This window comes from Cryomorphaceae bacterium, assembly GCA_007695365.1.
Taxonomy (GTDB): domain Bacteria; phylum Bacteroidota; class Bacteroidia; order Flavobacteriales_D; family SKUL01; genus SKUL01.
Genome location: REDV01000079.1, coordinates 1 through 44,534, shown reverse-complemented (window position 1 = coordinate 44,534; position 44,534 = coordinate 1). Strand labels below are relative to the sequence as shown.

Sequence of the window (44,534 nt, the reverse complement as noted above, 5' to 3'; positions counted from 1 at the left end):
GATATACTCTATTGAACTCAAAACATCTACTACAACTTCAGCGAATGCGTCGGCATCCTCTATAGGGCACGCAAAAGCCAGTGTTATCAGTTTCTTGCTGTTCGTGGTGACGTATGAAAAATGATAGAGCTCATTTTCGCCCGAAGAACTCACATATTCCATCCAGTAGTAATTCTGGTCATTTACCACAAAATCCTTTCCGTGTGCCCAAAGCTCAAAATCATCCATCGACAACGAAAGCGTGTACATGTATATCGGCACCAGGACATCCAGCTCGTTTTCTTTTTCAATAGTCTGTTTGCCAAAATTGTAAGCAAAGGTGTGTCCTCTGTTGTTCTGATACATCGCTCTGTACTCACTCTGCTCCATGAGCTTAAACCCCTCCGGAACGACAAATGCAAAATCCAGACTGTTCTGAGAATGCACGGCAGGCACCATAAAAGTGCTCACAAAGAGTATCAGGTGCAACAGCTTAATCATCTCTGAAACGTGCCTTTACTCAATTTCATCAAGAATCACTCCGATTTCCATGGCGTAATGCAAGGGGTCGCGGGGCATGTTGTGCTCAATGTGATAGGTGTAGGTGCCGGTTTCAGAAAAAGTTTTATTTGGCTCCACGAGGTGTTCACTGTCCCAGATATCAAAGCCGGGCTCACCCATATAATCCCCGTTTTCATCGCGTATGGAAAGTTCGTATTCGTAAACGGATTCTTTGCCGGACGGCGAAATTTCGGTCACTTTAACCAAGGCTACGCGGTATTGGTAGCCATTTGCGTAGCGAAATGCCAGGCGCAGATGGTATTCGCCGGGGATTTCAATCGGCACCTTAAAGGTTTTAACATCTTCCTTCAACCACTCTATTTGGGGAGAGAGTTTCTGGTGTTCAACAAATACGCGGCCTTCGGGGTGACAAGCTGCCCCCAATAGAGCGATCGTAACATACAGCCATAGGTTCTTCATGGGTCAAAGCTTTGCTGCACAATATGCAAAGAAACTTTTGAATGGGGTTGAAGTAACCAACATCAAGAATCGCGACAGCAATCCTGCCAAAAAACGTCATTTCTTATTGTAAGCCGGAGGCCTCGATAGACTTAGCAGCCTAGCGAGTCGATACGCTAATCCGGGTCTTCACCGGGTTTAGAGCATATTCGGCTGTTTTAGCGCCGTAACGAACTTGCAGGAGAAATAGCCTCCGAAACAGTCTAAGCTACCTGACCTCAGTACACCACCTCGCTATGCCCAGTAACACTTTGATTCCGAAAACCAAAAAACTAACTTAGCCCCCTAACCTTTACACTTTCATTTATGAGACAAGTATTTTTACTTTTTGCGCTTGCCCTTATGCTGGGTCCGTTTATGGGCTGCAAAAAAACGGAGCTGGAAGGCGCCTATGCCAACTACCAGGGAAGCTGGTACGGCCCGGGTATTCAGATGACGCTGTACTCCAACGGCAGGGCCGACTACACCGAATACAGTGGTAGCGCCACGAAAACCATTACCGGTGGACGGTTGGTTATTGACAGCAGCACGCTCCGCATTTCGGCTCTTTTTGTAAACCAGCGCTTCAATATTGACCAGGCTCCCAAGCAAACAGAATACGGTTGGACGATGGTGCTGGACGGGAAGACTTTTCAGAAGTAGTGCAAAAAAAAAAGACCCCGGTAAATTCGGGGTCTTTTTGGAGGTTCCGAGCGGATTCGAACCGCTGTACGAGGTTTTGCAGACCTCTGCCTAGCCACTCGGCCACGGAACCTTCTTAAAAAGGGCACGCAAAGTTAGCTTTTTTACGTAGCCATCAAAAATTACGTTTCAAAAATGCTCAGCCCGTGATCTCAATGCTCACTTCACGGGCCATTCCGTTGATGGGTGGGTTGATTTTAGCCACTTGTACCGTAACCTGTTTCAACATGTTAAACTCGGCTTTAGTGGCCTCAATGATGCGCCTGCCAACGTGTTCCAAAAGTTTGGACCTCACCGCCATTTGTTCGCGCACAATTTCATGCACGCGCACATAGTCAATGGTTTCGTCGAGCTTGTCGCTGGCAGCGGCCGATGAAAAGTCGCAGTGCAAGGAAACATCTACCCTGTATTCACTACCTATCAGCGACTCTTCCTCCAGGCAGCCATGATAGGCATACACCGTAATACCGCTTACCCTGATAATCCCCATTAGCCCAGTTTTTGTAATCCAGACTCCATGCGAGCCAAGACCTCCTCGCGCCCCAATAGCTCGCAAACATCAAACAACGAAGGTCCCATTCCCTGCCCTGTAATCAATACCCGCAGGTTGGGCATTACGGCACCAAAACCAAGCCCTTTTTGCTCCAGCAAGGCTTTGAACACCTCTTCAGCACCTGCAGCGTTGAAACTTTCCACGGCAGCAAAGCGCTCCTTGAGCTCGCGCAGCACGGCCGGGGTATCTTCTTTCCACTTCTTTTTCAGCGTACCCTCGTCGTATTTCGAGGGCCGCTGAAACAAGTAGAGTCCCTCCAGCATATCCACTACAAACACCGCGCGCTCCTTCAGGAGGGCCACCACGCGAACTACGTAGCTCAGGTCAGCCTCTATGCCATGATCTTTAATATGCGGCATCAATGACCGGGCAAGGCTTTCGTCAGACTGCAGCCTCAGGTAGTGCTGATTGAACCAACGCGCTTTGTCGGGGTCGAATTTGGATCCGGACTTCCCAACACGCTCCAGGCTGAAGGCCTCCACAAGTTCATCCAGTGTAAAAAACTCCTGGTTGTTGCCCGGATTCCACCCCAGCAGGGCGAGCATGTTGATAAATGCCTCGGGAAAGTATCCGTTCTCACGGTAACCCGAAGATTTATCACCGCTCACAGGGTCCGTCCACTCAAGCGGAAATACGGGGAAACCCAGCCTGTCGCCGTCGCGCTTGCTGAGTTTGCCGTTGCCATCGGGCTTCAACAGCAGGGGTAGATGCGCAAACTCCGGTGCCTCCCAGCCAAGGTGCTGATAGAGCAATACATGCAACGGTGCTGAGGGCAGCCATTCTTCACCCCTAATTACGTGAGAAATGTTCATCAAGTGGTCATCTACAATGTTGGCGAGGTGGTAGGTTGGCATGCCGTCGCTTTTGTAGAGCACTTTATCGTCCAGCTGGTTGCTGTTCACCACAACCCATCCCCGTATGATATCTTGCACGCGAATTTCCTCGTTGCGGGGCATTTTGATGCGAATCACATACGAGTCACCGGCATCGAGCCTTGCTTTCACCTCATCTTCAGAGAGGGTGAGCGAATTTTTCATGCTGCTGCGGGTAATGTTGCTGTACTGCCAGGAGGCCACACCTGCCCGTTTGGCGCGCTCGCGCACAGCATCCAGTTCTTCGGGGGTATCAAAAGCATAGTAGGCGTGGCCGCTTTCTATCAACTGATCGGCGTATTGGCGGTACAGGTTCTTTCGCTCGGACTGTCGGTAGGGACCGTCGTTTCCTCCAAAAGATTGCCCCTCATCAGGCACAATGCCACACCATTTCAGGCTTTCGATGATGTACTCTTCAGCCCCCGGTACAAACCGTGTTTGATCGGTATCTTCAATTCGCAGCAAGAAGGTCCCTCCGTGCTTTTTGGCAAAAAGGTAATTGTACAGTGCTGTGCGCACTCCGCCCATGTGAAGAGGCCCCGTAGGGCTGGGAGCAAATCGCACTCGAACCGGCTTTTCAGTCATGCTTTCAAAATTTTGCGCAAAGATAGCAGAATGGACGCGCAACAAAACGCATCGAACGCTTGTGTGTTCTGCAAATTCTGTAATATTACAAGCTGAACCAATAACCAATCTGTATGCGATTTTTATTACCCCTCATTGCCCTGTTGGGTTTCTCTTTGAATGCTGCTGCCCAGTGTGGTACATGCACGCCTGACACCTCATGTGTGCTCACTCCGGCTTTTCCGACGCTTTGTCCGGAAACACTGCCTGACGCCACAGCGGGCGAGTTTTACGAAACCGATATTCACTTTTACCTGCCCTCAGAGTTTTTTGAGCCCGACGCCGGTCTGGACGTACAGTTTTTGCAGGTGCAGGTTACGGGAACCACTGGCCTTCCTTTTGGCCTGAGCGTGGAGCTGAATCAGCCCAACGGTCTGTACATACCTTCAGAAAATGAGCACGGCTGCGCACGAATTTGCGGTACCCCGTTGAGCGCGGGTAATTTCACCATTAACATCAACATTGTAGCCACGGTGTTTGTGCCCTCTTTTGGTATTGAGCTGAACCAGCCACAAGCCTTTACGCTCGATTTAACTGTGCTTCCGGGCTCAGGCGGAAACTTTTCGTTTATCTTCGATACCAACGTGGGGTGCGACTCTGCAGTGGTGCAGTTTGAAGGCCTGCTCAACGCCTCCCCCAACCCCACTTCATGGAGTTGGGATTTTGGAAACGGTGAAACCAGTGATCAGCAGGTGCCTCCGGCTCAGCTCTTCCCCGACACCGGCACTTACGAAGTAACACTTGAAACCACGTTCTATCAGTTTGTGATTACCGAGGTGCATGTGCTTTCGGTAAACGACAACTGGTGCGGAGATATTGAAGAGCCTACCTGCTCTGGACTTTTTGGCATTTTGCCCGACATTTACGTCCAAATTCGCGATGCAAACTCCAACCTCATTTACCAGTCTCCGTCCACCAGCAATACGCTAACCGGAAGCTGGACGGGCCTCACTGTCATCGCCAACAACGGGCCTTATACCATTCAGGTGTGGGATGAAGACTTAATCTCGGCGGACGACGACCTTGGGATTTTTGCCTTCGATATTTCGGGGCCTGGAGTAATTAATTTCAGCGAGCCTACAGGCACTGCCGGCTTCCTGGTGGTTGACATTTCGCCCACAGAGGTGTTTACCAATACGGAAACCATCACGGTATTCCCTGCTCCGCATCCTGTGGTCACCCAATCAGGTAACAACCTTGTGGTAAATGAAGACAGCACATTTATCGCCTATACGTGGTACTTCAACGGCAGCGTGATACCCGGCGGAACGGAAAGCTCCCTGTTCAACCCCGCGCCGGGGGTGTATCACGTAGAGGTACAGAACGGCTTTGGCTGCAGCAACATGAGTGCTCCGTTTATCCTCTGCCCCAATCCTGCTCTCAATTACAACGCCAGCACCGGCTTGTTGAGCACGCCTGGAAACTACAGCAGTTACCAGTGGTATTATGAGGGCAACCCGATTTCCGGAGCTACACAATCGTTCTTCACCGTTTCAGAATTTGGATGGTACAGCTTGTTCATCACCACAGACTACGGCTGTGAGGTAATGTCGGATTCGCTGTTGGTATGCCCCGCCGTAAGTATTACTGTTGGTGCCGATGGTGCTACGCTATCCGTTCCTGATATGTTTGAAACCTATCAATGGGTTTTCAATGGGATTCCCGTGCAAGGAGCGAACGGCCCCGTGCTCGTTACTGAAACGGCCGGCAATTACTGGGTAATTGTAACCACTGACTACGGTTGTACGATCACCTCCTCTATTGCGCAAAGCACCGTATCGGTTCAGGAGCACAAACTCAGCCCTGCTCAGTTTACTCTCTTTCCGAACCCCGCGCGCGAAGGGTTCAACCTTCGCACGCACACAGAACTGGATCGCGATGTAGAAATTACCCTGATAGACCTTCAGGGGCGACTGGTGCGAAACTACGGTCAACTCAACCGTCACAACCTCAATTATCAGTACTTCAGCCTGGAGGGAATTGCTACGGGCACCTATCTGGTGGTTCTCACCCACGAAGAAGGCCGGGCCTCCCTGCGCATCGTGGTGTTCTGATTCCACAGGTAAACGGACATAACAATACAAAGCAGCCGCCTTAGAGCGGCTGTTTTTTGTTTGGTATGCCTGGTATACACACAGGGGTGTCGTCCTAAAGTAGGTTGACACAACCCGGAATGCGGACACGATGGGTGTTTCGCGAGGGGAATCTCTTGAGAGTTGAGGTGTGAAAGCCCCCTATCTCACCTCAAACTTGCCGAGAAGAATACTTTACCTGGCGTCAGATTTGTTCAGTGGACGGCAATGTTAGGTTGATTACCTCCCTTTACCCCCTACTCGATTGCCCGAAACAAATGTTAAAGACCCATTGGCCCTTCTGTTGCATGCGAATAACCCGTAACTTTGGTAGTTGGCCGTAAAACATCCCGGCCCGAATGACGTTCAAGAACCGTGAAGCAAGCAGAAAACAACAGTTACCGCGAGTTACTCGACAAGCTCGACGCGTTTACCCGAAAGTATTACAAGAACCAGATTATCCGCGGTGTGCTATACAGCGTGGGGCTCATTCTGGCGTCCTACCTCGTGCTGGCCCTGCTGGAGTATTTCGGGAACTTCACACCGGTTATCCGGAGCATCATGTTTTACAGCCTCCTGCTCGGCTCACTCGGGCTGATGGTGCACTACATTGCCATTCCGTTGATGCGCCTGATGCGTTTGGGAAAGCTCATCTCGCACGAGCAGGCAGCGCGTATTATTGGTAAGCATTTTACCCATGTGCAAGACAAGCTGCTCAACACCCTTCAGCTTGAGTCGCAGCACCGCAGCAACCCCAGTCCGCTGCTGCTGGCCAGTATCGAGCAAAAAACCAGAGAGCTGCGTCCGGTTCCCTTTACCGATGCCATCAATTTAAGTGAAAACAAGCGCTACCTCAAATACGCGCTTCCGCCGTTTATGGTGATGGTGGTACTTTTGATTGCCGCGCCAAACGTGCTGACAGACTCCACCACGCGTATTGTGCGCCACACCGAGGCCTTTGAGCCAGTTGCTCCTTTTCAGTTTGTGATTCAGAATGAATCGTTGGAGGCCGCCACGCAGGAAGACTTTTTGCTCACATTGCAAATGCAGGGCGATGCCATTCCTGAAAACGTGTACATCGTGGCCAGTGACCAGCGCAGCCGCATGAAGAAAGAAGGTACAAGCCGTCACCTGCACAAATTCCGGTCGGTGCAGGCCGATGTTCCTTTTTGGTTTGAAGCGGGCGGATTTCGCTCGGAAGTGTACGTGCTTAAAGCATTGGCCGCTCCTGTGCTGCTTCACTTTTCGGTGCAGCTTGAGTACCCAAAATACACAGGTCGTCCAGCCGAATCTTTTCGCAACACGGGCAACATTACCGTGCCAGAAGGAACGTTGATATCCTGGCAGTTTCACACCAAAGATGTAGATGACCTCCGGATGTGGATGAACGGGCAATGGCAGTCGTTGAGCCGCTCAGGTTCAGGTCGATTTGACTTTGCCGCACAGGCAAACGAGGATCAACGCTACGCTGTGCAAGCCACCAATAAACTTGTGCAGCGTCGCGACAGCCTGCCCTTTCGCATACAGGTGGTTCCCGACCGTTACCCAACCATTGAGGTTGAAGAGCGCTCGGACACCGCAAGCCAGAAATTGAAGTATTTCAACGGGTTGATCAAGGACGACTACGGCTTTACGCGACTCACCTTCAACTACCGCTTTGCCGAAACCAAGGACGAAACACGGCCCCGCGATTTGCAGCGCGTTAATCTGGGTGTAGCCGCAGACCAAACCCAACAGCAGTTCTTCCACTTCTGGAATTTGCGTGAATTAGGGCTCAAAGCCGGCGAGTCGGTTGAGTATTTTTTTGAAGTGTGGGACAACGATGGCGTAAACGGCGCGAAATCCAGTCGCTCACAAACCCTGCAGTACCGTGCCCCTACCCATGATGAGCTAGTAGCTGAGCGCGACGACAGCAATCGCCAGATTAAAGAAGATCTCGAAAAGAGCATGAAAGAAGCGCGAATGCTGCAAAAGGAAGCGGAAGAGTTGAGTCGGGAACTACTCGAGAAAAAGGAACTCACCTGGCAAGACCAAAAGAAGCTGGAAGATTTGGTGAAGAAGCAACAAAATATGCAGAAGCGCATTGACCAGATGAAAGAGCAGCAAAAGCGGAGCAATATGCGCCAGGAGGAGTACCAACAAGTTGACGAACAAATTCTGGAAAAGCAGCGCCGGCTGGAAGAGCTGTTTGACCAGATTATGACCGACGAAATGCGCGAAATGTACGAGCGCCTTGAGGAGTTGATGGAAAAACTCGACAAGGATAAGATTCAGGAGGAGCTCGACCAGATGAAATGGGACAACAAAGACGTGGAAAAAGAGTTGGATCGCGCGCTGGAGCAATTCAAGCAGCTGGAGCTTGAAATGAAGATGGAAGAAACACTCGATAAGCTGGAAGAACTGGCCAAAGAGCAGGAAGAGCTGGCGCAGGAAACCGAGTCTGGAGAAATGGACAGTGATGACTTAAAGGAGAAGCAGGATGCGCTGAATGAAAAGTTTGAAGAGCTGCGGAAAGACCTGGAAGACATTAAAGAGAAAAACGCCGACCTGGAAAACCCCATGGACATGGAAGATACCGGCCCCATGGAGGAATCCATTCAGCAAGATATGCAGGACAGCTCCGACCAGCTTCAGCAGGATCAGAAAGACAAAGCCTCTGAATCGCAACAAAACGCTTCACAGCAAATGAAGCAAATGGCCAACGCAATGGCGGCAATGATGGCAGCCCAGCAAGAAGAGTCTGCCCAGGAGAATATGGATGACCTTCGACGCTTGCTCAACAACCTGATTCAGCTTAGCTTCGATCAGGAGGACATCATGGAAGAGCTGGCCAGTATAGACAAAAAAGACCCTCGTTACACCGAGTTGTCCCAATTGCAACGAAAGGTGAAAGACGACGCGAAAATGGTTGAAGATAGTTTGTTTGCACTCTCCAAACGCGTAGAGCAATTGCAAAGTATCGTGAACCGCGAAATTTCAGCCATCAATCAAAACATGGGTAAAACCATTGAACATCTCGCCGAGCGCCAGACCCCTCAGGCGCGTACGCACCAACAATACGTAATGACCGCTATCAACAACCTTGCACTACTATTGGACGAAGCGCTGCAGCAAATGCAACAGCAAATGGCCCAGGGTCAGCCCGGCACGGGAAACTGCCAAAAACCCGGCGGACAGGGCAGCAAACCCTCTCCTTCTTCCTTGCAGCAAATGCAGGATCAGCTTGGTAAGAAAATAGCCGAGATGGAAAAAATGATGGGGCAGAACAAAGGCAAAACGGGTAGCGGGGGCAAAGACGGCATGAGCAAGGAGCTCGCCAAAATGGCCGCAGAGCAGGCCGCCATTCGGAAAGCCATTGAGCAGATGGCTCAGGAACTCAACAAAGACGGCTCCGGTTCAGGCAATGAGTTGAACAAACTCGCCAAAGAGATGGAGGAAATCGAGAAAGACATTGTGAACAAGAACATCCGACCTGAGACCCTACGTCGCCAACAGGATATTATGATCCGGCTTCTGGAATCAGAGCGCGCCGAGCGAGAGCGTGAACTGGATGAAAAACGCGAAAGCAAGGAAGCAAAAGATTATTCACTTAGTAACCCTGGCGAGTTTTTCGAGTATAATCAGCGAAAGCAACGCGAGATTGAACTGCTTAAAACCATGCCTCCGTCGCTCAAGCCATACTACAAAAACAAAGTCAACGAATATTTCATTAAATTTGGCCTCTGACCATGATTTCATCTGACCCACTGACTATGTCACCCGACATCAAGAAAGTAGCGATTGACTCTCGCGTGGAAAACATCGCTGTGATTGAAAAGATGATTGACGACATCTGTGCCGAACACGGTATAACCGAGGAGCACTACGGCAACATCCTGATAGCAATCACCGAAGGCGTAAACAACGCCATTACCCATGGAAACCGCGAAAACCCGGAGGCTAAAGTGACCGTGGAGTTCATTACCAACAACGGCAAGCTTACCTGCAAAATTACAGATGAAGGTCCGGGTTTTGATTACGAAAACGTGCCCGACCCAACCTCGCCCGAAAACCTCGAAAAACCAAACGGTCGGGGGGTTTTCCTGATGCGCCACTTAGCAGACTCCGTTTCGTTTGAAGATAATGGCGCGGTGGTTGAGCTCAATTTCAACAACCTGAAATAGCGCTTTGCAGTGACGCGCAAATTGCCGTTTTACTTCTTTAACGAAGACCTCCCTTACCGGCTCACCCAAAAATCTGAAATCCGCAACTGGCTTGTGACTGCCGTTGAAGATCACCAACGCGAAGTGCGCGAGGTGAATTACATCTTTTGCAGCGATCATTATCTGCACCAGATTAATAAGCGCTTTTTGCGCCACGACGACTTTACCGATATCATCACCTTTGATTACGCCGAAGACCATCGCTTGCGGGCAGATGTGTATATCAGCATCGAACGAGCCCGCGAAAACGCAGCCACCTATAACGTGAGCGTGCCCGACGAGGTACACAGGCTGCTTATTCACGGATTGCTGCACCTGTTGGGCTACGCCGACAAGAGCCCCACCGAGCAGGAGAACATGAGGCAAAAGGAGGATTATTACCTATCTTTGCGGGGCTTTTAACAGCCTATATGCTTGCAAAATACGACATTATTGTAGTGGGTGCCGGGCACGCCGGCAACGAAGCTGCCGCAGCCGCTGCCAACTTGGGGTCATCCGTGCTGCTTATCACCATGAACATGAATGCCATAGGGCAAATGTCGTGCAACCCTGCTATGGGAGGTATTGCCAAGGGTCAGATTGTCAGAGAGATAGATGCCTTAGGGGGATACTCCGGCATTGTTACCGACCTCAGTATGATACAGTTCAGAATGCTGAACAGAAGCAAAGGACCCGCCATGTGGAGCCCCCGTACCCAAAACGACCGTATGCGTTTTGCTGAAGAGTGGCGCATGATGCTCGAGCAAACTCCCGGGGTAGATTTCTGGCAGGATATGGTGTCGGGAATTTTGGTGCGGGGCGACAAGGTATGCGGGGTGAGAACAAGTATGGGCCTTGAAATAGAGAGCAGGGCTGTGATATTGACCAATGGTACCTTTCTCAACGGTTTGATTCACCTGGGTGAGAAACAGTTTGGCGGAGGACGCGCAGGCGAACGAGCGGCAACGGGAATCACTGAACAACTTCGCGACCTCGGTTTTCGAAGTGGTCGTATGAAAACCGGTACTCCTCCCCGTATTGACGGTCGCTCGCTGGACTACTCCAAAATGGAAGAGCAGAAAGGCGACGAAATTCCCGGTAAATTTTCTTTCCACCCTTCCACTTCGCCGCTCCAAAACCAACGAAGCTGTCACATCACCTACACCAATAACACGGTTCACGATATTCTGCGCACAGGTTTTGATAAGTCGCCGATGTTTAACGGGCGTATCGAAGGATTAGGACCCCGGTATTGCCCGTCTATTGAAGATAAAATTGAGCGCTTTTCCGATCGCGACCGGCACCAGATTTTTGTGGAGCCGGAGGGCTGGAGAACCATTGAAATATACGTGAACGGGTTTTCTACGAGTTTACCCGAAGACGTCCAGATGCGAGCCTTGCGCGAAATTCCCGGTTTTGAGAATGCAAGAATGTTCCGTCCCGGATATGCCATCGAATACGACTTCTTCCCTCCTACGCAGCTATATCACAGCCTGGAAACCAAAGTGGCTTCAGGGCTTTATTTTGCGGGACAGATCAACGGAACAACCGGCTATGAAGAAGCGGCGTGTCAGGGGCTCATGGCGGGCATCAATGCTCATCTCAAAATCCGTGAGCAGGATCCGTTTGTACTCGACCGTTCCGAAGCCTACATCGGCGTGCTCATTGACGATCTTGTGACCAAAGGAACGGATGAACCCTACCGGATGTTTACCTCAAGGGCCGAATACCGAATCATGTTGCGTCAGGACAATGCCGACGAGCGCTTGACTCCCAAATCGCACGCCCTTGGCCTTGCATCCGAAGAGAGGATGAAACTGGTTGAAGAGAAGCGGCGGCACTATGAGCACGTGCTTCAATTTTTCAACGTCACCAGTTGTGAACCAAACGAAATGAACCCCGTTCTGGAGCGCGAAAAATCCAGTCCGCTGAAGCAAAAAGTAAAGCTTTCACAAGTCATCACGCGCCCGGGTATTACGCTGCACGAATTGTGCGAGGGCTCTTCAGCCCTGAAAGACTATTTGCACACAAACGACATCCGCGAGGATGCGCTTCAGCAAGCTGAGATACTGATGAAGTACGAGGGCTACATTTCGAAGGAACATGAGATGGCCGAAAAGTTTGCGCGTCTCGAGCATATACGCCTGAACCCCGACCTCAATTATTGCCAGCTTACTGCCCTTTCGGCTGAAGCCAGGGAAAAACTTTCAGAAATCAAGCCCGCCACCATGGGTCAGGCCTCGCGAATCAGCGGTGTATCGCCCGCCGATATTTCGGTGCTAATGGTGTACGTGGGTCGTTAATGTTTCACGTGGAACACTCAAAAAATAGCTCCGTTTGTCCTGTTTGTTCAAACGGCAACCGGTCTCATTTTCTCGATACGCGCGATTGGTTTTTGTCTGATGAACCCTTTTCATTGATCCGTTGTGGTACGTGTGAAACACTTCAAACAAAACCCCAGCCTCCCCCGTCAGAAATTTCCAGGTATTACCAGTCTGAAGAATATGTGTCGCATTCCGACTCTCAAAAAGGACTTGTTGCATACCTGTACCAGCGCGTAAAACAAATCACCCTGCGCTCCAAACTCAATCTGGTTAAAAAGCATCTCAACGGCGAAAACCTCCTCGATTTTGGGTGTGGTACCGGAGATTTTCTCAACTACTGCCGGCAAAAAAATATCTCATGCATCGGGCTGGAACCGGATGCACAAGCAAGAGACCGCGCCATTGAAAAAGGAGTAGAAGCATATCCGGCTCATCAGCTTTCGTCGCTAAAAACCAGCTTTGGCGTGATTACTCTTTGGCACGTATTGGAACACACCTACGACCCAGTCCAAACTTTGCGCCAGTTGCAATCTAAGCTTGTTCCACGTGGAACCATCATCATTGCTGTACCAAACTACAAGTCTTTTGATGCACAACATTACCACGAACATTGGGCCGCCTATGACGTGCCGCGGCATCTGTTTCACTTCTCCCAAAAGTCCATGGAGCACCTGGCCCAAAAAATAGGCATGAGTATCACACACACCATTGCAATGCCTTTTGATGCTTTTTACGTCTCTATCCTCAGTGAAAAATACAAGCAGGGGAATATGGCAAAAGGCATTTTTAAGGGCGCACAATCCAACATCAGGGCACTTTCCAACGCAGAATGGTCGAGTCTGATCTACGTTTTGCAAAGTCGCGACGATAAACTGCCCGTTTTTGCATCAACTGCCCCCGCTGGTGCAACATGATTCCTTCACCCAGAAGTTCCTTAAACCGGCCCGGCACTATAACTTGCTGTTTATCTGTGTTTTTCGGGCACCGCCCACCATTCAACCCCATCAAAGCCATCTTCCATACAACAATACATAAGTCTGCTTCAAAGTAAGTAGCTTTGTGCCTCCAAAAACATTTCATCATGATCGAGACAACACTTCCCATTGCAGCCGAAATGAAAGAACTCGGCATCAAGCACACCAACCTCGGGTGTTCCACGGGTAAAAACTTCTTAGCTTCAGGCAGTGAAATCCTGAGTTCTTCTCCTGTAGATGGTCAACCCATTGCATCTGTTCAGGCCGCCACACGAGAGGATTATGACGCTGTAATGGAAAAAGCTCTCAGCGCATTCAAAGTATGGCGACAGGTTCCTGCGCCCAAGAGAGGCGAAATTGTGCGACAATTTGGCGACGCCCTCAGAGAACACAAAGCCGCATTGGGTAAACTTGTTTCCTATGAAATGGGTAAGTCTTTGCAAGAAGGTCTGGGTGAGGTTCAGGAAATGATAGATATATGCGATTTTGCCGTAGGTCTTTCGCGACAACTTTACGGCCTTACCATGCACTCTGAACGACCCGGACACCGTATGTACGAGCAGTATCATCCGCTGGGCGTAGTTGGAATCATCTCAGCCTTCAATTTTCCGGTAGCAGTATGGTCGTGGAACGCGGCCCTCGCATGGGTGTGCGGAGATGTTTGCGTGTGGAAACCATCCGAAAAAGCGCCTTTATGTTCAATCGCGTGTCAGAATATCTGGAACAAAGTAGCGGAGGCCAACAACCTGCCCGAAGGTATTTCGTGCATCATCAACGGCGATTACAAAGTAGGAGAATACCTGAGTCATGACAAAAACATTCCTTTGGTTTCGGCAACCGGTTCAACCCGCATGGGTCGCATTGTTGGAGCAGCCGTTGCACAACGCCTCGGTAAATCGCTTCTGGAACTGGGAGGAAACAACGCCATTATCGTAACACCCAACGCAGACCTCAAGCTCACCATTATCGGGGCTGTATTTGGCGCCGTAGGAACCGCCGGACAGCGCTGCACCTCTACACGACGCCTTATCATCCACGAAAGCAGCTACGACACCGTGGTAGAAAAACTAAAGGCAGCCTATTCACAATTAAAAATTGGATCTCCTCTGGATTCATCCAACCACGTGGGTCCTCTTATTGACACGGATGCCGTAGCTGCCTACCAAAAGGCCATCAACCAGGTAAAAGAACAGGGAGGAAACATGCTTGTAGAAGGTGGTGTATTAAGTGGTGAGGGTTACGAAAGTGGTTGCTATGTTCGCCCCTGCATAGCTGAGGTTCAAAACAATATGGCAATTGTACAAGCAGAAACATTTGCCCCAATTCTTTATGTGATGAAATACAGCACGCTCGATCAGGCAATTCAGATGCAGAACGGGGTAGATCAAGGACTTTCTTCCGCTATCATGACTCACAACCTCAAAGAAGCTGAACAATTCCTGGGTTACGCCGGCAGCGACTGTGGTATCGCAAATGTGAACATCGGTACCAGCGGTGCTGAAATAGGTGGTGCTTTTGGAGGAGAAAAGGACACCGGTGGAGGACGCGAATCCGGTTCTGATTCATGGAAAATCTATATGCGTCGTCAAACCAATACCATCAACTATTCCGACAACCTTCCTCTTGCTCAAGGTATCCAGTTCGACTTGTAGGAATCGTATTTTCCTGCAAAACCGCTTGCTACAATTTTTTTGAGCTTCATTACATTCGGAGCGTGAAACGGTATTTCGCTTTTGGTTTCCTCGTTTTAGCGCTCGTTGCTTGCAGCCCCAGCATGAAGCATGAGGATGTACGCGCTACCGCCTGGTTGGCCATCATGCATACAGACCACGGTGATGTACCGTTTCGGTTTACGCGGACCAACGACACATTCACCATTGTTAATGGCGAAGAACGAATCGTTCTGGAAAAGTCAGCAGTACAAAATGATACCGCATGGTTCACCTTTCCGCACTACGGGGGCACCATATCTTTTGTGCAACAAGATGCTGTACATATTACAGGCCAATGGCATCGCGACTGCGGCACGATAAGACTTCCGTTCACCGCTCAACCCGCATCAAGAGCTAAAGTCGCTCACAATCCATCTGCTTTCTTCGAGGTTGTTTTCAGGCCAAAGGAGCCCAATAGCTGGAATGCCGTAGGACAATTTCAACTGGGCGATGAATATGCGGGCGGGACTTTCCTCACGCCCACGGGAGATTATCGCTACCTTGAAGGACTAACCACCCGCGACGGTTTCTGGCTCACTAAATTCGATGGCAGATACTTGTATCTTTTTGACGCTTCATTCTCCGGTGATTCCATTCTCGGCACCTTCATGAGCACCAATAACCCACCTATGACATGGGTAGGACGACCCAAAACAAACGGCTCCGAGCTTGGAGCAATTAAACAGTCTCCCTTGGTGGAAAATCAACCCATGCAATTCTCGGCCTCCCGCTGGAATGGTGAGGAGGTTGAGTTCAACGAAGAATATTTCAAAGACAAAGTGACCATCGTTACCCTGTTTGGCAGTTGGTGTCCGAACTGCCACGATGAATTACGATTTTTAACTGAACTTCGATTTGAGAACGCGTTTGAAGTCATTCCTGTTGCGTTTGAATACGATACGGAACTTGCCGTATGCGAAGCTAAAATCAAGCGTCTTTTTCAAAATTTCAATATTCCTTTTGCATCATACTACGGCGGTCCCGCTCAGAAATCATTCGCCACAGAAAGGTTCCCCATGATTCAGTCGGTAGATGCCTATCCAACCACCATGTTTATTGATAAGAAAGGAAGGTTGCGCTACGCCACTTCGGGCTTTACCGGACCAGGCACTGCAGAACTGTACCAGCAATACACCTCCGGGATTGCCGCCATTGTTGCTGAGCTTACAGCTGAATAGCAATCACGGGGCGTCCACCACGTCAACTGTTATTTCTCTGCGGGTATTGGCAATGCTCCATGCGGTATTAAAAATCAGAGCCACCACATCCCGCATCTTTCCATATTGTATCTTGTCGGCAGTGTCTCCGGGCTTGTGATAATCTTCATGCACCCCACTGAAGTAAAAGATAGCCGGAATATCGTTCTTGATGAAATTGTAGTGGTCTGAGCGATAGTAAAACCTGTTGGGATCATTGGGGTCATTGTACTTATAATCAAGCGTAATATTGCAACACTCCTCATTGGTTTTTTCACTTATCTCGTGCAGCACCGAACTTAACTTATCCGAGCCAATTAAATAGACATAGCGACTATCTGGTTCGTATCGGTCATCATTCCGACCGATCATATCAACGTTGAGATTTGCCACGGTTTGCTCCAGGGGATACACCGGATTTCGCGTGTAATAATCCGAACCCAGCAATCCCTTTTCCTCTCCTGATACCGCAAGGAAAACCACAGATCGCATCGGAACATAACCCTGGTCTCTCGCCTCAGCGAGTACTCTTGCCATTTCCATCAATGCAACAGTTCCAGAACCATCGTCGTCTGCTCCGTTGTATACATCGTCGCCTTGCATACCCAAGTGGTCATAATGAGCGGTTAAAATCAGATATTCATCTTTCAAGGATGAACCCTCAATCATACCCAGCACATTCTCTGTTCCTATCAGTTCTCCTTCCTTAAGAACTTCAATCCTCCCCTCAGCTGCCACCTCAAAGCTAATAGCCTTGCCGCGCCCAGCCTGCAACCGTAACTTTTCAGGTTTATACGCTTTACCAAGTACCGCTTTGGCCATGGACGGAGATATATAGAACACCGACATGTCCGGTTCTTTGCCATTCTCTTTGGGCAGCGTCATACGCGGCATGGTGAGATAAAACCCCATGCGTTTCATGGCTTTTCCAAAATCTTCATTCACAATAAGCAGATTTCTCACTCCCCTGTTGCGAGCGGCATCCAGCTTCTTGCTGAAATCCTTGCTCCAATCCGTATTCAATTCAGAACCTGTGAGTAAAAAATCCCCATCCGCTTTTACGGGCTCACCCTCCCAGATTATGGCTGTTTCGGGGACTTTGGCAATAGTCGCATAATCGCTGTACAATGAATCATCCACACCATAACCCAAAAAATGCAACGACTTAAAATTTCGAAGACCCCTTGCAGCAAGGGGTTCGTAGAAATAAAAGTCAGAAAAAAAAGAGAATGTCTTTCCACCCACTATAATTGAACCACCATCAATCCTCACTTCCTTTACGTTAAAGGGTTGGTAGTAGGTTGAATCATTGGGTTTCTGCAGGCCCAATCTTTCAAAATGCCCCGCTATGTAATGCGCCGCCATCTTCTGTCCTTTTTTACCGGTTTCTCTGCCTTCAAATTCGTCAGACGCAATAACCTCAAGGTACTTTCTGAGTGAATCAACATGGATGTTTTTTCCATAGTGAGTACCTGTTGTATCGAATGGCTGGGCAGCACCAACAGCCACCAAGGCCAGGGTATAAACCCCTAAACAAAACCATTTCTTCATGGAGCAATTTTTTCAACCCTGCGTTGGTGTCTTCCTCCTTCAAATGAAGTATTCAAAAAAGCCTGAACCATCGCAAGAGCACCTTCCTCTGTCACAAAACGTGCCGGAATAGCCAGTACGTTGGCATCATTATGCTGTCGTGCGAGCTGGCTAATTTCCTCATTCCAGCAAAGAGCACAACGAATAGCGGCGTGTTTATTGGCGCTCATACTAACACCGTTGGCTGATCCACACAACACAATACCTACCTCACACTTACCATTCACTACATCCAACGATACAGCATGGGCGAAATCCGGATAATCTACACTGTCCGCACTATTTGTTCCATGGTCTGTTACATCATAACCCAACTCATTGAGCCAAGCGATAATACCTTGCTTCATTTCATAACCCGCATGGTCAGAACCAATTGCTATTTGTTTCATTATTCTTTCATTCAATTTTTACTTCCCAAAGGTAGCTAAATACTATGGGGTTAACGTTGTGTTCACTTTACTAACATTTGGTGGTCAATCCATGTGATGGTAGTGTTAAAAAACGTTGAAAACTTCATTAGGAAAATTAAGTACAGGGGCTGTTTAGAATAATTCGTCAATAAAAAAAATCTATTCAACGAAATTTTCCTGCCATTGAAACACACCTTTTTCAACAGTTCAAACCGACAACTCAGCTAAACTTTTCCACGTTTGTAATTTTCAACACGTACTTTTGTTTGGGATGAAAATTGTGGTATCCAAATATTTCAGCAAACCACAGGTGTCAATAACTTGTTATTAAACGCTCATAACTCATAAAACAATCAAAAGCAACAACACTTATGAACACATTTCACAGCCTAATAACTACAAGAAAGGTTTTTTCAAATTTCCTTCTTTTAAGTTGTATGCTGTGGATGAATAAAACCCAGGCTCAGGAAGGAGTCTTTGAGCAGTTCTTCCATCCCAACGGAAATGTTTCCAGTGAGGGCATGATGATAGATGGTAAGCCTGATGGTTTTTGGAAAACATACTATCCAGATGGCACGATTAAATCCAAGGGCAAAAGAACCAACTTTGAGCTGGACAGCACATGGGTTTTTTTCAACCATGAGGGTATCAAAACGAGTGCTATCAAATACAGCGAAGGGAAACGGCACGGTGAAACAATCTGGTATGACCCCGAGGGTAATGTTAAAGAAGTAGCTCAATACGAACGCGACGTCAGGCAGGGGGAAACACTGTTTTTTTACGAAACCGGAGAAGTGCGAAAAAAAGTGGATTTTGACGCTGGAAAAGAGCAGGGGCCTGCTTTTGAGTATGGAAAGGACGGTAGAATCATCACCCTAATCAGGTATGAAAACGGTTTCGTTACCCGGCAGGAAACTATTAACAGATACGATACTGAAGGTCGCAAAACAGGGCGATGGGTAGATTACCATCCCAATGGCAATATTGCCGTAGATGGCACCTACACCAATGGCCTGAGACATGGTATTTTTAAGACATTCGACAGAAGAAGCAACTTGTTATCGCTCGAAAAATACGAGAACGGAATGTTGGTTGAGGATGCAGATGAAGTAAAAGTTCTTGATATACAGAACACATACTATCCCGATGGAAGCATTCGCTCAACAGGTGGTTACAACAAGGAAGGAAGAAAAGAAGGTATTCACAGGATTTATGATAGCGGTGGGGACATTATAGATGGCGTAATGTACAGCAACGATGTTAAAATAGGAAAAGGTATTGTAGACAGGGCGGGTTATTACCAGGGGTACTGGACCCACTACTATCCGGATGGGGAAATAAAGTCTGAGGGCAGTTATGTGGATTCAAAACGCGATGGTGATTGGGTTTTTTACTACCCATCAGGACAGATTCTGCAAAAAGGTTCTTATATAGAGGGAGAGCCGCACAAACAGTGGATTTGGTACTACGAAAATGGATCGGTACTGCGGAAAGAGTATTACCGCAGGGGCTACGAGGACGGAGAATCGGTAGAATACAATGCAGAGGGAGAAGTAATTACCGAAGGTGAATACTCCAACGGCAGCAAAGAAGGGGAGTGGTATTACAAATTGGGAGAACATGAAGCACGGGGTAGTTATTTGGATGGTGAGCGTCACGGCGTGTGGAAATACCTTTACTTTGATGGCAAAACAAGGTTTGAAGGAGAATATGCCATGGGGTTGGAAACAGGAAGACACCGTCACTTTTTTCCGAATGGGCAGCTGAAGCAGGAAGGAAAGTACAAAAGCGGATTGCGTGTGGGTACCTGGAAAACGTTTAACGAAGAAGGAATGCTGCAACTCACGATAAAATACCGCAACGGGTTGGAATACAAGATAAACGGAACCAAAGTCCAAAAGGGTGATGCAGAGGGACTGCTTGAAGGCGGAGATATTGAAAACTGATGTGAAATGATCAGTCTAAGCCACAACGATATCATCAGCCATTGGAAAAAGGCCAATATTCCTGTGGCATTGTTGGATTGTGCCCGGCAAACAGTCATATGGATTTCTGAAAGTGCTGCTTTTCTTCTTACCGAGAAAGGCGATATTGAAAAATCTAAAAGGCTGATAAATATTCAGTTTTGTAAAGGAAAGTCCTTTTCATCAATCAAAGAGGAAATTGAAAAACAGGGAATGACCTTGCGGCAGGCAAAGGCAGATTGTAATGCACTTGCCAGCGAATTGCAAGTTGCTTTCACGCCTCTCCATTCCGAACAAGGGTTAATTGTAGCTCAATTTCATGCTGTTATACCCGGAACTCCTTACTTCAACGTTCCTCTCTCTCAATTGGGGTGGATGGATTTTTTACCCGATGGTGTTATTGTACACGAAAAAGGACGGATAGTGCTTATCAATGATTCTACGGCGTGGTTGATGGGATTGGAATCAAAAGCTGAAGTGGTAGGAAGACAATTTCAAGCCCTGTTTCCTGAGAACGTTAGAGAAACGATGAAATTGCGCCTCGAGGAATGGAAAAAAGGAAAATTACCCGAAGTACACGAGTTTTCGATGATTGATCCGGATGGTGAAACCATTTATCTTGAAGAACGGACGGTACATGTGAATGTGGGGGGCAGAAAATTTCAGCTCACAATTTTGAGCAACCTTTCTAAGCGCAAGCATTGGATTCATGAACGCATGCGTGCTCAACTGGCAGAAGAAATTAATCAGATTCTAAAGCACGAGATAAGAGAGCACAAAGTGACCCAGCGCGAACTGGAAGCGTCGCGTAACTTTAATGAAGCAGTGATTGAGAGCTCGATGGATATGATTATTGCCGAAGACGAAAACGGCAAAATAAGTGTGTTCAATAAAGCGGCAGAGAAACAATTTGGCTACAAGCGCTCAGATGTTTTGGGTACCACAACTGAAATGCTTTTTGCTGACAAACTTGAATACAGAAGAGTGCGTAAAACCCTGGCCGGGCAAAAAAGCATAGCCATGGAGGTTCGCAACAAGCGAAAAAGCGGTGAAGTTTTTATAGCCTTCCTTTCAGCTTCACGTCTGCATTCTAAAGATGGAAAATACCTCGGATCCATGGGTGTATCGCGCGATATCAGCAAGGAAAAGGAAGCTGCCGAGAACCTGCGTTACCGCGAAGAACTCTATCGCGACCTATTTGATAACATGTCGGATGCCTATCTGATGATTGATCCTAAAGGCAACTTAAAGTACTGGAATAAAGCAGCACTAAAGCTTCTGGCTGCAAAATCATCTCAAGCAGAAAATTTGAATCTGCTGCAAATGGTAAAACGCGGTCAGCGAAAAACAGTGCGCGAACAACGCGAAGCATATCTTAACAAAGGGTTGTCTATCAATAACCTTGAATTTGAGTTGGTGGACCACAAGGGCAAAACCAGATTTGTACAGGTCAATTCATCACCGGTATTTGAAAAAGGTGTTTATATGGGCTCCAGAGAGCTTATACTGGACATAACAGACAAAAAAATTGCACAGGCCGAGGCAGAAGCACAAGCAGCAAAAATTCGTTCTATCTTTCAAAGCAGCCATTATCTGATTTGGTCGCAGGATTTAAAAGGAAGAGTGACTTCCTATAACAACAGGTTTGCCGCGGTAGTAAAAAAACTTACAGGGCAGGAGTTGCGATATGGAGAGGTTTTTAACGGACTCGGCAGTCAAATGAGTAAAACTGAAAGAGCTTTTTGGAAAGGTAAGTACCACGATTGTGCTTCATCAGGCGAATCACAGCAATTTGAATGTCATTTTCTGGATAACGACAAGAAGCAAGAATGGTATGACGTCTTTCTCAACCCGATTCGGAACGAAAAAAATGAGGTGGTAGAATTGAGTGGCATTGCCCATTCGGTAACCTACAAGAAGCAGGCTGAAGTAAAAATTAAGGAGCAAACGGCTAAAATAGGGTCCATTTTCAACTCTTCGGCCATGATGATATGGACCCTCGACCACAAGTTCAGGGTCACATCATACAATACCAATTTCGGGCTTTTAATGCACAAGAACCTAGGTCTTGAAATTCATATTGGCGATAATTTCATGGAGAAAATCAAACCCTATGTGAGAAAGGATTTGCAAGCCGGCATGAAACAGCTTTATGGCGAAGCACTGGCAGGTAAATCCAATCGCTTTGAAGGAATGTTGAAAATTAACAAAAAGGAAACCTTTTACATTGAGACCTTTCTCAATCCCATCAGGAAAGAGGACGGTACAGTAAGCGAGTTATCGTGCATGGCCCATGAGATTACCGATAAAAAGCGCATTGAAAAGCAAATGCGCGAGTCCTTGCACGAAAAGGAAATACTGCTTCAGGAAGTGCATCACAGGGTAAAGAACAATCTGCAGGTTATTTCAAGCATTCTCAACCTCCAGTCATCGTACGTAAAAGACGAGAACACGCTGAGCATACTGAGGGAAAGCCAGAATCGTATCAAGTCAATGTCCTTTATCCACGAAAGCCTATACCAAACCAGCGACTTCAGCTCCATTGATTTCTCTGATTACATCATGAGCCTGACCAAGAACCTGGTTCATTCTTACAGTGTTGGTCAACAACTCCTTCAGCTCAAGACCAATTTCGAAAGGGTTTTTCTAAACCTTGATCAGGCAATACCTTGCGGGCTTATTGTTAATGAGCTGGTTTCTAATGCATTGAAATATGCATTTCCTAATGGACAGAAAGGGATTCTCAAACTTTCAATCCGCGAAGAGAACGGCAAGGTGAAACTGGGGGTGAGTGATAACGGGGTGGGTGTAACAGAAGATTTTAACTTTGAAGATACAGATACGCTCGGACTGCAGTTGGTTTTTACGCTTATTGAGCAGCTGGACGGAGAGGTAAGCTTCCGTTCAAAGCCGGGCGAGGGAACGGAATATTTCATTACATTTGAAAAAGTAAACGAACGAACACTGAGCCATGGCTAAGACAAACGTATTGGTGGTTGAGGACGAAAGCATCGTGTCAAAAGACATTCAACAGAGCCTCAAAAAACTGGGATATAATGTAGTAGGAGCTGCATCTACGGGCGAGAAGGCCATTGAGCTTGCCCGTGAAAACATGCCTGATATTGTTTTGATGGACATCATGCTGAAAGGCGACATGAACGGTATAGAAGCAGCAGACCAGATCCGGGGCGAGCTAAATATCCCGGTAATCTATCTCACTGCCTACGCTGACGAAGGAACCCTCGCGAGGGCTAAAGTAACCGAACCGTGCGGGTATATCATCAAGCCATTCAAGGAAATTGATATTCACACGTCTATTGAGATGGCCATCTATAAGCACAAGCGGGAAAGCGAAGTGCGGAAAGAGCGCGACATGCTCTACTCTATCGTGGAGAACAAAGACAGCAAGGACTTTATTTTTGTGAAATCCAACTCTCGACTGGTAAAACTCAGAACCGAAGACATTTACTTTGTGGAAGCCCTAAAAGACTACGTGGTTATCAACGCACTCAATTCTCGCTATACCATTCACTCCACGATGAAGGATATCGAGAAAAAACTCCCATCGGAAGACTTTGTGCGCGTGCATCGCTCATTTATCGTGCGGCTGGACAAAATTGCGGCCATTGAGCAACCCAACCTGATTCTGGAAAACGATAAAAAAGTGATTCCAATCGGGGGGTCATACAAAGACGAGTTAAATAACCGCATCAACCTCGTGTAGAGGTTTAGGGAACCCACTCAAAATCCAATTGCAGATTAATCAGGTCGCCGCGCACTACACGAATGGTGACCGTATCGCCAATTTCGAATACCGTTTTGGTTCGCTTACCCACAACACGGTAGCGCTCCTCATCAAAAACGAAATAATCGCCTTCCATTTGTTGAAGGTTCATCATTCCTTCGCAGGCGTTGTCGTTGAGCACCACAAAAATCCCCCAGCTGGTGAGGCCCGAAACAATACCCTCGAAAACCTCTCCAACGCGCTCCATCATAAACTCTACCTGCTTGTACTTGATTGACATCCTTTCGGCTTCGGAAGCTTTTCTTTCTTGCAGCGAGCAATGCCGGCACGACGATTCCAGTGTGTCCTGATCCGGACCCGACTCACCTTGTAGCACGCGCTCCAGCACGCGATGCACCATCACATCAGGATACCGGCGAATGGGTGAAGTAAAGTGGGTGTAAAACTGAAAGCCCAAACCGTAATGTCCGATGTTTTGGGTGCTATACACGGCTTTGGCCATGCTTCGGATAGCCATGTGGCGAAGCAGGTTCTCTTCGGGTTTACCGGCTACATTCCTCAGTAGTTCGGTAATGGCAAAAGCGGCACTTTTATTTTTAGCGGCTTTCATTTCGTGACCGAAGCGTTGGGCAAATGCCCGGAGTTCGGTGAGCTTGTCTTCGTCCGGCTCGTTGTGCACGCGGTACACAAAAGGAATGGGGTTGTCAGGTTTACGCTGACTTACAAACATGGCCACACGCTGATTGGCAAGCAACATAAAGTCTTCAATCAGCCGATTGGTGTCTTGTAGCTTTTTCTCCCGCACACCAATGGGTTTACCGTTGTCGTCAAGGTCAAAGCGTACTTCACTACCACCAAATTCTATGGCCCCGAATGCGGTTCGGGCCTTGCGCATAATCTTGCTCAAACCCAAAAGGGTATTCAACTCTTTGAGGTAGGGCCCTTTTTGAGCGTCAATTACCTCCTGGGCAGCTTCGTAGGTAAAACGGTGGTCTGAACGGATAACCGTGCGTCCAAACCACTCAGTCTTGATGGCTGCGTTCTCATCTAAATCAAAAACTGCAGAAAAGCACAACTTTTCCTCCTCGGGTCTCAGCGAGCAAACAAGGTTGCTCAAAACCTCCGGTAACATAGGCACTACTCTATCAACCAAGTACACTGAAGTAGCACGTTGGTACGCTTCATTGTCGAGCACATCGCCGGGTTGCACGTAATGCGAGACATCGGCAATGTGGATACCCACCCGAACAACGCCGTTTTTGAGGAACTCTACCGAAAGCGCATCGTCAAAATCCTTCGCATCTACAGGGTCAATGGTGAAAGTGGTGGCTTTTCTGAAGTCGCGGCGGCGCTTGATTTCGGCAGGAGTTATCTGAGTATCCACTTTGTCGGCAGCCTCCTGAACAGAAGCCTTAAAGTCCATGGGCAACCCGAATTCTGCCATGATGGCGTGCATTTCTACCTCGTGATCACCGGGATTACCCAAAACGGCCACAACTTTTCCAACCGGGTTTTCCGATTCATCAGGCCAGCCGGTCATTTCAACAATGACTTTTTGTCCGTTTCGGGCTCCACCAATATTGCTGCGCAGCACAAAGATATCAACGTGAATGCGCTGGTTAGACGGCACCACAAAAGCGTACCGCTCGCTTATTTGAATTACTCCCACAAATGTAGTGCTGGCCCGCTGAAGCACTTTCACAATGCGGCCGGAAGGCTGACCCGATCGTTTTCCTTTCAGAACAACCGCCACGGTATCACCATCAAAGGCCGTTCCCATGTCTTTGGGATTAATCACCACATCTTCCTCTCCCTGCTCGGTGAGTAAATATCCTACGCCGCGCCGGGTTACCTGCAAAACACCGGTAAGTTCGCCAGGGGTAAAATCAACCAGGCGATACTTACCCCGGCTGGTCACGTCCAGTAAATCACTGTACAGCATTTTCTCGAGGGTCCGCTGAAGCACGCCCTTTGCGGGCTTGTGTAAGCCCATGCTGGCCAGTAACTGCTTGTAATTCATGGGGCGGTTTTCTTCCCGCTTAAAGGCAGCAATGACAGCCACCGACAAATCCTGCCCGGCTGATTTTCCTGGTGATCCTTTCTTTTCCTGGCCTGATTTTTTCTTCTTGCGCGACATGATTTTTAAACGGAACACCGACAGGTTTGTTAGTAGGCAGATAAAACCTAACTTTGAATTCGCTAAAACTAAGAACAATTATGCTATCCAAAAAAATAGAAAAGGCGCTTAACAGGCAGGTAGAGGTAGAAGCAGACAGCTCACAGTTTTACCTTTCAATGGCTTCATGGGCAGAAACCCAGGGCTTCAATGGCACTGCTAAATTTCTCTACACACAGTCTGACGAAGAACGCATGCACATGCTCAAACTGGTGCGATTTATCAATGAACGTGGGGGGCACGCTATTGTGCCTGCCCTCAAGCAGCCACCAGCTAAATTCAAAAGCCTGGGTGATATTTTTGAATCTTTGTTAGGTCATGAGATCAAGGTAACAGAAGAAATCAACGGCTTGGTTCACACCACCCTGGAAGAGAAGGACTATACCACCCACAACTTTTTGCAGTGGTATGTTTCTGAGCAGATTGAAGAGGAAGCACAGGCCCGAACCATCATGGATAAACTCAACATGATAGGAAATGATAAGGGAGGGCTGTACCTGTTTGATCGCGACCTGGAGAACATGCCTTCTGCGCACAGATAGACCAGCAAAATTTATTAGCAACGGGGCAAGTAAATGATGGCTCGGGGCTATTAAGATAACACCGTGGAAAACAAATATCCACGCAATGACCATTATAGGAAAGTAGCGTTAACTTTAACCCATGATGCGCGGTGTATCTTTTCTGAAGTGTTTGGCAGTACTGACTCTATTGTCGGTGGTGTTGGCTTTTGCGCCTACCACCGACCCTGAAGGACCTCGCTTTGATGAAAAGGATACTGCCGCCATCATCAAAGCCAGTTACATCTACAACTTTGCAAAGATGATAGATTGGCCCGATCATCTCAAAAAAGGCAACTTCATCATAGGTGTAATGGGGAGCTCCAGTATGTACCAGCAATTGGTTACTAAGTATAATGGTAAAACCATTGGTAGCCAGCCCATAGAAATTCGCAAAATTTCTAACACGCAGAACTTCACCACCTGCCACATTTTGTTTGTTGACAACGAATTCAGCTCATCTCTCGATGATGTAATTAGCTATGTGAATGGTACAAGCACCCTGCTCATTTCTCACCACAAGGGAGCCCTCACAAAGGGGGTTGCAATCAATTTTATTGTGGTTGACGATAATCTAAAGTTCGAATTGAGCGTTCCCAATGCAGAGCGAAACAACCTGTTTGTAGGCATGTCATTGAAAGGTCTCGCATTACATGTAGAAAACTGATGCGTATGAAAAAGCTCACATACAACCTGATCTTCTTCAGCACACTGTTGAGTGCGGCTCTGTTGACGGCACCCCTTGTGCAGGCCCAGCCCGCTACCACCATACAGGCTTACGAGGCTTATCAGCAAAAAGACTATGCTCGTGCGGCATCGCTCATTGATGCTGCTGTGGTTTCAGAAGAAGGTAAAGAGGAGGCCATGAGCTGGCACATCCGTGGCTTCGTATACAAAGACCTGTTCAATGAGGCTAAAAACGATGCTTTGCGGCACTCCCACAGGGAAAAAGCCATTGAATCCTACAAGCGCTCCATGGAACTGGATGCCGGCAATGCGTACGAAGAAAACAACTTGAAATCGCTGCGCTACCTTGCCTCTTCCCTTTACAATGATGCGGTGGTGGTAATGCGCGAACTCGACCCTAAAACCATTCATCGCTCTGAAGAGCTTTACGCAGCCTATAAAGACCTTCAACGCGCAATTGAACCGTCATTCAACTTTGAAGAGCGCGACATTACTTACTTTAAAGCCCTGGCAACCAGCAATAGAAAAATCTACGAGCAGGATCGCAACAAGCACAAAGAATTCCTGTTTAAAGCGCTGGATAATTACAAAGTTGTACTTGAGATTGACCCCGAAAACTATGGGGCGAATTACAACACTGCCATCAACCTGTACAACGAAGGCGCTTATGGTATTGAGCAAATTGATGCGGAGGCTCAAATACCAACTATTGTAAAGGTTCAGGCCGAAAGTGTGGAGTTGTTCCGTGAGGCGCTTCCCTTTATGCTTAAAGCACATGAACTTGACCCCAAGCGCAGAGAAACGCTCATCGCGTTGAGGGGAATCTACCTGAGCCTGAATAACAACGAGGAAGCGAACAAATACCGCGAAATGCTCAAGGACACCCAACAAACCAACAAATAATGAAGCCCCTGGCCTCCCCGGCATGAAATTTCGGTTTACCATAGGAGGCAAGCTATACACTGGCTTCGGGGTAATCATTCTCTGCATTTTGCTCGTGTTCCTTATTACCAACCAAACCCTTACAGATTCCCGCCGAATTAACGACCGCATCAATGAAGTGTACATTCCGTCGGTGCAGCAGCTGGAAAAATTGCGCTATGAAGTGATTCGCACCCGAATGCTCATTACCAACTGGGCCTTTGTGCAAAGCCGCGAAGACACCGAGGAAAAACGCACCCTGAAGCGTATTACCGAAGAGGATTTACCGGAGATCATTGCAGGCCTGAACAAAATAGCACTTGCATGGGATGAGAATGACGTTATCAAGAAGAACAGAATTACCAAATCGATTGATGAACTCCTTAAGCTCTACGAGATTGTTAAAAAGGAATTGCCGGATATGCGCAGCTACGACGAGGACTTTAATGTGTTCTATGCACGCGATCTGGCCGAAGAGGGCGGTGTAATTGACGAAAAGGCCAAAGAAATTCTTTTTGACCTCAATAACCTGATTATCAAAATCCGAAAAAGCGTGGATCGGGACAGCGCTGAGATGCACGCCGGGTTCGACCAGTTACAGGTGTACCTCCGGTCGTTTGGAATAGGGCTTTTTCTGGGGGGTATTCTTATTGCTCTTCTTACAGGAAGATCCATTGTGAGGCCCGTGCGCCAGCTTAAAACAGCACTGCTCTCTATGGGTAGGGGAGTGGTGCCCAAAGAGCCGGTTAAAATTACCCGCGATGAGATAGGAGAGATGGCGCAAGCACTCAATACGCTTATAGATAGCGTAAAACACACTACCGAATTTGCCGAGAAAGTGGGGCAGGGAAACTTTGATTACCCCTACCAACCGCTGAGCAACGAAGACAAACTGGGCGCAGCTTTGCTGAAAATGGCTCGCGAACTTGGCGACAATGAACGGAACCTCGAACGTCAGGTAAGAGAACGAACCCAGGAGGTGGTTGAAAAAAGCCACCAAATAGAAGAACTCTACCAGGATGTAACTGCCAGTATCCGTTCGGCCAAACGGCTGCAGGAAACCATCCTGCCGCCCATGCGCGAAATCAGCACAATGTTTCCGGACAGCTTTGTGTTTTACAAACCGCGCGATATCGTCAGTGGCGATTTTTATTGGTTCAGGCAATTGAAGAACAAACAACTTTTTGCAGTGGTTGACAGCACGGGGCACGGTGTACCAGGAGCATTTATGAGCCTTGTGGGATTCAATGGTTTAAATCAGGCGGTAAAGGATAACGAAGCAAACCTTACTCCACAGCGGATTCTGTCGTCGTTTCACCTCATAGCGCAGCAAAACCTGCACAAAACCAACGAGGAGAACAACGTAAGCGACAGCATGGATATGGCCCTGTGCGTGTTTGATACCCGAACACGTACGCTCGAGTACGCAGGGGCCAATATTCAACTCTACCTTGTGCGCAACGGTGCGCTTCAGGAACTGAAACCCAACAAATGCTCAATTGGAGGTATTGAACGCGACAACGTGGTTTTTGAGCAACACACAGTTCCGATGTTGCCGGGAGATAAGGTGTACCTCTTTTCCGATGGTTTTGTAGATCAGTTTGGCGGCCCAAAAGGGAGGAAGTTCATGTATAAGCAGTTCAGAAGCATGATACTGTCTGCCCATCACTTACCCATGGAAGAGCAGCAAAAGGAGTTCATGTTAAGGCTCGATACATGGATGGAGGGACACCCACAGGTAGATGATATCCTGATGGTGGGTGTGGGTTTTTAAGAATGCGTAATTTTACCTGTTGCTAAACGATAATGCACTACAAAGAAGCAGAAAACTGGGTGTTTGCCAAGCTTGCTCACGAGCTTGAGGATGTGTTGATTTACCATGATATCAAACACACTGCTGACGTGGTTCGCGCGGCTGACAGACTTTGCTACCTTGAAGGTGTTTCAAAGCACGACACAATCATGGTGCGCACCGCCGCCCTTTTTCACGACATTGGTTTTTGTGAGCAATACATGGACAACGAAGAGCTCGCCGCGGGTATAGCCTCAGAGATGTTGCCTCAATTCGGATACAGCCCGGAGGAAGTAGCCACCATTGGCCAGATGATTTTAGCCACTCGAGTCCCACACCACCCGTACAACAAGCTGGACGAAATAATTTGCGACGCAGACCTTGACTACCTCGGAAGAGACGACTTTCACCCAATAGCTGATAGCCTTAAGGTAGAGCTCATGCACTATGGCATCATAAAAACCGATAAACAGTGGGACGAAATACAAGTTAAGTTTTTCAACCTTCACCGCTACTTTACGCCGTCTGCCATCAGATTGAGGCAAGTTAAAAAGGCGGCTCATCTCCAGGAGATAAAGAGCCGCCTCAGTGCTTATTGAAACAACACTCCACAGCGGGCTGATTGCCTGGTAGAGTATAATTCAACGTGATAATTAACCGCCCATTGCGCGGAAAAACGTTTTGGAAATCGTGGTGCTGATGGGATTCACAATCAATACGGGTACCTGCGCATCGTTGGTGAGGATGCGCTGAACATAACCGCTGCCCAACATGCCCACAAGTGAGTTAGCTGCCAGGTTCATAATCGCAATCAGGTCAGCGTTGATTTCCTTGGCATACGCCACAATCCCTTCGTCAAAGTCGCCACTTTTTTCTTCGCTTACCTTGGTGGTAAACTCAATTCCCTCATCAGAGAAATACTGTTTGGCATAGTTGAGGTTGCGGTCAAGCTGGTTTTTCAGGAACTCATCATTCTCGCGCGGAATCATAAGGTGTACCCTGGACTTGAAGTATTTAGCCATCTGGGCCACAATGCTGAGCTTTTGTTTGGTTTCCTTGCTTAAGTCCAAAGGAACAATGATGTCGTCGTATCCGCTTTCTTTGATTTTGCTCTCTTGCACAACCACAAAAGGCGTTGAACTGCTTGTAATAACTTTCAACGCGTGGCTTCCGGTAATGAACTGCATACCGCGAAGCCCATGTGTGCCCATTAGAATCAATTCGGCTTCAAGCTCTTCAGCTACGTCTCCAATGTCTTCAAAGATTGTACCCACACGGATAACCGGTTTGATGCTGATTACGTGGTTGATTTCAGCGAAGCGCTCAATTAACATATTAAGCTTGGTGCGGCCCTCCTCCACATGCGATTTTTTAGGAACGATGTGAAGAAGCGCAATTTCTCCGCCAATGGTTTTGGCAACAGCGATGGCGTGCTCCAGCGCATTTTCTGCGATGGGTGTAAAGTCAGTAGGAACGATGATTGTTTTACTCATGGTCGTGATGGAAAGGTTTACCCGCCAAATATACATTTTTTTAACCCCAACCAAAGTCCCTTCCAAAACGGGCCCTTACCCATTTAATCACATTTCAGGCTTAACATAATTTTACAGTTTCTCAGGCAATTTCAGCAGGTTACGTTCGTTTTACTACTGAACTTTCAACGGAAAGTGGCGGCTTGGCCGCAAAAAGTGTTAAATACAACGTTGCTTCCGGTAGTTGGATAACAATGGCAGGGAGTTTGACGTTAGAAAGCAAACGTTCTTTTCATAACGGCTGTTGCATTCCACGAGGGCGCATTTGGTTAATAGTTTGGTTAATAGATTTGGTTAAATAGGTTGGTTCATTTATCACATCTACAAGCCCTCAGCAACAGTTTCAGCCCCGCAGGTTCTCAGCCTCGCGGGGCTTTTTTTGTACCTATGTCAGGGAATCAAGACCTTCACCACACCGTTTTGGTTTCCGCTCTGCCAGGTTGCCATGTACAAGCCTGACGCAAAATCACCCCTGCGTAAAATAAGGTTGTTGCTCTCCCCTTGCGTCATAACCAGCCGCCCCATCGAGTCAAACACCCACCAGGAAGCCAATCCGCTCTCTACAATGAGTTCATGCTCCGCCCCACGATTCAAGTGAATAACCCCAGTGTGGTATGCCTCCTGCACATTGAGGGCAGGAACTTCAAGCAGCACCATGTGCGCATTGATCCGCCCATGGCCTGTTTCTGCGCTCCAGGTGCCGTCAGGAGTATTGGTGTCGTAATTGTACCCGCCTATTTTTTCGCAACCACGACGCAATGCCGACTCCAATGACTGGCGGCTCAGGCCTGGGTCCAGTGAGAGCGCAAGCCCGGCCACACCGGCTACAATGGGGCACGCGGCAGAGGTTCCATTAAAGAAATGATAGTAGTTGCTGCTGTGGTACCCGTCAGCGCCTACCATATCGGTGGTGGAAATACGCACTCCCGGAGCCGATACATCCAGCCCGGGGCCGGTGTTGCCCTCCCAGTTTTCGCCGTCGCAAGAGGTCTGCGACTTTCGTTCATCACACATACTTGTAGCATTCACTGCAAAAGTGCCGGGCAAGCGAGACGGCCATATCGGTTCAACATCGGTATCACCGGTATTACCACTGCTAAATACCATGATAAGACCCAGCCCGTCGCGACCTTGATTCAACGCAGCGTCGATGGCTTCGTTTACCAGCAAATCCTGCCCCGGAAAGAGCGCCAGCATGTCATCTGTTAAGCCCCACGAGTTACTCGAAACATCAGCGTTGGCCACTTGCCACTGCCAGCTGATGCCATTCACAAAAGACTCAGCGTCTGAAAACGGAATGACCTGTCCAAATAATTCAACATAGGTAAACACACGTACGGGAATCAACATGCATTCAGGGCACACGCCGGCAACACCTTCACCATTGTCGGTTTCGGCGGCTGCGATTCCGGCACAAGCTGTTCCATGGCCATCGCTGGCAAATGACGGTACCGGGTACCCCTGGGTTTCTCCATCCATCGCGTCGTATCCCGGTAAAAGCTTATTGCTTAAGTCGGGGTGAAGTGTATCCACACCGCTGTCGAGAATAGCAATAGCAATATCAGCGTTACCAGTCGTGATTTCCCAGGCGAGTTCTACGTCAATATCAGCCCCAGGTGTTCCGTTTCCCTGGAGGGCGGTACCATTGTTTTTTAAGGACCACTGGCGGTGAAAGTGTGGGTCGTTCACGGAGCAGTCAGATACCGAAAAAATGACCCGCGGAACCACCAGCTTGAACAAGCCGCTGCGCTCCAGCTCCTGAGCTACCTCGTTGTGATTTACATACAACCCGGTTTCAATTTTCAGAATATGAGGCAGAAAAGCATTGGAAACAGGTGCTTTCAGGTTGAGGCGGTCACAAAGCGCTCGAGCACGCCCGGCATCAACGCCTTGATTGAGCACGGCAAACAACTCGCCTGTCTCTGCCCCAAATGTGTTTTCACCTTTCATGTAAAAGCCGCCAATGCTCTTGACACCAAAAACTACCAACAAGTCAGAGGAAGGCATCTCGTCGCCCCGAACCGCAAGCATTGAGTAAGGGTGTAGGTCTGCGAAATCCGTTAATCCCATTGCGTATGCCGCTTCTTTTCGCGAGTCAACAGTACTTTCCCGGTCAAAAACCAAGGTATAACCAGAATCTGTTTTCTGTGCATAAAGAACACTGAATGAGAAGGTAAATATCAGAACAAGATAGAGTCTCATGGCTACTGGGTTGATTGGCATGAATGTAGTTAAATTCCTATCAAAATCCCGATCATCCCAATTATCCTCGTAATGTGCCGCTCCAATAAAATATACTGGGGCACTTCAGGTGAAGCTGCGTAACTTGCGGGCTCATTCAGCATTCAATCCAACAATCGGAAATCAAATACATCACAATGAAAAGAATTAAATTTTTCAAAACACCCATTATTATGCTTTTAGCAGCATTTACCGGGCTGGTATCAGCCCAGGAAACACCACTACTGGATCGCGAACTGTTTTTCGGAAACCCTGAAATATCAGGAGGCCAACTCAGCCCCGACGGAAAATGGATTTCCTTTCTGAAAGAATACGATGGCATTATGAACATCTGGGTCAAAAAATTTGACGAGCCCTTTGACGCCGCCCGAGCCATTACCGATAGCAAGCGCCCCATGTACGGCTATTCATGGAGCATTGATGGTAAGTACATTCTTTTTGTTAAGGATAAAGACGGCGACGAAAACATGAACATTTTTGCCGTTGACCCGATGGCAAAAGCCGAAGAGGGAAAAGTGCCGGAGGCAAGAAACCTCACGCCACGCGAAGACGTTACAGCACAGATTTATCAGGCGAGCGACAAGAACCCCGACTTGTTCCTGATTGGATTGAACGACCGGGATAAAGCCTGGCACGACCTTTACTCGCTGAAAATCTCAACCGGCGAACTGGAACTGATCTACGAAAACAACGATCGCATCACTAGCTATGGTTTCGACTGGGACGACAACCTTCGGTTGCTTTACCGCACAGACGAGGCCGGAACCACCCAGATTCTCTATAAAAAAGGTGATGAGCTGGTGCCGGTGTACGAAACCCTGGTAACAGAGAGCGCCGGCGTATATGGCTGGAACGAGGACAACACCAAAATGTACCTCGTTACCAATAAGGGCGAGCTTGATTTGAGCACACTCTTTTTGATGGACCCCGAAACCGGTGACAAAAAACTTCTGGAAAGCGACCCCGAAGGCCGCGTGGATTTTGGCGGCATGCGTATGGATCGCAATACGCGCAAAATGGTATCTACCAGCTATGTGGACGATAAGCGCCGTACCTACTGGAAAGATGATACATGGAAAGAAAACTACGAGTTTCTGAAGTCCAAATTTCCGGGGCGAGAAGTGGGCTTTCAAAGCTCCACCCGCGATTACTCAAAGTTTCTGGTGTCCGTTTCGGGAGACAGGTACGCTTCTGAGTCGTGGTTTTTCGACACAGCGACCCGCGAGCTGATTCACCAGTACACCCCGCGTCCTGAACTAAAGAAGGTAGAAGAGCATTTGGCACCCATGAAGCCCATCCGCTACAAAAGCAGCGACGGACTCGAAATTCCGGGTTATCTGACCATACCGCAAGGAGTTGAGGCCAAAAACCTACCGGTGGTTATTCTTGTGCACGGAGGCCCAAAAGGCCCCCGCGATTACTGGGGATACAGCTCAATTGTGCAGTTTCTTGCCAACCGTGGCTACGCCGTAATGCAGCCCAATTTCCGGGCTAGCGGAGGTTATGGAAAGGCATTTATGAACGCAGGAGACATGCAGTGGGGCTTGCTGATGCAAGACGACATTACCTGGGGCGCTAAACACCTTATTGATGAGGGAATTGCCGACCCATCGCGCATCGCCATTATGGGTGGTAGTTACGGCGGTTACGCTACCCTCGCCGGACTGGCCTTCACACCCGACCTCTACGCTTGCGGGGTGGACATCGTAGGCCCCAGCAATATCTTCACCCTGCTCGAGAGCGTTCCTCCTTATTGGGAATCTGCCCGCGCTTACCTCCACGGAATGGTAGGTGACCCCAACACCCCAGAAGGGGAAAAGCGCATTCGCGAGGCGAGCCCTCTTTTTAGCGCCGACAAAATTGTGAAGCCATTGCTGATTATACAGGGAGCCAATGACCCGCGTGTGAAAAAAGCCGAGGCCGATCAGATTGCCATTGCCATGCGCGACCGCGGCAAACAGGTGAGCTACCTGCTGGCCGATGATGAGGGCCACGGCTTTGCTAAGCCTGTGAATAACATGGCGATGTTTGCCGAAATAGAGAAGTTTCTGGCCGGTATTCTCGGAGGGCGATACCAGGAAGATATGCCAGAGGATGTAGCCAAAAGGCTTGAAGAACTTCGCGTTGACATTTCCACAGTAACCTATGAGCCAAAAGCAGAGGTAAGCTCTGCCGATGCGCTTCCCGAGCTTAAAAGGGTTTTCAAGGAGGGCTCGTTTGAATACGACGTGAAAATGTCGGTTCAGGGTCAACAGCTTGACATGACCATGACCCGGGAGGTGGCTAAAAATGCCGACCAGTGGGTGGTGACCGATGTTTCGCGCGGCCCGATGGGAGAGAGCAAAGATGTGATGTCTTACCACGCGGATATGAGCCCTGGAGAGCGCGTCATTAACCAGGCCGGTCAAACTATCGTAATGATCTTTAACCCCGGAATAGTGGCTGTTAAAGCCATGGGGCAAGACATGGAAATTGTATACTCAGGTGCCTTTGTGAGCGATGGCGCGGGAATGGATAAAGTTCTGGCCGGACTGCCGCTCGACGCAGGGTACGCACTCACGTTCTCAATGCCCGACATGATGACCCTCAAGTCAAAGCAGGTAAACCTGAAAGTACATGATCGCGAAGAGGTAAATGGAGCTTCTTGCTGGAAGGTTACGGTGACAGCTGTAGACAACGAGGCCGACGTAACAACCTACTGGATCAACCCGGAGGCCGGACTGGCGGAAAAATACGAGCAGGTCATCCCGGCCATGGGTAACGCTGTGGTCACCACTGTGCGCAAAATTTAAGGCACCGTTTATTGATTGAGGCGTCACGGGTTCAGGAGCAACCCGTGACGCTCTTTTTTTGCTCAGGTGTCGAGCGCTACCTGCCATCCAAAATCGCGCTCCACAATGCCCTCTTTTTGAGCCTCGAGAAACTGAACAAACGCAGCAGCGGTTGGGGCGTGCTTTTTGCCCCGCGGCCACACAAGGCTCCAGGTAGTTTCCAGCGGTAAGCCTTTCATGGGTAAGATCCGCAGGTCACCATTCTGCAGTTCGTTTTTGATGCCAATCAACGGCATCACAGAGTAACCCAAACCTGCAATAACGGCCTGCTTTACCGCTTCGTTGGAGGTGAGCTCCAGCCTTTTGCGTTGTTTCACACCACACGACACAAGGAAACGCTCCATGGTAAGCCTTGTTCCCGACCCCTCCTCGCGGTAAATCAAGGGGTGTTGCTCAAGATCGGCCGGCTTTTTGGGTTGAGCAAGACCACGGTCATTCCGCCCACCAATAAGATATAGCTTATTGGGCAGCAAATCCAACCTCTCAAGACTGAGGTGCTCAGGTATAACAGATACAAGTGAGAAATCTACTTCGTTATGCTCAAGAGTTTCAACCACCTTGTACTTGTTGGTTACATCCATCGAAAGGTTGATAGACGGATGTTGATGGATAAAAGGAGCTAAAAAATAAGGCAACACGTACTTTCCTGTTGAAACTACCGAAATTCTCAGTCGACCCGAGAGCTTACCTTCAAAGCCTTCAGAACGATGGTTGATAGATTCCATCAGTTCCAATGCTTTGCCGGCAGCCAGACCAATTTCATAACCGAAAGGCGTAATGTGTATGCGCCGCGAAACAACCTCAAACAGGGGCTCCCGAAACTGCTCCTGCAACTTTTTTAGCTGCAGCGAAACAGCCGGCTGGGTGAGGTACATGGCTTCTGCTGTTTTTGTTACGCTTTTGGTTTCCAGTAACTTTAAAAAAAGTTGTAGCTGATGAAGAGTGTAGTTCATAAAGAAGGATAATGATATTTATCGCAAATATATATTATTATCTATGACTTAGGTTTCTGAAATTTGCACTCCAAAATCAAATCAATGTCTACAAGAATAACAGTTGCGCACGGTGATGGCATCGGTCCCGAAATCATGGCGGCCACACTCAAAATTTTGGAAAAGGCGGGCGCTGCGCTCACCATTGATGAAATAGAAATAGGTGAACGAGTCTACAAATCTGGTAATACATCAGGAATTGCTCCTGAAGCCTGGGATACCATTAGACAAAACAAGGTATTTCTGAAAGCACCCATTACCACCCCGCAGGGAGGCGGGTACAAAAGCCTGAACGTAACAACACGCAAAGCCCTGGGGCTGTTTGCAAACATTCGTCCTTGCCGAAGCCTGCATCCCTTTATACGCACCAACCACCCCAACATGGATGTAGTGATAGTGCGTGAGAATGAAGAAGACCTTTACGCAGGTATTGAGCACCGCCAAACCGACGAAGTGGTTCAGTGCCTCAAGCTTATAAGCCGCCCGGGCTGCGAGAAAATTATTCGATACGCCTTTGAATATGCCCAAAATGAGGGCCGCCGAAAGGTGTCATGCTTCAGCAAAGACAATATCATGAAGCAAACCGATGGTCTTTTTCACGAGGTCTTTCGTGAAATCGCCGGGGAGTACCCCGACATTGAAATCGACCACTGGATTATTGACATAGGAGCTGCTCGTTTGGCCGATACCCCGGAAATTTTTGATGTGATTGTTACCGCCAACCTTTATGGTGACATCATTTCTGACGTGGCAGCGCAGATTACGGGCTCAGTAGGACTTGGCGGGTCTGCCAATATTGGCGAGCAATGTGCTATGTTCGAGGCTATTCATGGCTCCGCTCCTCCCATTGCGGGGAAAGACGTAGCCAACCCCTCAGGCTTGCTGCACGGAGCCATTCAAATGCTCAGCCACATCGGGCAAGGGGATACTGGAGCAACAATACATAACGCCTGGCTTCGAACCATTGAAGATGGCGTGCACACAGAAGATATATTCCGTCACGGACTTAGCAAACAGCGGGTGGGCACCAAGGCTTTTGCAGAGGCTGTTATCGATAGGTTGGGCGAAGCACCCCAAACCCTCGAGCCTGTTTCAAAGGGTGCCGGAAAAGCCATTGTCATAAAGCCCTATCAGCGCAAACAACCGTTGAATAAAGAGCTCGTGGGGGTAGATGTTTTTGTACACTGGCCCGGCACAAACCCCGACGAACTGGGCGAATTGCTTAATGGTCTCAATGATTCGCAGTTGTCGCTGGCGATGATTACCAACCGTGGTATTAAGGTCTGGCCTGGAGGGTTTAGTGAAACCTTTTGTACCGACCACTGGCGATGCCGGTATCAACCACTGGCATCGGGTGCTGTCATTCAGCCAAAAGATATTATCAACCTCTTACAGCGAGCCGCCGATGCAGGTGTTGATGCCATCAAAACCGAAAACCTTTATCTGTTCGACGGGAAACAAGGCTTTTCCCTCGGCCAGGGACAGTAAACCACTAAAAATTAAAACGATGAACATAGAGCTTATCAATGGCACGTACCCCCGAAATGAAGGCGTTGAGCTAGTCCTTAGAATGATAGATGTGAAAATCAAATATCACGAGCAAAAAATAACGCGTGTGGACAATGAAGAAGATATCAAAATGCGCGAACAGCGAATAAAGCAGTTACAAAACGAAGCATCGCGTTTGCGTCAGGAATTAACCCAAAATGATGAACCTGTAAAATTGAAGGCCTCGGTACATCTTTTTTAAAACCCCCTGAATCATGAAAAACCTTGAAATACTTTTACTCAATGACTACTTTACACACCTCGAAGCCAAGGATGTTATCATTGCGTTGATAGATAAGAAAATTAACTTCTACAAGGCTAAAAACCTGTGTTATCAGGTACGCTATGAAGAGCCCGATCCGGTTATTCAGATCAAGTTGGCGCAACTTGAAGATGCGAGAATGGAGCTTCTGGAGTTGATTGAGGAAGCAAAGCGCAATCAGTCAGAGTTGCGCGTGGAAGCCGCTGTATGCATAGGCTCTTACCCCTCTGAAATGAAGAAACTTGCAATGGGTTAATCTGGCGTACCCCAAAATGTTTAGTGCATTCAGTGAAGGATAGCGGGGTGCTAATCTTCTTGTAAAACGAAATGTTCTCTGGCGGCAGGGCAGCGATTGATGCCATGGTGGGTCAGGTAAGGTATCCTGTAATGTTTTGTTGGGAGTGTTGTTTTCACCACCCCTGTAAATTCATAGGTTCATGATCTGCGCAAGAGAATAATTTGGCGGATACAATTTCCCTATCTTCGACCCCGTGGCAGAGAACCTCGCTCCCATCGGTATTTTCGACTCCGGAATCGGAGGGTTAACAGTAGCTGCTGCTATTCACAAGGCACTTCCAAATCGTCAACTTATTTATTTTGGCGACACAGCTCACCTGCCTTATGGTGACAAATCGCCCACAGCAATTAAGCACTACTCGCTGCGCATTACGCGCTTTTTAGCCGAGCAGGGTTGCGAAACGGTGGTGGTGGCCTGTAATACCGCCTCCAGCATAGCACGAAACGAAATTGCTGCTGCAGCCGGCCCCCAAATCAAGGTGTACAATGTGATTGACCCGGTGGCCGAACACGTAGCATCGAACTACATCAATTCAGGAATAGGCGTGATAGGAACCAAAGGAACCATCCGAACCCGAACCTATCCGCGGGTCATTCAGCGGCTTAATCCTACACTCACAGTCAAGTCGCTGGCCACCCCTTTGCTTGTGCCAATGATTGAAGAGGGTTTTTTCAACAATAACATCAGCCAGACCATCATCAACAATTACCTGGGCAGCAAACACCTGAAAGGTATATCGGCGCTAATTCTCGGTTGTACGCACTACCCGCTCATTCGCAAAGAGGTAGAGCGGTACTACAAGAGTGTCGGTGTGGACGTGCTCGATGCGGCCAGTATATTGGCATCTCAACTTAAAAACGACATTCACGAGGGTGAAACACACCCCGCAGAACACCACTTTTACGTTTCCGACTTCACAGACTCCTTTGAGAAAAGCACGCGCCTGTTTTTTGGCGAAAAGGTGCGACTTGAAACTGCCGACCTCTGGGCTACACTTTAGGGCTTAAACCAATCTGCATACATCACATAGTTGTTCGCAATGCGCTGAATTTCTCCTTCAAACAAGTGCTTATCCACTGATTTTACTTTTCGTGCAGGAACTCCGGCATACACCGATCCGCTTTCAACAACAGTGCCTTCCAGCACCACGGCTCCGGCGGCCACAATGCTCTTCGATTCTATCACCGCTCCGTCCATTACAATCGAGCCCATTCCAATCAACACGTTGTCGTGAATAGTGCAGCCATGAACCAATGCACGATGCCCGATTGAAACGTTGTTTCCGATTTGCGTGGGGGCTTTCTGATAGGTACAGTGAATTACCGCGCCGTCCTGAACGTTTACTTTGTGGCCCATTTTGATGTAATGTACATCGCCCCGAATTACAGCCTGAAACCAAACACTGCATTCGTTTCCCATTTCAACGTCGCCTACAATGGTTGCGTTTTCAGCCAGGTAGCAGTTGTCTCCAAAACGGGGCTCGAGGCCCCTTACCGGTTTAATGATCGCCATGGTCGTGAAAAGGCAAATCTGCTTTGCAGCAGTGGTGAAGGTTGTCGTAGTCCTTTTTGTCGGGAAGCACACCATCGGCAGCATAGCCCATTTTCAACAGAGCACTGCGCAAGGCTTCGGGGTCGGTTTTACTTTTACGGTAGGTTACGGAGACGGTGTTTTCACCGAGATTTACCGAGGCGTTTTTCACACCTTTCTCGAACGCAAAACCTTTTTCAATAGTAGCTACGCACATGTCGCACACGGCTGAAGTTTCTATTTGAAGAGTTGCGAACTTGTCGTCGTTGCCCTGCGCTACTGTGGCAATGCCGAAAGCAAACAGGAAGACAAAGGTTGTTAGGGTTTTCATGGTTTTTTGGGTTTTAAAATGTTGTTCTGAATCCAATGTAAACAATTGCACCCGCGATAGGGCCCCAGATCATGGATGCATCAAAAATGTCTCCAAAGGGGTTTTGCGGATCAATAATGGGGTTGGGCTGCCTGAAGTTGTTCAGGTTTTCTCCTCCCAGGTATATTTCGCCAAACTTAAAAGTGCGTGTAATTTGTCCGCTCAGCATAAAGAAGCTGGGTGAGGATGTTCTGCGCTGGTGCTCAACAGGGTTTTCGGCCGTAGAGGGAATGCGGGCAGAGCCAAACCAGTTGGTGGTAATATCAAACTTCCAGATGTCGTGGCGCGTGTTGTACGCAAGGTTAATCAGCGCGCGGTCCTGAGGAACAAACGGGCGGTCAATCAGGCCCTGAGAGCGGTAAGTGGTTTTCACCTCGTAGTGCTTGTAGGCGAGCTTTACCTCGAAGCGCTCAACAGGCTCAATAAGGAAGTCCACCTGAACTGCATGCGAATAAGACTGTCCATCCAAATTGTAGAAGATCAATTGCCGGGCACTTTCATCCATGTCAATAATCAGCTGGTTTTCGAAAAAGGTGTAGAAGTAGTCTATGTTTACGTGCCCCTCCATGCCAGCAAGGGTGAATTTTTGCAGGAATGATACGCCGGTATTCCACGACACTTCCGCCCGGGGTGTTTCCACCACCGTCACCTGCCTCGAACTCACCAACGGGCTGATGTTCTCAGCAAACAGCACCGGGCTTCTGAAGCCTCGTCCTCCGGAAAACCGGAGAACCGAAAGAGGCCCAAGGTTGTACTTGGTATGAAGCCGGGGGCTCACAATGGTTCCGAAAAGGTTGTGGAAATCTGCCCGCAATCCCGCTACCAGCGAGAACTTTTCATTGTGCGTCCAGGCGTACTCGGCAAAGGCTCCTGGAATGATCTCAGTACGGTTAAAAGTTGAGTCGGTAAACGACTCGCGATAATCGTCGCCACGAAAGCTTACACCTCCTTTCACAACGTGATCGGTGGTGCCAATCATGGTCTGGTAAATTCCGTTGAAATATGCACTGGTGTGAGCTGCCTGATAGTCGCGGAGACCAAAAAAGGCATCCTGCTCGTGGTAGGTGGCAGAAGCCTGTAAACCAATGCTTTTCCAGGGGGTTTCAGGAAACAAAAACCCCGACTTCCCAAAACCGCTGATAAGCCTTGTTCTCACCTGCATGCCGTACCACGGTTGATCAAGCCTGTTGGTTCTGGGGTCGAACTGTACTTGCCCCCCAAATTTGTCGTCGGTTAAAAAACGCACACCAAACACGCTTTCTCTTCTGGTGGATTGGTATTTCCAGCGGTTCAAGACTTGTATCTCATTGTCCATGGGCATATCCATGAAACCGTTGTCGTTGTTGTTGATACGCATTAAGCTGGTGCGGCCGTGTGCAAGCAGCATCGTGCTCCATTTATCATTGATTTTCTGCCGCAAATAACCATTCCCCTCAAGACGCCCCATGTGGTTGGCGTAAGCATTGAAGAAAGCGCGGCCCTGGTCGTGATTTTCCGGCTTCCAGTATTCCAGGTTGATCTGGCCGGTCATGGACTCGAAGCCGTTTACCACGGAGCCGGCACCTTTGGAAACCTGAATGGACTCAATCCAGGTGCCGGGAATGTACGTGAGCCCATAGGTTGATTGCAATCCGCGAATGAGCGGGATTCCCTCAAAGAGAATCTGGCTGTAGGTGCCGTCAAGCCCCAGCATCAGAATTTTGCGTGTGCCCGCCACAGCATCGTTTTCCACCACGTCGATGGAGGCATCGGTTTCAAAGCTTTCGCTGAGGTTACAACATGCGGCTTTTTGTAGGTGCTCACGACTCAGGTGAACCGTGTTTACGGTCTCCATCGTCGACATGCTTACCGCCTTTTGACGCGACACAACTTCGGCTTCGCGCAGGGTAACGGCGGCACTAAGGGTAACAGTTATGCTTTGACCCACATCATGAACCAGTATTGTGTCGTTTTGGAAACCCACATAACTCACCACGAGTCGTTCCGGGAGGTTGGCCGGCGCTGAAAGAGTAAAGCGGCCGGACTCATCGGTGGTTGTGCCCCCGCTTTGGTTGACCCAGTAAACACTTGCGCCGGGAAGCGGTGTGCTTTCATTGTCTTCCATACCGGACACTACACCCTGGATGTTACTTTGCCCGTGCATGGCAAGCGCAAAGCAGAGCGCCGGAAGAGAAGTCAGAATTTTTGAAATCATGATTTGTGAATTGAAAAGGTGAAAAAATGAGCGAGATGTGCCTGAGCGCTATGCGAGCACCCGGCAGAAATCACCTTTTCAAATCAGGAAAGTACACAGCCGTGCAAGACGACGGTTGTGCGGCAGGGGCGGAGCGCGGTCGGAGATGGCCCGGGGAGCGAGTTCATTGGCAACGGCAGGAGCCGGCACATGAATCATTACCGTTGGAATCCCAACACTTATAGATGGAGCGTCTTTGCCACCCACATCATAGCTGGAGAGCTGGAAAAGAATCTCATCAAAGTCGCAACAAACAGGAGATATGCTGTTTTCAGGCTGGCCGCCCCAATCCCAGGAGCAACAAAAATCCCTGTCGAGAGAGAAGCTGATCTTGCCACTGCTGGAACACGCCATTTTATGCAGCGTTAAGCCCGCAGAACCTCCCGCCAGAAGCAGAGAGAACATGCCTACAAACAGTATGTGCACCAGTTTTTGCATGATAAAATGTGCCCGGATGACAGAACAATTTCGGACTCGGAAAGGTAAAGTTACTTCCTTACCTTTGTCTTCACAAGAGATTTAACAACTTATTGACACCTGAAACGATGATTCCTACCAATGTATATGCAGAAATGACGCCCAATCCGCGAACCATGAAGTTTGTGGCAGACAGGCTACTTATAGAAGGAAACGCCGTGGCTGAATTTGCGTCGGCAGCTGAGGC

At 48.5% G+C, this 44,534-nt stretch carries 37 protein-coding genes and 1 tRNA gene; 23 read left to right on the top strand and 15 right to left on the bottom strand.

Going from position 1 to position 44,534, the window contains the following annotated elements:
* A partial coding sequence (locus tag EA392_06960; protein ID TVR39334.1) for a hypothetical protein occupies positions 1 to 480 on the bottom strand: 480 nt, incomplete at its 3' end.
* Between the two features lie 15 nt (positions 481 to 495).
* Complete coding sequence (locus EA392_06955) at positions 496 to 960, bottom strand: hypothetical protein (GenBank protein TVR39333.1); 465 nt, start codon at positions 958 to 960, stop codon at positions 496 to 498.
* Positions 961 to 1,305: 345 nt separating this feature from the next.
* On the opposite strand from EA392_06955, the gene EA392_06950 reads away from it, so the two are divergent.
* Positions 1,306 to 1,641 (top strand): hypothetical protein, encoded by a 336-nt coding sequence (locus EA392_06950; GenBank protein TVR39332.1) that lies wholly within the window; start codon positions 1,306 to 1,308, stop codon positions 1,639 to 1,641.
* A gap of 38 nt (positions 1,642 to 1,679) precedes the next feature.
* Here the strand turns inward: EA392_06950 and EA392_06945 are convergent.
* The 3 genes from EA392_06945 to EA392_06935 all read right to left on the bottom strand — a co-directional run bounded on the left by EA392_06945 (position 1,680) and on the right by EA392_06935 (position 3,690).
* Positions 1,680 to 1,753: transfer RNA gene (locus EA392_06945), tRNA-Cys, on the bottom strand.
* Between the two features lie 66 nt (positions 1,754 to 1,819).
* Positions 1,820 to 2,170, bottom strand: a complete 351-nt coding sequence (gene folB / locus EA392_06940; protein TVR39331.1) for a dihydroneopterin aldolase — start codon at positions 2,168 to 2,170, stop codon at positions 1,820 to 1,822.
* Positions 2,170 to 3,690 (bottom strand): glutamate--tRNA ligase, encoded by a 1,521-nt coding sequence (locus EA392_06935; protein ID TVR39330.1) that lies wholly within the window; start codon positions 3,688 to 3,690, stop codon positions 2,170 to 2,172. Before EA392_06935 ends, folB begins: the two co-directional genes overlap by 1 nt.
* A gap of 113 nt (positions 3,691 to 3,803) precedes the next feature.
* Between EA392_06935 and EA392_06930 the strand changes: the two genes are divergently transcribed.
* From EA392_06930 to EA392_06895, 8 genes are all read left to right on the top strand, one after another.
* Positions 3,804 to 5,783, top strand: a complete 1,980-nt coding sequence (locus EA392_06930) for a T9SS C-terminal target domain-containing protein (GenBank protein ID TVR39329.1) — start codon at positions 3,804 to 3,806, stop codon at positions 5,781 to 5,783.
* Between the two features lie 393 nt (positions 5,784 to 6,176).
* Complete coding sequence (locus tag EA392_06925; GenBank protein ID TVR39328.1) at positions 6,177 to 9,527, top strand: DUF4175 family protein; 3,351 nt, start codon at positions 6,177 to 6,179, stop codon at positions 9,525 to 9,527.
* Positions 9,528 to 9,553: 26 nt separating this feature from the next.
* Positions 9,554 to 9,964: an ATP-binding protein gene (locus tag EA392_06920; GenBank protein TVR39327.1), complete on the top strand. Its 411-nt coding sequence runs from the start codon at positions 9,554 to 9,556 to the stop codon at positions 9,962 to 9,964.
* A 21-nt stretch (positions 9,965 to 9,985) separates the two neighbouring features.
* Positions 9,986 to 10,405 carry an rRNA maturation RNase YbeY gene (gene ybeY / locus EA392_06915; GenBank protein ID TVR39335.1) on the top strand — a complete coding sequence of 140 codons (420 nt, stop codon included), beginning with the start codon at positions 9,986 to 9,988 and terminating at the stop codon, positions 10,403 to 10,405.
* Between the two features lie 8 nt (positions 10,406 to 10,413).
* Entirely contained in the window at positions 10,414 to 12,285 is a 1,872-nt protein-coding gene (gene mnmG / locus EA392_06910) for a tRNA uridine-5-carboxymethylaminomethyl(34) synthesis enzyme MnmG (protein ID TVR39326.1), read from the top strand.
* A complete protein-coding gene (locus tag EA392_06905) occupies positions 12,285 to 13,220 on the top strand; it encodes a class I SAM-dependent methyltransferase (protein TVR39325.1) in 936 nt (311 codons plus the stop codon). Before mnmG ends, EA392_06905 begins: the two co-directional genes overlap by 1 nt.
* Before the next feature lie 167 nt (positions 13,221 to 13,387).
* Complete coding sequence (locus tag EA392_06900; protein ID TVR39324.1) at positions 13,388 to 14,932, top strand: aldehyde dehydrogenase family protein; 1,545 nt, start codon at positions 13,388 to 13,390, stop codon at positions 14,930 to 14,932.
* Positions 14,845 to 16,170, top strand: a complete 1,326-nt coding sequence (locus EA392_06895) for a TlpA family protein disulfide reductase (protein ID TVR39323.1) — start codon at positions 14,845 to 14,847, stop codon at positions 16,168 to 16,170. Before EA392_06900 ends, EA392_06895 begins: the two co-directional genes overlap by 88 nt.
* A gap of 3 nt (positions 16,171 to 16,173) precedes the next feature.
* Here EA392_06895 and EA392_06890 read toward each other — a convergent pair whose 3' ends face one another.
* Complete coding sequence (locus EA392_06890; protein TVR39322.1) at positions 16,174 to 17,739, bottom strand: M28 family peptidase; 1,566 nt, start codon at positions 17,737 to 17,739, stop codon at positions 16,174 to 16,176.
* Positions 17,736 to 18,167 carry a ribose 5-phosphate isomerase B gene (gene rpiB, locus EA392_06885; protein TVR39321.1) on the bottom strand — a complete coding sequence of 144 codons (432 nt, stop codon included), beginning with the start codon at positions 18,165 to 18,167 and terminating at the stop codon, positions 17,736 to 17,738. Before rpiB ends, EA392_06890 begins: the two co-directional genes overlap by 4 nt.
* A gap of 392 nt (positions 18,168 to 18,559) precedes the next feature.
* Between rpiB and EA392_06880 the strand changes: the two genes are divergently transcribed.
* From EA392_06880 to EA392_06870, 3 genes are read left to right on the top strand one after another with little or no spacing between them, the layout of a single operon-like run.
* A complete protein-coding gene (locus EA392_06880) occupies positions 18,560 to 20,134 on the top strand; it encodes a hypothetical protein (protein TVR39320.1) in 1,575 nt (524 codons plus the stop codon).
* A 6-nt stretch (positions 20,135 to 20,140) separates the two neighbouring features.
* Entirely contained in the window at positions 20,141 to 23,131 is a 2,991-nt protein-coding gene (locus EA392_06875; protein TVR39319.1) for a PAS domain S-box protein, read from the top strand.
* Positions 23,124 to 23,876, top strand: coding sequence for a DNA-binding response regulator (locus EA392_06870; GenBank protein ID TVR39318.1), 753 nt, complete (start codon positions 23,124 to 23,126; stop codon positions 23,874 to 23,876). The genes EA392_06875 and EA392_06870 overlap by 8 nt, the downstream gene beginning before the upstream one ends.
* Before the next feature lie 4 nt (positions 23,877 to 23,880).
* Here EA392_06870 and rnr read toward each other — a convergent pair whose 3' ends face one another.
* Positions 23,881 to 26,052 (bottom strand): ribonuclease R, encoded by a 2,172-nt coding sequence (gene rnr / locus EA392_06865; protein ID TVR39317.1) that lies wholly within the window; start codon positions 26,050 to 26,052, stop codon positions 23,881 to 23,883.
* Positions 26,053 to 26,114: 62 nt separating this feature from the next.
* Here rnr and EA392_06860 point away from each other — a divergent pair, with 62 nt between their 5' ends.
* From EA392_06860 to EA392_06840, 5 genes are all read left to right on the top strand, one after another.
* Positions 26,115 to 26,615 carry a ferritin gene (locus EA392_06860; protein TVR39316.1) on the top strand — a complete coding sequence of 167 codons (501 nt, stop codon included), beginning with the start codon at positions 26,115 to 26,117 and terminating at the stop codon, positions 26,613 to 26,615.
* Positions 26,616 to 26,736: 121 nt separating this feature from the next.
* Positions 26,737 to 27,300 (top strand): YfiR family protein, encoded by a 564-nt coding sequence (locus EA392_06855; GenBank protein ID TVR39315.1) that lies wholly within the window; start codon positions 26,737 to 26,739, stop codon positions 27,298 to 27,300.
* On the top strand, positions 27,300 to 28,223 hold the full coding sequence (locus EA392_06850) for a hypothetical protein (protein TVR39314.1): 924 nt from the start codon (positions 27,300 to 27,302) through the stop codon (positions 28,221 to 28,223). Before EA392_06855 ends, EA392_06850 begins: the two co-directional genes overlap by 1 nt.
* Positions 28,224 to 28,245: 22 nt before the next feature.
* On the top strand, positions 28,246 to 30,015 hold the full coding sequence (locus EA392_06845) for a HAMP domain-containing protein (GenBank protein TVR39313.1): 1,770 nt from the start codon (positions 28,246 to 28,248) through the stop codon (positions 30,013 to 30,015).
* A gap of 32 nt (positions 30,016 to 30,047) precedes the next feature.
* Positions 30,048 to 30,632, top strand: a complete 585-nt coding sequence (locus EA392_06840; protein TVR39312.1) for a phosphohydrolase — start codon at positions 30,048 to 30,050, stop codon at positions 30,630 to 30,632.
* Between the two features lie 54 nt (positions 30,633 to 30,686).
* On the opposite strand, the gene EA392_06835 is transcribed toward EA392_06840, so the two are convergent.
* Entirely contained in the window at positions 30,687 to 31,562 is an 876-nt protein-coding gene (locus EA392_06835; GenBank protein ID TVR39311.1) for a universal stress protein, read from the bottom strand.
* 393 nt (positions 31,563 to 31,955) lie between these two features.
* A complete protein-coding gene (locus EA392_06830) occupies positions 31,956 to 33,788 on the bottom strand; it encodes a hypothetical protein (protein ID TVR39310.1) in 1,833 nt (610 codons plus the stop codon).
* 155 nt (positions 33,789 to 33,943) lie between these two features.
* On the opposite strand from EA392_06830, the gene EA392_06825 reads away from it, so the two are divergent.
* Positions 33,944 to 36,598, top strand: coding sequence for a S9 family peptidase (locus EA392_06825; GenBank protein ID TVR39309.1), 2,655 nt, complete (start codon positions 33,944 to 33,946; stop codon positions 36,596 to 36,598).
* A gap of 62 nt (positions 36,599 to 36,660) precedes the next feature.
* Here the strand turns inward: EA392_06825 and EA392_06820 are convergent, their stop codons facing one another.
* Entirely contained in the window at positions 36,661 to 37,590 is a 930-nt protein-coding gene (locus EA392_06820) for a LysR family transcriptional regulator (GenBank protein ID TVR39308.1), read from the bottom strand.
* Between the two features lie 84 nt (positions 37,591 to 37,674).
* Here EA392_06820 and EA392_06815 point away from each other — a divergent pair, with 84 nt between their 5' ends.
* The 4 genes from EA392_06815 to murI all read left to right on the top strand — a co-directional run bounded on the left by EA392_06815 (position 37,675) and on the right by murI (position 40,737).
* Entirely contained in the window at positions 37,675 to 39,117 is a 1,443-nt protein-coding gene (locus tag EA392_06815; GenBank protein TVR39307.1) for an NADP-dependent isocitrate dehydrogenase, read from the top strand.
* An 82-nt stretch (positions 39,118 to 39,199) separates the two neighbouring features.
* Positions 39,200 to 39,379, top strand: a complete 180-nt coding sequence (locus tag EA392_06810; GenBank protein TVR39306.1) for a hypothetical protein — start codon at positions 39,200 to 39,202, stop codon at positions 39,377 to 39,379.
* 13 nt (positions 39,380 to 39,392) lie between these two features.
* A complete protein-coding gene (locus EA392_06805; GenBank protein TVR39305.1) occupies positions 39,393 to 39,695 on the top strand; it encodes a hypothetical protein in 303 nt (100 codons plus the stop codon).
* 235 nt (positions 39,696 to 39,930) lie between these two features.
* Complete coding sequence (gene murI / locus EA392_06800) at positions 39,931 to 40,737, top strand: glutamate racemase (protein TVR39304.1); 807 nt, start codon at positions 39,931 to 39,933, stop codon at positions 40,735 to 40,737.
* Here the strand turns inward: murI and EA392_06795 are convergent.
* The 4 genes from EA392_06795 to EA392_06780 all read right to left on the bottom strand — a co-directional run bounded on the left by EA392_06795 (position 40,734) and on the right by EA392_06780 (position 44,308).
* Positions 40,734 to 41,249: a gamma carbonic anhydrase family protein gene (locus EA392_06795; GenBank protein ID TVR39303.1), complete on the bottom strand. Its 516-nt coding sequence runs from the start codon at positions 41,247 to 41,249 to the stop codon at positions 40,734 to 40,736. The genes murI and EA392_06795 overlap by 4 nt on opposite strands.
* Entirely contained in the window at positions 41,236 to 41,634 is a 399-nt protein-coding gene (locus tag EA392_06790; protein TVR39302.1) for a heavy-metal-associated domain-containing protein, read from the bottom strand. Before EA392_06790 ends, EA392_06795 begins: the two co-directional genes overlap by 14 nt.
* Positions 41,612 to 43,831, bottom strand: a complete 2,220-nt coding sequence (locus tag EA392_06785; GenBank protein ID TVR39301.1) for a TonB-dependent receptor — start codon at positions 43,829 to 43,831, stop codon at positions 41,612 to 41,614. The genes EA392_06790 and EA392_06785 overlap by 23 nt, the downstream gene beginning before the upstream one ends.
* A 78-nt stretch (positions 43,832 to 43,909) precedes the next feature.
* Entirely contained in the window at positions 43,910 to 44,308 is a 399-nt protein-coding gene (locus EA392_06780; protein TVR39300.1) for a hypothetical protein, read from the bottom strand.
* Between the two features lie 92 nt (positions 44,309 to 44,400).
* On the opposite strand from EA392_06780, the gene EA392_06775 reads away from it, so the two are divergent.
* Positions 44,401 to 44,534 (top strand): NifU family protein (locus EA392_06775; GenBank protein ID TVR39299.1); only part of this gene is annotated, 134 nt, incomplete at its 3' end.

Excerpts from the sequence above, each read along its gene's own strand:
- EA392_06785 (TVR39301.1), bottom strand. The coding sequence starts at position 43,831 with ATGATTTCAAAAATTCTGACTTCTCTTCCGGCGCTCTGCTTTGCGCTT.
- EA392_06810 (TVR39306.1), top strand. The coding sequence starts at position 39,200 with ATGATAGATGTGAAAATCAAATATCACGAGCAAAAAATAACGCGTGTG.
- EA392_06880 (TVR39320.1), top strand. The coding sequence starts at position 18,560 with ATGAACACATTTCACAGCCTAATAACTACAAGAAAGGTTTTTTCAAAT.
- EA392_06835 (TVR39311.1), bottom strand. The coding sequence starts at position 31,562 with ATGTATATTTGGCGGGTAAACCTTTCCATCACGACCATGAGTAAAACA.
- EA392_06825 (TVR39309.1), top strand. The coding sequence starts at position 33,944 with ATGAAAAGAATTAAATTTTTCAAAACACCCATTATTATGCTTTTAGCA.
- EA392_06935 (TVR39330.1), bottom strand. The coding sequence starts at position 3,690 with ATGACTGAAAAGCCGGTTCGAGTGCGATTTGCTCCCAGCCCTACGGGG.
- EA392_06830 (TVR39310.1), bottom strand. The coding sequence starts at position 33,788 with ATGCCAATCAACCCAGTAGCCATGAGACTCTATCTTGTTCTGATATTT.
- EA392_06900 (TVR39324.1), top strand. The coding sequence starts at position 13,388 with ATGATCGAGACAACACTTCCCATTGCAGCCGAAATGAAAGAACTCGGC.
- EA392_06890 (TVR39322.1), bottom strand. The coding sequence starts at position 17,739 with ATGAAGAAATGGTTTTGTTTAGGGGTTTATACCCTGGCCTTGGTGGCT.
- EA392_06855 (TVR39315.1), top strand. The coding sequence starts at position 26,737 with ATGATGCGCGGTGTATCTTTTCTGAAGTGTTTGGCAGTACTGACTCTA.
- EA392_06920 (TVR39327.1), top strand. The coding sequence starts at position 9,554 with ATGTCACCCGACATCAAGAAAGTAGCGATTGACTCTCGCGTGGAAAAC.
- EA392_06780 (TVR39300.1), bottom strand. The coding sequence starts at position 44,308 with ATGCAAAAACTGGTGCACATACTGTTTGTAGGCATGTTCTCTCTGCTT.
- EA392_06895 (TVR39323.1), top strand. The coding sequence starts at position 14,845 with ATGGAAAATCTATATGCGTCGTCAAACCAATACCATCAACTATTCCGA.
- EA392_06840 (TVR39312.1), top strand. The coding sequence starts at position 30,048 with ATGCACTACAAAGAAGCAGAAAACTGGGTGTTTGCCAAGCTTGCTCAC.
- EA392_06845 (TVR39313.1), top strand. The coding sequence starts at position 28,246 with ATGAAATTTCGGTTTACCATAGGAGGCAAGCTATACACTGGCTTCGGG.
- rpiB (TVR39321.1), bottom strand. The coding sequence starts at position 18,167 with ATGAAACAAATAGCAATTGGTTCTGACCATGCGGGTTATGAAATGAAG.
- mnmG (TVR39326.1), top strand. The coding sequence starts at position 10,414 with ATGCTTGCAAAATACGACATTATTGTAGTGGGTGCCGGGCACGCCGGC.
- EA392_06875 (TVR39319.1), top strand. The coding sequence starts at position 20,141 with ATGATCAGTCTAAGCCACAACGATATCATCAGCCATTGGAAAAAGGCC.
- EA392_06795 (TVR39303.1), bottom strand. The coding sequence starts at position 41,249 with ATGGCGATCATTAAACCGGTAAGGGGCCTCGAGCCCCGTTTTGGAGAC.
- EA392_06870 (TVR39318.1), top strand. The coding sequence starts at position 23,124 with ATGGCTAAGACAAACGTATTGGTGGTTGAGGACGAAAGCATCGTGTCA.
- EA392_06950 (TVR39332.1), top strand. The coding sequence starts at position 1,306 with ATGAGACAAGTATTTTTACTTTTTGCGCTTGCCCTTATGCTGGGTCCG.
- EA392_06955 (TVR39333.1), bottom strand. The coding sequence starts at position 960 with ATGAAGAACCTATGGCTGTATGTTACGATCGCTCTATTGGGGGCAGCT.
- EA392_06930 (TVR39329.1), top strand. The coding sequence starts at position 3,804 with ATGCGATTTTTATTACCCCTCATTGCCCTGTTGGGTTTCTCTTTGAAT.
- EA392_06860 (TVR39316.1), top strand. The coding sequence starts at position 26,115 with ATGCTATCCAAAAAAATAGAAAAGGCGCTTAACAGGCAGGTAGAGGTA.
- EA392_06905 (TVR39325.1), top strand. The coding sequence starts at position 12,285 with ATGTTTCACGTGGAACACTCAAAAAATAGCTCCGTTTGTCCTGTTTGT.
- EA392_06820 (TVR39308.1), bottom strand. The coding sequence starts at position 37,590 with ATGAACTACACTCTTCATCAGCTACAACTTTTTTTAAAGTTACTGGAA.
- EA392_06805 (TVR39305.1), top strand. The coding sequence starts at position 39,393 with ATGAAAAACCTTGAAATACTTTTACTCAATGACTACTTTACACACCTC.
- EA392_06815 (TVR39307.1), top strand. The coding sequence starts at position 37,675 with ATGTCTACAAGAATAACAGTTGCGCACGGTGATGGCATCGGTCCCGAA.
- EA392_06850 (TVR39314.1), top strand. The coding sequence starts at position 27,300 with ATGCGTATGAAAAAGCTCACATACAACCTGATCTTCTTCAGCACACTG.
- folB (TVR39331.1), bottom strand. The coding sequence starts at position 2,170 with ATGGGGATTATCAGGGTAAGCGGTATTACGGTGTATGCCTATCATGGC.